This is a genomic window from Micromonospora echinaurantiaca, from assembly GCF_900090235.1.
Classification (GTDB): Bacteria; Actinomycetota; Actinomycetes; order Mycobacteriales; family Micromonosporaceae; genus Micromonospora; species Micromonospora echinaurantiaca.
On record NZ_LT607750.1, the window covers coordinates 5986177 to 6043847 of the forward strand.

Annotated in this window: 50 protein-coding genes; 24 read left to right on the forward strand and 26 right to left on the reverse strand. The window is 74.6% G+C overall.

All coding sequences use genetic code 11. The features are described 5' to 3' along the window. Positions 1 to 24: 24 nt before the first annotated feature. The gene (locus tag GA0070609_RS27095; RefSeq protein WP_088996407.1) at positions 25 to 714 is read right to left on the reverse strand and encodes an ABC transporter permease; all 690 of its coding nucleotides are present in this window, start codon (positions 712 to 714) and stop codon (positions 25 to 27) included. 2 nt (positions 715 to 716) lie between these two features. Between GA0070609_RS27095 and GA0070609_RS27100 the strand changes: the two genes are divergently transcribed. Continuing rightward, positions 717 to 1709 carry an ABC transporter ATP-binding protein gene (locus tag GA0070609_RS27100; protein WP_088996408.1) on the forward strand — a complete coding sequence of 331 codons (993 nt, stop codon included), beginning with the start codon at positions 717 to 719 and terminating at the stop codon, positions 1707 to 1709. Positions 1710 to 1794: 85 nt separating this feature from the next. On the opposite strand, the gene GA0070609_RS27105 is transcribed toward GA0070609_RS27100, so the two are convergent. The 7 genes from GA0070609_RS27105 to folP form a co-directional block, all read right to left on the reverse strand. Continuing rightward, positions 1795 to 2289 (reverse strand): hypothetical protein, encoded by a 495-nt coding sequence (locus GA0070609_RS27105; protein WP_088996409.1) that lies wholly within the window; start codon positions 2287 to 2289, stop codon positions 1795 to 1797. Between the two features lie 42 nt (positions 2290 to 2331). Then, positions 2332 to 2646, reverse strand: a complete 315-nt coding sequence (locus GA0070609_RS27110; RefSeq protein WP_088996410.1) for a hypothetical protein — start codon at positions 2644 to 2646, stop codon at positions 2332 to 2334. A 66-nt stretch (positions 2647 to 2712) separates the two neighbouring features. Next, a complete protein-coding gene (locus GA0070609_RS27115) occupies positions 2713 to 3927 on the reverse strand; it encodes an ABC transporter permease (protein WP_088996411.1) in 1215 nt (404 codons plus the stop codon). A gap of 117 nt (positions 3928 to 4044) precedes the next feature. Next, the gene (locus GA0070609_RS27120; RefSeq protein ID WP_088996412.1) at positions 4045 to 4587 is read right to left on the reverse strand and encodes a DUF3180 domain-containing protein; all 543 of its coding nucleotides are present in this window, start codon (positions 4585 to 4587) and stop codon (positions 4045 to 4047) included. Positions 4588 to 4663: 76 nt separating this feature from the next. Further along, the gene (gene folK / locus GA0070609_RS27125) at positions 4664 to 5191 is read right to left on the reverse strand and encodes a 2-amino-4-hydroxy-6-hydroxymethyldihydropteridine diphosphokinase (protein WP_088996413.1); all 528 of its coding nucleotides are present in this window, start codon (positions 5189 to 5191) and stop codon (positions 4664 to 4666) included. Next, positions 5188 to 5553, reverse strand: coding sequence for a dihydroneopterin aldolase (gene folB / locus GA0070609_RS27130; protein WP_088996414.1), 366 nt, complete (start codon positions 5551 to 5553; stop codon positions 5188 to 5190). Before folB ends, folK begins: the two co-directional genes overlap by 4 nt. Continuing rightward, positions 5550 to 6425: a dihydropteroate synthase gene (gene folP, locus GA0070609_RS27135; RefSeq protein WP_088996415.1), complete on the reverse strand. Its 876-nt coding sequence runs from the start codon at positions 6423 to 6425 to the stop codon at positions 5550 to 5552. The genes folB and folP overlap by 4 nt, the downstream gene beginning before the upstream one ends. A gap of 357 nt (positions 6426 to 6782) precedes the next feature. On the opposite strand from folP, the gene GA0070609_RS27140 reads away from it, so the two are divergent. The 7 genes from GA0070609_RS27140 to GA0070609_RS27170 are packed head-to-tail and all read left to right on the forward strand — an operon-like array spanning position 6783 to position 15081. Beyond that, positions 6783 to 7097: a hypothetical protein gene (locus GA0070609_RS27140; protein ID WP_088996416.1), complete on the forward strand. Its 315-nt coding sequence runs from the start codon at positions 6783 to 6785 to the stop codon at positions 7095 to 7097. A gap of 13 nt (positions 7098 to 7110) precedes the next feature. After that, the gene (locus GA0070609_RS27145) at positions 7111 to 7473 is read left to right on the forward strand and encodes a hypothetical protein (protein ID WP_088996417.1); all 363 of its coding nucleotides are present in this window, start codon (positions 7111 to 7113) and stop codon (positions 7471 to 7473) included. A 34-nt stretch (positions 7474 to 7507) separates the two neighbouring features. Further along, on the forward strand, positions 7508 to 10762 hold the full coding sequence (locus GA0070609_RS27150) for an ATP-binding protein (RefSeq protein ID WP_088996418.1): 3255 nt from the start codon (positions 7508 to 7510) through the stop codon (positions 10760 to 10762). A gap of 1 nt (position 10763) precedes the next feature. Further along, positions 10764 to 12701 carry an MraY family glycosyltransferase gene (locus GA0070609_RS27155; RefSeq protein ID WP_088996419.1) on the forward strand — a complete coding sequence of 646 codons (1938 nt, stop codon included), beginning with the start codon at positions 10764 to 10766 and terminating at the stop codon, positions 12699 to 12701. After that, entirely contained in the window at positions 12698 to 13252 is a 555-nt protein-coding gene (locus GA0070609_RS27160; protein WP_088996420.1) for a hypothetical protein, read from the forward strand. The genes GA0070609_RS27155 and GA0070609_RS27160 overlap by 4 nt, the downstream gene beginning before the upstream one ends. Before the next feature lie 49 nt (positions 13253 to 13301). Continuing rightward, a complete protein-coding gene (locus GA0070609_RS27165) occupies positions 13302 to 14471 on the forward strand; it encodes a M23 family metallopeptidase (protein ID WP_088996421.1) in 1170 nt (389 codons plus the stop codon). Between the two features lie 13 nt (positions 14472 to 14484). Continuing rightward, positions 14485 to 15081, forward strand: a complete 597-nt coding sequence (locus tag GA0070609_RS27170; protein ID WP_088996422.1) for a hypothetical protein — start codon at positions 14485 to 14487, stop codon at positions 15079 to 15081. 2 nt (positions 15082 to 15083) lie between these two features. Here the strand turns inward: GA0070609_RS27170 and GA0070609_RS27175 are convergent, their stop codons facing one another. Beyond that, on the reverse strand, positions 15084 to 15647 hold the full coding sequence (locus tag GA0070609_RS27175) for a hypothetical protein (protein WP_231928428.1): 564 nt from the start codon (positions 15645 to 15647) through the stop codon (positions 15084 to 15086). Positions 15648 to 15835: 188 nt separating this feature from the next. Here GA0070609_RS27175 and GA0070609_RS27180 point away from each other — a divergent pair, with 188 nt between their 5' ends. Beyond that, on the forward strand, positions 15836 to 18370 hold the full coding sequence (locus tag GA0070609_RS27180; protein ID WP_088996424.1) for an FtsK/SpoIIIE domain-containing protein: 2535 nt from the start codon (positions 15836 to 15838) through the stop codon (positions 18368 to 18370). A gap of 40 nt (positions 18371 to 18410) precedes the next feature. Beyond that, complete coding sequence (locus tag GA0070609_RS27185) at positions 18411 to 19148, forward strand: hypothetical protein (RefSeq protein WP_231928429.1); 738 nt, start codon at positions 18411 to 18413, stop codon at positions 19146 to 19148. Between the two features lie 149 nt (positions 19149 to 19297). Here the strand turns inward: GA0070609_RS27185 and folE are convergent, their stop codons facing one another. The 4 genes from folE to GA0070609_RS33725 all read right to left on the reverse strand — a co-directional run bounded on the left by folE (position 19298) and on the right by GA0070609_RS33725 (position 23255). Next, entirely contained in the window at positions 19298 to 19963 is a 666-nt protein-coding gene (gene folE / locus GA0070609_RS27190; protein ID WP_088996425.1) for a GTP cyclohydrolase I FolE, read from the reverse strand. A gap of 35 nt (positions 19964 to 19998) precedes the next feature. Then, positions 19999 to 22011: an ATP-dependent zinc metalloprotease FtsH gene (gene ftsH / locus GA0070609_RS27195; protein WP_088996426.1), complete on the reverse strand. Its 2013-nt coding sequence runs from the start codon at positions 22009 to 22011 to the stop codon at positions 19999 to 20001. Between the two features lie 430 nt (positions 22012 to 22441). Beyond that, complete coding sequence (hpt, locus tag GA0070609_RS27200) at positions 22442 to 23017, reverse strand: hypoxanthine phosphoribosyltransferase (RefSeq protein ID WP_088996427.1); 576 nt, start codon at positions 23015 to 23017, stop codon at positions 22442 to 22444. A gap of 100 nt (positions 23018 to 23117) precedes the next feature. Further along, positions 23118 to 23255 (reverse strand): hypothetical protein, encoded by a 138-nt coding sequence (locus GA0070609_RS33725; RefSeq protein WP_172899419.1) that lies wholly within the window; start codon positions 23253 to 23255, stop codon positions 23118 to 23120. Between the two features lie 150 nt (positions 23256 to 23405). On the opposite strand from GA0070609_RS33725, the gene GA0070609_RS27205 reads away from it, so the two are divergent. After that, positions 23406 to 24368, forward strand: a complete 963-nt coding sequence (locus GA0070609_RS27205) for a GlxA family transcriptional regulator (protein ID WP_088996428.1) — start codon at positions 23406 to 23408, stop codon at positions 24366 to 24368. Positions 24369 to 24378: 10 nt separating this feature from the next. Here the strand turns inward: GA0070609_RS27205 and GA0070609_RS27210 are convergent, their stop codons facing one another. The 4 genes from GA0070609_RS27210 to dacB form a co-directional block, all read right to left on the reverse strand. Then, positions 24379 to 26022, reverse strand: a complete 1644-nt coding sequence (locus GA0070609_RS27210) for a gamma-glutamyltransferase family protein (protein WP_088996429.1) — start codon at positions 26020 to 26022, stop codon at positions 24379 to 24381. A 146-nt stretch (positions 26023 to 26168) separates the two neighbouring features. Next, positions 26169 to 27182 carry a tRNA lysidine(34) synthetase TilS gene (gene tilS, locus GA0070609_RS27215; protein ID WP_088996430.1) on the reverse strand — a complete coding sequence of 338 codons (1014 nt, stop codon included), beginning with the start codon at positions 27180 to 27182 and terminating at the stop codon, positions 26169 to 26171. Between the two features lie 10 nt (positions 27183 to 27192). Then, positions 27193 to 28263: a zinc-dependent metalloprotease gene (locus tag GA0070609_RS27220; protein ID WP_088997996.1), complete on the reverse strand. Its 1071-nt coding sequence runs from the start codon at positions 28261 to 28263 to the stop codon at positions 27193 to 27195. Positions 28264 to 28456: 193 nt separating this feature from the next. After that, entirely contained in the window at positions 28457 to 29950 is a 1494-nt protein-coding gene (gene dacB / locus GA0070609_RS27225) for a D-alanyl-D-alanine carboxypeptidase/D-alanyl-D-alanine endopeptidase (protein ID WP_269459302.1), read from the reverse strand. Positions 29951 to 30474: 524 nt separating this feature from the next. On the opposite strand from dacB, the gene GA0070609_RS27230 reads away from it, so the two are divergent. Next, positions 30475 to 30981, forward strand: a complete 507-nt coding sequence (locus GA0070609_RS27230) for an inorganic diphosphatase (protein ID WP_088996432.1) — start codon at positions 30475 to 30477, stop codon at positions 30979 to 30981. Positions 30982 to 31015: 34 nt separating this feature from the next. Here the strand turns inward: GA0070609_RS27230 and eccD are convergent, their stop codons facing one another. After that, the gene (eccD, locus tag GA0070609_RS27235; protein WP_088996433.1) at positions 31016 to 32419 is read right to left on the reverse strand and encodes a type VII secretion integral membrane protein EccD; all 1404 of its coding nucleotides are present in this window, start codon (positions 32417 to 32419) and stop codon (positions 31016 to 31018) included. A 101-nt stretch (positions 32420 to 32520) separates the two neighbouring features. Here eccD and eccCa point away from each other — a divergent pair, with 101 nt between their 5' ends. The 3 genes from eccCa to GA0070609_RS27250 all read left to right on the forward strand — a co-directional run bounded on the left by eccCa (position 32521) and on the right by GA0070609_RS27250 (position 38696). Next, positions 32521 to 36459 carry a type VII secretion protein EccCa gene (gene eccCa, locus GA0070609_RS27240; protein ID WP_088996434.1) on the forward strand — a complete coding sequence of 1313 codons (3939 nt, stop codon included), beginning with the start codon at positions 32521 to 32523 and terminating at the stop codon, positions 36457 to 36459. 86 nt (positions 36460 to 36545) lie between these two features. Then, a complete protein-coding gene (mycP, locus tag GA0070609_RS27245) occupies positions 36546 to 37877 on the forward strand; it encodes a type VII secretion-associated serine protease mycosin (protein ID WP_172899420.1) in 1332 nt (443 codons plus the stop codon). 75 nt (positions 37878 to 37952) lie between these two features. Then, positions 37953 to 38696: a phosphatase PAP2 family protein gene (locus GA0070609_RS27250; RefSeq protein ID WP_088996435.1), complete on the forward strand. Its 744-nt coding sequence runs from the start codon at positions 37953 to 37955 to the stop codon at positions 38694 to 38696. A gap of 6 nt (positions 38697 to 38702) precedes the next feature. Here GA0070609_RS27250 and GA0070609_RS27255 read toward each other — a convergent pair whose 3' ends face one another. The 6 genes from GA0070609_RS27255 to GA0070609_RS27280 form a co-directional block, all read right to left on the reverse strand. Then, entirely contained in the window at positions 38703 to 39881 is a 1179-nt protein-coding gene (locus tag GA0070609_RS27255) for a MarP family serine protease (protein WP_088996436.1), read from the reverse strand. A gap of 63 nt (positions 39882 to 39944) precedes the next feature. Beyond that, entirely contained in the window at positions 39945 to 40637 is a 693-nt protein-coding gene (locus GA0070609_RS27260) for an NUDIX hydrolase (RefSeq protein WP_088996437.1), read from the reverse strand. Next, complete coding sequence (locus GA0070609_RS27265) at positions 40634 to 41254, reverse strand: TlpA family protein disulfide reductase (protein ID WP_088996438.1); 621 nt, start codon at positions 41252 to 41254, stop codon at positions 40634 to 40636. Before GA0070609_RS27265 ends, GA0070609_RS27260 begins: the two co-directional genes overlap by 4 nt. Before the next feature lie 96 nt (positions 41255 to 41350). Further along, the gene (gene nth / locus GA0070609_RS27270; protein WP_231928430.1) at positions 41351 to 42139 is read right to left on the reverse strand and encodes an endonuclease III; all 789 of its coding nucleotides are present in this window, start codon (positions 42137 to 42139) and stop codon (positions 41351 to 41353) included. A 61-nt stretch (positions 42140 to 42200) separates the two neighbouring features. Continuing rightward, the gene (locus tag GA0070609_RS27275; protein ID WP_088996440.1) at positions 42201 to 43358 is read right to left on the reverse strand and encodes a CapA family protein; all 1158 of its coding nucleotides are present in this window, start codon (positions 43356 to 43358) and stop codon (positions 42201 to 42203) included. Positions 43359 to 43414: 56 nt separating this feature from the next. Next, complete coding sequence (locus GA0070609_RS27280; RefSeq protein WP_088996441.1) at positions 43415 to 44077, reverse strand: adenosylcobinamide amidohydrolase; 663 nt, start codon at positions 44075 to 44077, stop codon at positions 43415 to 43417. Positions 44078 to 44295: 218 nt separating this feature from the next. On the opposite strand from GA0070609_RS27280, the gene GA0070609_RS27285 reads away from it, so the two are divergent. The 9 genes from GA0070609_RS27285 to GA0070609_RS27325 all read left to right on the forward strand — a co-directional run bounded on the left by GA0070609_RS27285 (position 44296) and on the right by GA0070609_RS27325 (position 55509). After that, a complete protein-coding gene (locus tag GA0070609_RS27285; protein WP_007466162.1) occupies positions 44296 to 44973 on the forward strand; it encodes a Crp/Fnr family transcriptional regulator in 678 nt (225 codons plus the stop codon). Between the two features lie 137 nt (positions 44974 to 45110). Beyond that, positions 45111 to 45854: a metallophosphoesterase family protein gene (locus tag GA0070609_RS27290; RefSeq protein WP_088996442.1), complete on the forward strand. Its 744-nt coding sequence runs from the start codon at positions 45111 to 45113 to the stop codon at positions 45852 to 45854. Between the two features lie 506 nt (positions 45855 to 46360). After that, positions 46361 to 46972: a TetR/AcrR family transcriptional regulator gene (locus tag GA0070609_RS27295; protein WP_088996443.1), complete on the forward strand. Its 612-nt coding sequence runs from the start codon at positions 46361 to 46363 to the stop codon at positions 46970 to 46972. 15 nt (positions 46973 to 46987) lie between these two features. Beyond that, entirely contained in the window at positions 46988 to 47809 is an 822-nt protein-coding gene (locus GA0070609_RS27300; protein ID WP_088996444.1) for a TIGR03084 family metal-binding protein, read from the forward strand. Between the two features lie 76 nt (positions 47810 to 47885). Next, positions 47886 to 49592: an acyclic terpene utilization AtuA family protein gene (locus GA0070609_RS27305; RefSeq protein WP_088996445.1), complete on the forward strand. Its 1707-nt coding sequence runs from the start codon at positions 47886 to 47888 to the stop codon at positions 49590 to 49592. After that, complete coding sequence (locus GA0070609_RS27310; RefSeq protein ID WP_088996446.1) at positions 49589 to 50728, forward strand: acyl-CoA dehydrogenase family protein; 1140 nt, start codon at positions 49589 to 49591, stop codon at positions 50726 to 50728. The genes GA0070609_RS27305 and GA0070609_RS27310 overlap by 4 nt, the downstream gene beginning before the upstream one ends. Further along, positions 50725 to 52326 (forward strand): acyl-CoA carboxylase subunit beta, encoded by a 1602-nt coding sequence (locus tag GA0070609_RS27315; RefSeq protein WP_088996447.1) that lies wholly within the window; start codon positions 50725 to 50727, stop codon positions 52324 to 52326. Before GA0070609_RS27310 ends, GA0070609_RS27315 begins: the two co-directional genes overlap by 4 nt. A 10-nt stretch (positions 52327 to 52336) precedes the next feature. Beyond that, positions 52337 to 54349 (forward strand): ATP-binding protein, encoded by a 2013-nt coding sequence (locus GA0070609_RS27320; RefSeq protein WP_088996448.1) that lies wholly within the window; start codon positions 52337 to 52339, stop codon positions 54347 to 54349. Beyond that, positions 54346 to 55509 carry an acyl-CoA dehydrogenase family protein gene (locus tag GA0070609_RS27325; protein WP_088996449.1) on the forward strand — a complete coding sequence of 388 codons (1164 nt, stop codon included), beginning with the start codon at positions 54346 to 54348 and terminating at the stop codon, positions 55507 to 55509. The genes GA0070609_RS27320 and GA0070609_RS27325 overlap by 4 nt, the downstream gene beginning before the upstream one ends. 48 nt (positions 55510 to 55557) lie before the next feature. Here GA0070609_RS27325 and GA0070609_RS27330 read toward each other — a convergent pair whose 3' ends face one another. After that, the gene (locus GA0070609_RS27330) at positions 55558 to 56679 is read right to left on the reverse strand and encodes a hypothetical protein (protein ID WP_088996450.1); all 1122 of its coding nucleotides are present in this window, start codon (positions 56677 to 56679) and stop codon (positions 55558 to 55560) included. After that, the gene (locus GA0070609_RS27335) at positions 56676 to 57617 is read right to left on the reverse strand and encodes a transporter substrate-binding domain-containing protein (protein ID WP_088996451.1); all 942 of its coding nucleotides are present in this window, start codon (positions 57615 to 57617) and stop codon (positions 56676 to 56678) included. Before GA0070609_RS27335 ends, GA0070609_RS27330 begins: the two co-directional genes overlap by 4 nt. Positions 57618 to 57671 lie beyond the last annotated feature (54 nt).

Consider the following 57671-nt stretch of genomic DNA (forward strand, 5'->3'; position numbering starts at 1 on the left):
GGGCCGGGCTGCCGGGCCGGGCGGTCACGCGGCCCGCCCGCGTCGCAGCCAGGGGGTGAGCAGCCGGCCCACCCCGGCGAGCAACAGGTCCAGCACCAGGGCGAGCAGGACGCAGAGCAGCGTCCCGGTCATGATCTGCGCCTTGTAGAAGTTGTTCTGGAAGCCGGCGAAGATGAGCTGCCCGAGGCCGCCGCGACCGATCACCACGCCGACGGTGACCAGGGCCACCGTGGAGACCGTGGCCAGCCGCAGTCCGGTGAGGATGCCGGGCAGGGCCAGCGGCAGCTCGATCCGGAACAGCCGGCCCCACCGGCCGTAGCCCATCCCCTCGGCGGCCTCCCGGACCTCGGGCGGCACCTGGTTGAGCCCGGCGATCGCGTTGCGCACGATCACCAGCAGCGCGTACAGCACCACCACGCTGAGCACGGTGATCGCGCCGATGCCCAGATAGGGCGCGAGGAAGGCGAAGAGCGCCAGCGACGGGATGGTGTAGAGCACGCCGGTGAGTGCGAGAATCGGCCCGGCGAGCCGGCGGAACCAGTACGCGGCCACCGCCAGCGGCAGCGCGACCAGGGCGGCGATCAGCACCGCGCGGGCGGTCAGCGCGGCGTGCTCCCGCACCGCGGCGAGGATCGTGTCAGAGTTGTCCCGCACGTACTGCCAGGAGAACCACGGGTTACCCGGGTCGGCCCGGTAGCTCAGGCGGAAGGACATACGTGGACGTTACCCCGGAGAGCACCGGCGAGCCGCGCGCGGCGTCGATCACCCTGGAGGGCATCCGCAAGCGCTACCCGGACGGCACCGAGGCGGTCCGCGAGCTCAGCCTGGACATCAAGGCCGGTGAACTGGTGGTGCTGATCGGCCCGTCGGGCTGCGGCAAGTCCACCGTGCTACGGATGATCAACCGGCTGGTCGAGCCGACCGGCGGCCGGATCCTGCTCGGCGACGAGGACGTGACCCGGGCGGACCCGGTCCGGCTGCGCCGGCGGATCGGCTACGTCATCCAGAACGTCGGCCTCTTTCCACACCAGACGGTCAGCGCCAACGTCGCCACCGTGCCCCGGCTGCTCGGCTGGCCCCGGGAGCGCAGCCGCCGCCGGGTCGACGAGCTGCTGGAGCTGGTCGGGCTGGACCCGGCGCAGTTCGGCCGGCGCTATCCGCACGAGCTCTCCGGCGGGCAGCGGCAGCGGGTCGGGGTGGCCCGGGCGCTGGCCGCCGACCCGGTGGTGCTGCTGATGGACGAGCCGTTCTCGGCCGTCGACCCGATCGTGCGGAGCCGGTTGCAGGAGGAGTTCCTGCGGTTGCAGGCCGAGGTGCGCAAGACGATCGTGCTGGTCACCCACGACCTGGACGAGGCGGTCCGGCTCGGCGACCGGATCGCGGTGCTCTCCGAGGGCGGTCACCTGGAGCAGTACGACACCCCGGCGGCCCTGCTCGGCGCGCCCGCCACGCCGTTCGTCCGGGAGTTCGTCGGCGCCGATCGGGGCATCCGCCGGCTGGTGGTCACGCCGGTCACCCGGGAGATGCTGGCGCCGCTGGCCGACGCGCCCGCCGACCTGCCGGCGGTCCCGCTCGGCGGTCCGGCGTACGACGCGCTCGGGGTGATGCTCACCGCGGCGGCCGACCGGGTGCTGGTCACCGACGAGGGGCGGCCGGTCGGCGTGCTCAGCCGGGCCGACCTGCTCGACGCCGGCCGGTCCGACCGCTGAGACCTGCGCCCGGGCGCCGGACGGCGACTCTTGCCGACCGGCGGCGACGGCCACCCGGGCGGATGGCGGACGACCGCGCCCCGGCTCAGGCCCGTCCGCCCAGGCTGGCCGTGCCCACGATCCAGCCGGCGAGGAAGCCGTACGAGGCGCCGGTGCCGGCGGACTGGAGCGCGGCGAGCAGCGTCGGGTCCGGACCGAGGAACGCCGCGAGCAGCGACGCCAGGCCGCCGGCCAGGACGTACGCGGCCCAGCCGGAGAAGAACTGGCTGACCGAACCCTGCACCCGGGCCACCTGGGCGGCGGGCAGCAGGTAGAGGAAGGTCGCCGCGAGCACCACCAGCAGCACCGCGCGCAGGTTGCCGGCGAGCAGTCCACCGTCCTCGCCGGAGAGGCGCCAGGCGGGCCAGCCGAGCAGCCGCAGGAACCAGCCGCCGGCCGAGTTCGGGTCGGTGTGGTCCTGCGCCCAGCCCACGTACGCCGGACTGCCGCAGACCGCGACCAGGACGAGCGCGGCCAGCGCGCCGGTGCCCGCCGCGGTGCCGTAACGGCCGATGCGGCGCGGTCGGTTGGTGAGGGCCATCGGTGGGTCAGCTCCCGCCGGGCCACTCGGCGGGCGCCGGCGTCACTTCGGGTGCTTCATCAGGTAGTCGATGAAGGCGGCCCGCAGCAGCGGCTCCGCCTCGTCGTAGCCGTGGCCGGTCAGCTCGCGCCACAGCGCGTTGGCCTCGTCGATGATCGGCCCGATCGAGTTCGGCGCCCCGTCCAGCGCGGCGGCCTCGTCCGCGTTCGGCAGGTGTCGCAGCACCGACCAGAAGAACCCCACGTCCCGGCGGTCCCGGGCGACCTCGAACGCGCGCTCCCGCAACTCCTCAGTGGACAGCGCGTCGAGCGCAGCGAACGACGGGTCGGCCCCGGGGGTCGATGGTGTGTCGGTCATGCCGCCGAGCCTAACCGCCGAGATCAGCCGGGGCCTGGTGGACGCGGCAGGCCCGTTCGGCGGTCCTCACCGGCCGCCGTCGTCCCACCGGCGGGGTCCGGTGTCCCACTGCGGGGAGCTCCACGGGTCGGCCGGGCTCTCGGTGGTCTGCGTGGGCAGGGTGGGCGGCCAGGTGTCGGCGGGGTCCGACCGGGTCATCGTCCAGCCGGTGCTGATCCGGCCGTCCCCGCCCGGTGCCGGCTCCGCCGTGCTGCCCGCCGCCGGCCGCCCGTACGCCTCGACCAGCCGGGTGACCACCAGTCCGACGCCGAGCGCGGCCCCGCCGACCGCCCACCGGCTCACCGTCCAGCCGCGGGCCTGCGCGTAGGTGAGCACGAGGGTCACCAGGCAGACCGCCAGCAGGGTGCCGAAGACGCCGCCGCGCCGGCCGTACCCGCTGGTCCCGGCGAGCAGCGCGGCGCCAACCGCCAGCACCGTCCAGTCCAGCCCGGGTGTGGGCGCCACCGGCCCGCCGGCACCGGCGGCCATCAGCACCCCGGCGAGCATGGCCAGCACGGTGGAGCCGATCAGCGCCCCGGCGGCGACGAACGCGGCCACCGCGCCCCGGCGGCGGGCCGGATCGGCGACCGGACGGAACCGGCCGATCAGGCGGCGGACCGGTCGGGTCGCCCCGAGCAGGCCGCCGAGCACGGCCACCGCGGCGAACCCGGCGAAGAGCTGAGTCGCGCCGCTGCTCGGGTCGTACTCCCCCTGCACCAGCACCGGCGCCGAGCGTTGCTCGATGTACACGATCACCCCGGCCGCGCCGGCGAGGCTCGCCGCCCAGGCGGGCACGTGCAGCACCACCACGGCCAGCGCCAGCGCCAGCCCGCCGAGGGCGGCCACCGCGGCGGCCGGCGCCACGGCGTTCACCACGCCCCGGTCGCCCTGCTCGGCCACGTGCAGGGCGGCGGCCACCGCCACCGGGCCGATGGCCAGGTTGACCACGGAGGTACGCAGGCTCAGCCCGGCGGCCAGCGCCAGCAGGCCGAGGGTGACCGCGGCGACCAGCAGCGACCGCAGCCCGCTGCCGCGCAGCGTCGCGGGGCTCTCCCGCCACAGCAGGTAACCCACCACGCCCACGGCGATCAGCAGCAGCGCCTCCCAGAGCAGGTGCACGGCGATCCGGTCCCGGCCGGGCTCGCCGTGCGCGGGGTCGTCGAAGACGTTCTCCAGGACGGATGCCGGTACCCCGGACGAGGGCTCGAGCGACCCGTCGCGCCCCGGCTCGTCGTACCCCATCAACGCCTCCCACCCTGGCCGGTCGTCCAGGTCCGACGCGCGGGCGGACCGGGGCGGCCGTTGCTCTCCGGTCGCCAGGCACGGTACCTGCGCAGGGAGTCCCGCGTAACCCCTCGATCAGCGCGGGCCGGGGCGGGTGTCCCGGTCGCCGGGCTCGCGGTCCTCGTCGTCCTGTTGCTCGGGTACCCGGCAGGAGCGTTCCAGCCAGAGCGCGGCGGCGACCAGGGCGAGCGAGGCGAGCAGCCCCGCGCCGGCGGCCGGTCGGTCCTCGCCGGCCGCACGGGTGGTCTCCACGAAGAGCCAGCCGGTGAGCCCGGCGTAGCCGCCGGCGAAGATGGCGCCGGCCAGCGAGGACGCCTTGGCCAGCACCACGAATCGGGCGACCATCAGCGGGTTGACCGGGTCGCGGCCGGGGCGGCGCTCGATCCGCCCCCGGGTGTTGATCGCGGCGTACGCCTCCAGCACGGCGAGCCCGGCCAGGGTGACCACCGGCAACCAGGGCAGCCGGGGCAGGCCGCTGTAGTAGAGACCGCTGATCAGCAGCCAGGCCGCCGCCGCGGCGGCGAGGGCGGCCACCACCAGGGTGGAGATCCGGGTCGGACCCATCCGTGACCGGCCGGGCCTCGGCCCGCCGGGTGGTCGGGACTGCGCCCGGGTCATGCCGGCACTCCGCTTCGCTGCGTGCCGCCATCAGGCACCACCGCGCCGAGCTGATGATTCACTCGCTGGCGCTCGCTCATGCCCTCGACTCTATCGCCAGTTCCGGTCGGGGACGCAGATCCAGGGCGTCGGCGGCGGCCGGCCCGGTGGTGAGCAGGTCGGTCAGCCAGCCGTGGCCGGGCAGCCGGCCGTACGGCTGGATGTCGATCCACGGTCGCAGCACGAACGCCCGCAGGTGCGCCCGGGGGTGCGGCAGGGTGAGCTCGGGATCGTCGCTGAGCACCGGCTCGTCGTCGTCGGTCCAGACGGCGATGACGTCGACGTCGAGGGTGCGCGGGCCGAACCGGCGGTCCGGGTCGCGGGTGCGCCCGGCGGCCCGCTCGGCGGCACGGGCCCGCTCCAGCCAGTCCCGGGGGGTCGCCGCCGGGTCCGCGGCCAGCAGCACCGCGTTGAGGTACGCGGGCTGGTCGGTGTCGCCCCACGGCGGCGTCTCGTACACCCCGGACACCACCAGCACGCTGTCGCCGAGCGCGTGCACGGCCGAGCGCAGGTGGTCGAGCCGGTCACCGAGGTTGCTGCCCAGCGAGAGGACGGCCCGGGTCACCGGGCACGCGTCCGGGTCATGGTGACGGCCACGTCGCTGAAGGCGTGCGGCACCGGCGCCTCGGGCTTGTGCACGGTGACCGTCGCGGTGACCACCCGGGAATCGGCCAGGCAGACCGCCAGCAGCCGATCGGCGAGCGTCTCGATCAGGTTGACCGGCTCCCCGGTCACCACCGCGACCAGCCGCTCGGCCAGCTCGCCGTAGTGGACGGTGTCGGTCACCTCGTCGGAGCGGGCGGCGGGCGCCAGGTCCAACTCCAGGACCGCGTCGACGACGAAGTCCTGGCCCTGCTCGCGCTCGAAGTCGTACACCCCGTGCCGACCGTGCGCCCGCAGGCCGGTCAGCTCGATCCGGTCGGTCACCGGTCCCCTCCTCCGCTCGGCACCGGCCCGGTGGCGACGAGCCGGGGCCGGCCGGTGGCCTGCCAGACCGCCAGCGCGTCCACGGTGCCCCGCACGTCGTGCACCCGGACCCCCCAGGCGCCGGACGCCACCGCGAGCACGCTGGTGGCGATGGTGGCCGCCTCCCGGCCGTCGGTCGGCCGGGGGGTGCCGTCCGGACCGGCTAGCAGCCGGCCGAGGTACGACTTGCGGCTCGACCCGAACAGCAGCGGGAAGCCGAGTTCGAGCAGCTCGGTCAGGCGGGCGCTGAGTTCCCAGTTGTGGGTGGCGGTCTTGGCGAAGCCGAGCCCGGGGTCGATCACGATCCGGTCGGCGGCGACGCCGGCCCGCATCGCCTCGTCGACCCGCTGGCCCAGCTCGGCGCGGACGTCGGCGACCACGTCGGTGTAGCTGGCCAGCTCCCGCATCCCCCGGGAGTGGCCGCGCCAGTGCATCAGCACCCAGGGACAGCCGGCCTCCCGGACCACCCGGGCCATGTCCGGGTCGGCGAGACCGCCGGAGACGTCGTTGACCACCGCCGCGCCGGCCGCGAGCGCTGCCTCGGCCACCCGGGCCCGGCTGGTGTCGATGCTGGTCGGCACGCCCGCCGCGGCCAGTTCCCGGATCACCGGGAGGACCCGGGCCGCCTCGGTCTCCGCGTCCACCCGGTCGGCGCCGGGCCGGGTCGACTCGCCGCCGACGTCCACCAGGTGGGCGCCGTCGGCGCGCAGCCGCACGCCGTGTCCGACGGCGGCATCCAGGTCGGCGTACCGTCCGCCGTCGGAGAAGGAATCGGGCGTGACGTTGAGGACGCCCATCACCACCGGGGCCGGGCCCCGTACCAGATCGGTCACGGCTTGACGGTACCGGTCCACAAGATGGCCCGGGCAGGCCTGGGTCGGCCGTCCGTACGACACCCCTGACATGGGCATTGGAACAGGTGTACGATCGGTCGTCCGGGTCGGATCGGGCAGCCTCTTCGCGGCTTGTCGCAAAGGGGGGCGGCCCGTACGCTTTGGAATTGCCCAGCATCGAGATGGCGAAGCCTGGAGGGAGGGCCGAAGCGGGAAATATCCGGCCAAAGCTGACCACTCTCCGTGGTGAGCAACGAACGCAGGGTTCCGCACGCTGCGCACAGTGAGCACCGTTCCCGCCCAGGCACGTCTACTGCACCGCCGCGGCGCCGCCGGCCGCGACATGGGGAGGTACCAGTGATCGCCATCGAGCTGATGGAGACGGCGTCCTCGACCGCCGCCCACCTGCTCTCCACCCTGGCGTCGACTCCACTCGCCGAGCCGGCGCCGAAGGGCATCGACACCGAGGGTGTCGTCACCTTCTTCGCCAGCAAGATCGCGCCGATCCTGCTCGCCGTCCTGGGCGTCATCTTCATCGGCCGGGCCAGCCGCGGCGAGATCTCCAAGGTGCTGACCAGTTCCGCGATCGCCATCGTCGGTCTGGCGTTCATCGCCGGGGCGGCCACGCTGTTCTTCATCGGCGACTACCTGATCGACCTGATCTTCGAATAGGCGCGGGCTCGACATGCGGCTGCGCACCGACGACGACATCTACCGGGCTCGCCTGGTCTACCTCGGGCCGCCCGGCTACACCCTTCCGGTCCACCTCCCGTACGCCCAGTACGGGCTGTTCATGCTGCTCGTCCCCCTCTACATGTTCATCCACTGGTTGTTCACGCTGAAGGTGGAGCTCTTCCCGGCCTGGGAGATCGCGCTCGCCATCGTGACCACCTCGTTCGTCTTCCGGTACGTCGACCCGGACCGGCCGGCGCGGATGGTGATCCGCACCGCGCTGACCGACTGGCGGCGCACCCGGGAGCCGGCCACCGAGCAGCGCGATCCCCGCCTGGTCGGCAGCCGGATCAGGATCCGGGAGGAACTGGCATGACCGGGCAGTCGTACGACGCGGGTGAGGCGATCGCATGAGCCGCTCTTCCACGCCGGGTTCCCCGGCCGGGCGTCCGGCCGCTCCGCCCGGTAACCGTGCGCGATCGTTCGACTACACGGATGCCCCGGAGCCGGACGAGGCCGCCCTCGACCCGGCGCTGGTGCCCGCCCCGGGTCACGGCGGGGTGGGCGTCTTCCAGGCGCCCCGCCCGGTGCAGCGCCGGGCCGCCACCGAACCCGCCCCCGCACCGTCCACCAGCGACAGCGCCGACATCGACTCGCCCTTTTTGGACCTGTTCGGCGGCGCCCACCCGGGAGCGGCCCGCCCGGCCCCGCCACGCCGCGGCCCCGAGCGGGAACAGCCGACGATCCCGCAGCAGCCGGCCACCGCGCCGCTGCCCGCCCCACCCGAGGTCGCCCCACCCGCGCCCGTCGCGGAGCCCCCGGCGACGTACCAGCCGCCGACCCGGCCGGCCCGTCCCCGGGTGCCGCAGCAGCCCGGCGACCGGCTGCCCGTGGTACGCCCGCCCGCCCAGCCGGTGCCGGCCGACCCGGGTGGCGCTCGGGCCGCCGATGAGCTCGACCCGCCCGAGCCGCCCGACCGCCCGGCCCGCCGGGCGCCGAAGCAACTGCCGGAACGGCCCGCCGGCCGGGAGATTGCCCCGCCCCGACAGCGCTCCCCCGAACGGCGCAAGCAGCCGGCCAAGCCGGTCCGGGTCAAGCCGCCGAAAATCACGTTCGGCGACCGGGATCCGGCCGTGGAACTGGCCATCACCGAGATCGCCGGGCACCTCACCTTCACCCCGAACACCGTCACCGCCTGGTACTGGCTGCCCGAGGTGCGCTGGGCGTTCCGGCCGGACGCCGAGCGGGAGGCGCTGCTCTCGGCGATCTCCGAGCAGTACGCCGGCCTCGCCGGCTTCCGGCTGCACCTACGCCGCACCACCCGCCCCTTCCCGGCCGACGAGTGGGCCCGCACCATCGACGCGAACACCCCGGCGCCGCTGCCCGACGTACCGGGCACGCCGGGTTGGGGCGACCACCTGGTGGCCGCGCAGCGGCACCTGCTCTCGGTCAACCACGCCGAGGGCCAGACCTATCTCGGGGTCACCTTCGCCCGGCGGTCGCTCGGCGACTCGCTCACCGAGCGGCTGCTGCGCACCTTCGGCCGGGGGGTCGCCGAGGGCGAACGCCGCCGGCTGGGCCGGACCGTCGAGCAGTTCGACGAGGTGCTCGGCGCGTTCGGCATGCGCGGGCGGCGGGTCACCCCGCAGGAGCTGGAGTGGCTGCTGTACCGCTCGGTGGCGCTCTGCATGGCGCCCCCCGGCGCGCTCTCCCCGGTCACCGACGGCCGGTGGGAACGCGGCGACCTGCTGGCCCTGACCGAGCAGGTGGAGCGCTACCGCACGCCGTACGGCTCGACGGTCAAGCTGGTCAACCGGGTCACCGGCGAGGAACGGCACGTCGCGGTGCTGGCGGTGGGCCGGATGGAACCGCTGGAGATCCCGGAGCGGCACGAGCCCTGGCTGCACTTCCACGAGCGGCTGCCCTGGCCGATGGAGTTGTCCACCCGGGTCGACATCCTCGGTCCCGGCGACTCCTTCCGCAACCTCGAACACCGGCTGCGGATGATCCGCTCGCAGCAGCTCGACTACGCCGAGCACGGCATCGACGCCCCGCCCGAGCTGGAGCGGTTGGCCAAGCGGGCGCTGGTGATCGGCGACGAGATGACCACCGGGCTGCCGGTCGACTCGGCCCGCGCGCACGGCTGGCACCGCATCGCGGTCGGTGGCCGTACCCGGGAGGAGTGCCTGGAGCGGGCCCGGCGGCTGGTCCAGCTCTACTCCCGCGAGCTGCGCATCTCGCTCCAGCACCCGAAGAACCAGGACTGGCTGGCCCGCGAGTTCATCCCCGGCGAGCCGATCGCCAACACCGGCTACGTCCGGCGGATGCCGGTCAACCTGCTCGCCGCCGCGCTGCCCCAGGCCGCGTCGACCGTCGGCGACCGGCGCGGCGACCTGATCGGCCGGACAGCCGGCACCTGCCGCCGCCCGGTCTTCCTCGACCTGCACTACCCGATGGAGGTCCGCGAGCGCTCCGGGCTCGCCGTCTTCGTGGCCGAACCGGGCGGCGGCAAGTCCACCCTGCTCGGCGCGCTCGGCTACCTGGCCGCCCGGCGCGGCGTGCAGGTGACCCTGCTCGACCCGTCCGGCCCGCTGGCCCGGCTCTGCGCGATGCCGGAGCTGCGCCCGTACTCGCGGGTGCTCAACCTGACCGGCTCGGAGCACGGCACCCTGGCGCCGTACTCGCTCATCCCCACCCCGCTGCGCAGCGAGTTCGGCGCCGGCGCGGCCGGTGACCGGGAGTTCGAGATCGCCGTCTCCAACGCCCGCGCCGAGCGACGGATGCTGGTGCAGGACATCTGCATGATGCTGGTGCCGCCGCAGGTGGCCCGCGAGGCGTCGACCGCCACCCTGTTCCGGCACGCCGTACGCCAGGTGCCGGCGGAGGAGACCTCCACCCTGGACGACGTGGTCACCACGCTCAGCCAGCTGGACGACGACGCCGGCAAGGAACTGGCCAACCTGCTGCTCGACACCGCCGAGATGCCGCTGGCCATGCTCTTCTTCGGTAAGCCACCGGAAGGGCTGCTCGGCGCAGACGCGGCGCTCACCGTGATCACCATGGCCGGCCTCCGGCTGCCCGACCTCAAGATCGAGCGGGAGTACTGGTCGGCCGAGGAGGCGCTCGCCCTGCCGATGCTGCACACCGCGCACCGGCTGGCCGTCCGTCGCTGCTACGGCGGGTCGATGTCGTCGCGCAAGCTGGTCGGCCTCGACGAGGCGCACTTCATGGAGGGCTGGCGCTCCGGGCGCTCGTTCCTGGTCCGGCTCGCCCGGGACTCCCGCAAGTGGAACCTCGCCGCCCTGGTGGCCTCGCAGAACCCGCGCGACATCCTCGGCCTCGACGTGCAGAACCTCGTCTCCACCGTGTTCGTCGGCCGAATCGCCGAGGACACCGAGATCGCCTCCGAGGCGCTGCGCCTGCTCCGGGTGCCGGTCAACGACGGCTACGAGGCCACCCTCGCCTCGCTTTCCACGGCGGACGCCACCTCGGCCAGCCGGCTCGGCTTCCGGGAGTTCGTGATGCGCGACGTCGACGGGCGGGTGCAGAAGGTCCGGGTCGACGTCTCGTACGTCCAGGGCCTGCTGGACCACCTCGACACCACACCCGCGGCGATCGCCGCCGCGACCGGCGTACTGCCGACCGTGCCCGATCTGGAGGCGTGACATGGCGAGGGCCCGGGCGCTTCTCCTCGCACTCGGCATCCTCGCCGGGGCCACCATCGGCTGGCCGGCGGTCGGGGCGACACCGGCGGCGGCGGCCCCGGCCGTCACCGCCCAAGCCGCGGCTGACCTGTGCACCACACCGGAGTGGCAGGCCGACTTCCGCGCCTGCGTCGCCAAGCTGAAGGATGTTTCCGCAGCGCGGGCCGACTGCCTCGAGGCTCCGACGCCGGGCACTCCTGACGCAGGGCTCGCCGGCTGGTTCGCCAGCGCACCTCCAGAGAAGACAGCTGGGGGGGTGACCGGCCGATACAGCCTGTATGGATACGCCGGCTACAGCTACACCACATACGACGTCGGATGTGCCGCGCCAGTCCTGCATCCCGACTACAAGTTCACCACGACCATCGCGAACGGCGAATTCATGATCGCCACAGCCGTGATCGGTGCTTCCAACGCCCTCCGGGAACGGGCGTGGGATCCGCGGTCGATGTGGGGCTGGGCCGACCCGCTGGTGGAGAAGGCCACGAAGGCCGTCTACCAGAAGGTGTTCAGCGTCTTCGGCATCGTCACCCTGTGTGTGGTCGGGCTCTACCTGCTCTGGCGCTCTCGCCAGTCGGACATGAGCAACGCGATGACCACGGCCGGCTGGGCGCTGCTGGTGATGGTGGCGGTCACCGCCCTGGCCGCCTGGCCGGTCAAGTCGGCGAATGTCGCCGACGGCACCCTGATCACGACCCTCGGCGTGGTTCACGACGCGGTGGGTCCGCAGGCCAGGGATGTGGCACCGGGCCGGTGCATAGATCCGAATCCAGATCGGTGTAAGGACCATCGCCCGCCCGCCGTCCGGGCCAGCGACACTGCCACCGAATCCATGCTTTATCGGAACTGGCTGCGCGGGGTGTTGGGTTCCGCCGACAGCGAGACCGCCAAGAAGTACGGCCCGGCGCTGTATGACGCCCGGTCATTGACCTGGGGCGAGGCGCAGTCCATTCGGGCCAATCCAGCGACTCGTCAGGCAACCATCGCCGCAAAACAGCAGCAATGGATGAAGGTGGCTGAGCAGATCCGGGAGGAGGACCCGGAGGCGTACGAGTACCTCCAGGGTGTGCGGGACATGGACCGGGTCGGCGCCGGCTTCATCGCCGTCCTCGCCTCGCTGCTGTTCGCGATGTTCGACCTGACCGCGTCGGTGCTGGTCCTGCTCGGCTTCCTGATCTTCCGGTGGGCGGTGATCGCGGCACCGATCCTGGGCACGGTCGGCCTGTTGAGGCCGGCCAGCGCGGGGCTGCGCCGGCTGGCGAACGCGGTGGTCGCCGCGGTCTTCAACATCGCCATCTTCGGCACCGGGGCGGCCATCTACCTCTTCGCGGTCGACCTGATCATGAGCACCACCACCCTGCCCGGTTGGCTCCAGGTGGTGCTGGTCTGGCTCTGCGGTGTGGTCGGCTGGCTGCTGCTCCGCCCGTACCGGCGGATCACCCAGCTCGGCGGCAAGGACAGCAGCGAGGCGGTCAGCTCGGCCGGCTCCTGGCACCGGCGCTTCTTCCGGGACATGCGGACCGCCGCCCGACTGGACGTGTCGGAGCCCGGTGGCACCGCCGAGCCGACGATGAGCCGACGCCGTCCCGTCGTCGCCGAACAGACCCGCCTGCGGCCCGAGGCACGGCACGAGGATCCGGCGCACGCGGCCGGCGGTGGTGGCAGCGGTGGCGGTGCCGGTGGTGACCGGCAACGTCCGGACGGCCGGGACCCGGCGGGCGGGGCGACCGCCCCGGAGGAGCGGGGCAGCGGCCGGCCCGCGCCCCGACCCCGCCGGGCGGCGACCTGGACCGAGCCGGACGTGCCGGAGGAGAGCCCGTCCTACGTCATCTACCGTCCGGGGACGACCGACCGCACGCCCGATCGACCCGCGCCGCGGATCCGCTCTGAGGCCCGGTGAGTGCGGTGCGGCGGGCGCTGGAGTTCCTGGTCACCCGGGCACTGCGGTCCCGGCTGGGGATCGCGCTCGTGATCGCGGTGGTGGTGTTCGGCATCATCGGCGCCGCCCGGTTGGTCGCCGGCCCCGGCGATGCGACGACCCTGAGCAACCGGCCGAGCCAGCCGATCACGACCGTCGAGCCGGACGAGGGCGACGACGGAGCGATCGCCACCGGTCCACCGGCCTCCCCGGTGACCCGTCCTGGGGCCCGCACGCCGGAGCAGACGGCCGACCGGTTCGTCACCGCCTGGCTGGGCAGGCCGGGTCTGACCACCGACCAGTGGCACCAGGGTCTGCGACCACTCTCCACCCCGGCGCTGACCGAGAAGCTCGCCGGTGCCGAGCCGGCGGGTGTGCCGGCCGAGCAGGTGACCGGTGCGGTCAGCCTCCGGCCGCGCACCGCGACCTTCGTCGAGGCCCTGGTGCCGATGGACACCGGACAGCTCCGGCTGGAACTGGTGGCCCCGGACGGGGAGTGGCTGGTCGACGCGGTGGACTGGGAGCAGGCATGAGCGAGCGAATCATCAGGCTTGGCGGCACGGAGCGCAGCGGAGTGCCGACATGAGCGACGAGACCCGACCGCCCCGGCGACGGCTCCGGATCGGCACCCTGGCCGCCTTCCTCACCGGCGTCCTGGCGCTGCTCTGCTGCACCGGCGGATCCGCCGCCTTCTTCCTCACCGAACTCGGCGGTGACGCCGGCGAACGGCTGACCCTCGCCGGCCAGGAGTGCACGGGCGACTTCCCGGTCAACGCGACCGGCAAGATGCCTCGCATGTCCGAGTACGGCGAGAGCCAGCTCCGCAACGCCGCGCGGATCGTCAAGGTCGGGCAGGAGATGAAGGTGCCGCCGCGGGGCTGGGTGATCGCGGTGGCGACCGCGATGCAGGAGTCCGGCCTGCGGAACCTGGCCAACCGGACGGTCGCCCAGTCGCGCGACCTGCCGAACGAGGGGGTCGGCGCCGACCACGACTCGGTCGGCCTGTTCCAGCAGCGGGCCAACTGGGGCAGCGTCGCGCAGCGGATGACCCCCGAGTACGCCGCCCGCAAGTTCTACGAGAAGCTGCTGAAGGTGCCCGGCTGGCAGCGGATGCCGCTGACCACGGCGGCGCAGAAGGTGCAGATCAGCGCGTTTCCGGACGCGTACGCCAAGCACGAGGCGCTGGCCGCCCGGATCGTGGACGCGCTGGCCGGCGGCGCGGCCCGGACGGCGGAGATCGGCGGCCAGCAGGTTTGCGACGCCGCCTCCGGCGCGGAGATTGCCGCCTCCGGATGGACGGCCCCGATCCCGGGTGGGGTCGGCTCCGGCTTCCGCACGGCGAGCCGGCCTGGCCACAACGGGGTCGACATCGCCGCCCGCAAGGGGACGCCGATCCACGTCGCGGCCAGTGGCCGGGTGCTGGTGTCGCGCTGCGACCCGGACAACGGCGGCCGGCTCAGCTGCGACGTGGACGGCTGGCCGGGCAAGGGCGGCTGCGGTTGGTTCGTCGACGTCCTGCACGCCGGGGGCCTGGTCACCCGGTACTGCCACATGGTCTCCAAGCCTCGGGTGCGGGTCGGCCAGACGGTGCAGGCCGGTGAGGTGATCGGGGAGGTGGGCAGCAGCGGCAACTCCTCCGGACCGCACCTGCACTTCGAGGTGCACACCGACGGCGACCGGAGCAGCCGGAGCGCGATCGACCCGGTGCCGTTCATGCGCTCCCGGGGCGCACCCCTCAAGCACCAGGGATGAGACGCTCGGTGTCATGAAGGACCCACTGCCCGACCCGTTCGCGGACCAGCCGGACTGGGCGCCGGCACCGCCGCGTCCGGTCGAGATGGTGCCGGCCACCAGCCGGGTCGAGCTCCGTGGCCGGCGCGTGCTGGTCGGCCTGCCCGGGCTGGGCTGGCGTGCCGACCTGCGCGCCGACGAACGCGTGGTGCAGGGCAGCCGGACGTACGTCCCGGTCATCCCCGAGCACGAGTGGTACCGCGCGGAGGCCGACCAGGTGGAGGTCTTCGCCCCACTGATGCCGGTGGAGCGGGTCTGGGTGGAGACCGTGGGCACCCGGCCGGCGGCCGGGCTGCACGAGGGCGGGATCCGGCTCGTCTCCCTGGACGCCCCGACGCACCGCCCGCCGACCCCGGTCGTCGAGGCGGACTCGGTCACCGGCCGCCGGGTTGTGCACGTGGTCGGCGGCGTGGAGCACCGCGACCTGCGGGCGGTCACCGAAACCTACTCCGGTGCCGACGGCGACATCTGCGTCCGGGTGACCTCGGAGGTGGAGTGGTACCGCTGGGCCTGGCGCGGCCAGTCACCGACCACCTTGGAGGTCCCGGTCCACCTGCTCTGGATCGAGTGACGTCAGCTGACCGGCGCGCCGGCGCAAACCCGCCAGCCGTTCCGATCCTCCACCTCAAACTGCCATGCGTCGGTCAAGCTCTGCTGCACGCCGTCTACTGTGGCGCTGCGACGGATCGTCGCCGTGACACGCGCATGTGTTGGGCCGCTCGTTGAAACCACGACGTTCTCGATGTTGACCGACAAGCCGACGTCCAGCTCCTGTTCACGCCGCTCCATCTCGGCCCGGAAACCATCGACCGAGGGTAGCGATCCGTCGCAGGTAAAAAGCGCGGCCCGGCTCTGGTCACGCGATACCAGCGTGGCCTGCAAGTAGCTCACCACCGCCACGTCCGGTGCGCTCCGGTCGGGGGTTGCCGCCCGGTTGTACAGCACGATCCCCGCCACCACCGCAGCGACGCAGAGCACCGCGAGCACCCCCGCGACCACGATGAGCACCGTGCGCAGCCGCCGCCGCGGACGCTCCGGCGCCGGGGTGGCCGGGGGCGGCGTCAGCTGGTCGGGGGGCGTCCGCTGCGCCGGTACGCGGGAGACCTGGGAACCGGCGGGGGGCTGCACTGATTCCACTCCCTGAGGCTAGCCGCTGGGCGCTGCGGACCCAATGCCCCAGATCCAGCGGATCGTGACGGACCCCTCCCCACCGGTGAGATCCACGACAACACCGGCGCAGCGCCGCCGCGCATCCGCAAGGAGCGGCTCCACCTGGGATACCGTCACTGGCGGGGTTGCCAACCTCGGGCAGAGGGGGTGGACGGGTGGCCGGTCCGAAGGCACGCACCAACCGCGCCGCCGCCCTGCACCGGCGGGCCGCCGCCACCGCGACCGCTGCCGCCGTCGTCCTCGACGAGACCCGGCCGGCTCCCGCCGACCAGCGCCGCCAGTACGAGCTGGCCGAGCGGCTGCGGGCGGCGGCGGCGGTGCTGGCTCCCGGTTGGGCCGGCGCTCCACTGGAGACGCTCACGCCGACCGCGCCGGCCGGCGAGGGCCCGCCGCCGTTCGTCCGGGTCGGCACCGCGGCGCCCCTGGACGACGCCCGCTTCCCCGCGCTGGTGCCGCTGCTCGGCACCGGTCATCTCACGGTGGACGCCGACGCGTACGAGCCCCGGGTGGCCGGGCTGCTCCGGGCCGTACTGCTGCGGCTGCTGGCGGCGACCCCGGCCGGTGCGCTGCTGGTCCGCGTGGTGGACGCGGCGGGTGGCACGCTGACGCCCTTCGCGGCGCTCGCCGACGCCGGCCTGCTGCCGCCGCCGGTGGCGGACGTGGCCGGGCTGCGTGCGGTGCTGAACGAGGCCGAGCAGTGGGTGGCACCGGGCGCGAGCGGTCGCCGCCGGCACGACCGGACGCTGCTGCTGGTGATCGCCGCGCTGCCCGAGTCGACCGGTCCGACCGACCTGGGCCGGATCGCGGCGCTGGCCGAGCAGGGCCCGTCGGCCGGGCTGCACCTGCTGGTCGCCGGTTGGCCCCGGCTCGGCCGCGATCCCCTGCCGCTGGCCACCCCGCTGGCGATGCGTACCGCGTACGCGCTGCTCGGTGACCCGCCGGGGACCTCGTTCGCCGGTCCCGGGGCGGAGCCGCCGGGCGGGTTGAACTCGCCGGTCTTCGTCGAGGCGGACCCGCCCGCCGACCTGGTCGACGCGGTCTGTCGGCGGCTCGCCGAGCAGGTGGAGGCGGGCTCCCGGCTGGCCCTGGGCGACCTGCTGCCCGACGTGGACGCCGAGGTGTGGACGGCCGGTTCGGCCGACGGGCTCAGCACCACCGTGGGCGACGCGGGTGGCCGGCCGGTCTCCCTCGGCTTCACCGAGCTGACTCCGCACTGGCTGGTCAGCGGCCGGTCCGGGACGGGCCGCTCCACCTTCCTCACCACCGCGCTGCTCGGCCTGACCGCCCGGTACGGCCCGGACGAGCTGGTGCTGCACCTGGTGGACCTCGGCGACGGCGAGTCCTTCGTGGAGTTCCTGCAGACCGAGCGGGACCGGTCCTGGATCCCACAGGTCCGTACCGCCGCGCTGGCCGCCGACCGGGAGTACGTGCTGGACCTGCTCGACCAGTTGACCGCGGAGCTGCACCGCCGCGAGGAGGCCGGGCACCGGGCGGGCGGCCAGCGCTACGCCGAGCTGCGGCAGCACCAACCGCTGCCCAGGATCGTCTGCGTGCTGGATAATCTCCCGCTGCTCTTCGCCGAGCGGGACCGCTTGACGGCAGACGCCGCCGCCCGGCTGGAGACGCTGGCCCGGGGCGGCCGGTCGTACGGCATCCACCTGGTCCTCGCCGGCGAGGGCGACCTCGGGCTGGGCTCCCGCGCCGACGGCGGGCACCGCGACTCGATGCTCGGTCAGTTCCCGGTGCGGGTGGCACTGCCCGGCGGTGGCGCCGTGCTGGAACCGACCAACGACTCGGCGGCAGGGCTGCCGGCGGGCAGTGCGGTGGTGAACACCGCCGGTGGGCTGGGCGGCCCGCGGGGCGCGATCCGGGGGCACGAGCGCATGGTCCGCTTCCCCGATCCGCAGGACGACCCGGAGACGGTGGAGCAGCTGCGCCACCGGCTCTGGTCGGCCCGGCCCGAGGGGTCGGGGCCGCCGGTGGTCTTCGCCGGCTACGCCCGCCCCCGGCTGCGTAACGATCCCCGGCACCGCGCGGCGCTGGCCGGGCGGGCGCACGGCCCCGCAGCCCTGCTCGGCCGGGCGGTGGCCGTCGCCCGTACCACGGTGGCTGTGCCGCTCGGGCCGGCGGCGGGCCGCAACCTGGCAGTTCTCGGGCCGGGGCCGGAGGCGGCCGCGCTGCTGGCCACCGCGGCCCGCAGCACCGCCGCGCACCATCCGCCGGGTGCCGCGCGGTTCGTGCTGGCGACTGACGACCGGACCCCCGCCATCGACGCGCTCGCCGCCGAGCTGGCCGCCCGGCATCCGGTCGAGCGGGTCGACCTGCCCGGCCTGCTCGCCGTCGCGGACGCCGGTGAGCCGGCCTACCTGGTGGTCTTCGGGGTGGACGCCGGGTCGCGACTGCCCGCTGCCCGGCTCCGGACCCTGCTGCGGGAGGGCCCGCCGGCGGGCCTGCACGTGCTCGGCTGGTGGCGCACCGTGCCACCGTTCGCGGCCCTGCTGGAGCCGGCGGACGGCGAGGTGGACAAGCTCGCCGCGGTCGCCGCGGTGGACGTGCCCGGTGCTCAACTGGCGGCGGTCTTCGGTCGCCCGGTCGACTGGCGGCCCCGGCCGGGTCGGGCGGTGCTCTGGGACGGGCCGGGTGAGCGGGGCACCGTGCTGGTCCCGTTCGCCCCGGAGGGAGTGGCATGAGCGAGCGATTCACGGGGCGCGGCCGTCTGGGGCCTCGACCATGAGCGACGGCGAGGTGGGTGGCCGGGCGGTGACCACCGCCGTGCCCGGGCGGCAGCGCGACGGCACCCGGGTGCCGGCGCAGCCGGCCGGCGGCGATCCGGTCTCCGCCGCCTGGACCGACTACCTGGCCGCGGCCCGGCAACTGGACGGGGTACGGCGGGACGCGGTCACCGCCGCCGGTGAGCAGGCCCGGTCGGTGCAGGCCGCGCGCGAGGAGCTGACCGCCGTACGCACCCGGCTGGCGCCGCAGGAGGCGCGGCTGCGCGAGCTGGGCGTACCACCGATCTCGCTGGTGCCCACGCCGCCGGAGCTGACCGAGGCGGCCCGGTCGATGGTGGGTGGTCCGGCGGCGGTGCTGGCCGGGCTGCGCGCTGCGCACGACCGGGCGGAGGCCGCGGACGCGGCGCTGGCCGCGCGTGGCCGGGTCAACCCGGCCGGCTGGCCGGCCCCGCTGCGCAACCTGCTGGTGTACGCGCCGCTGGCGCTGCTGGTGCCGGTGATCCAGGTGGTGGTCTACCTGGCGACCGGGCCCGGGGCGGCGAGCGTCGCGGCACTGATCTGCGGGCTGCCGATGCCGGCGGTGGCGTTCGCGGCCGGGTGGATCGGCACCGGACGGCTCTTCCCGGCCCGGCCGGGCCGGCGGGCGGACCGGACGACGCGGCTCGGCGCGCTGGTCTGCCTGGTCCCGGCGGTGCTGGTCACCGCCGGGCTGCTGCTCGCGCTCCTCGCCGGCTGAACCGGCCCGGGCCGCCGAGCCGGCTGAACCGCGGCCGGGCCGCCGAGCCGGCTGGCGGCCCGATCGTCGACCGGCGGCCACGACGTCACCGGAGAGCACTCGGCCGGCCGCCCGCGGGACGCTGGGTCGGCCGGCCGGGTCGGCTCGGGTCAGCGGGGGATGATCAGGGCCATCGCCTCGGCGCGGGACTTCGCGTCGTTCTGCAGGGTGCCGCGCACCGCCGAGGTGATGGTCTGAGCGCCGGACTTCTGGATTCCGCGCATCGCCATGCACATGTGCTCGCACTCGAGCACCACCACCACGCCGCGCGGCTCCAGCTTGCTCATCAGCAGGTCGGCGATCTGCGAGGTGAGGCGCTCCTGCACCTGGGGCCGGCGGGCGAAGACCTCGACCAGCCGGGCCAGCTTGGACAGGCCGGTGATCCGGCCGTCCGGCCCGGGGATGTAGCCGATGTGTGCGCTGCCCCGGAACGGCAGCAGGTGGTGCTCGCAGAGGCTCATCACGTCGATGTCCCGGACCAGCACCAGCTCCTCGTGGTTGGCCTCGAAGGTGGTGCTGAGCACCTGGGCCGGGTCGACCCGGAGGCCGGCGAAGAGTTCCGCGTACGCGCGGGCGACCCGGGACGGGGTCTGCTGGAGGCCGTCCCGGTCCGGGTCCTCCCCGACCGCGATCAGGATTTCCCGGACGGCCTTCTCGATCCGGCCGAGGTCCATGGTGTCCTCGACCGGCCGGCCGGTGAGCTTGCCGCTGATCAGCCGGGCGGCGACGTAGTCGAGGGCGTCGTCGCCGTCGGGCTCGGTCGCGGACGCGGCCAGCCCCCGGTCGTGGGGGCTGGCCGCCGGGTCGGTGCTCAGTGCGTACCGTCCGAGTTGTTCGAGGTGCCGCCGACCGTCGCCTCGGCACCGTCGGCCTGGGCCTGCACCTTGAGCGCCTCCTTCTCCGCCGGGGTGAGCACCGGCGGCTCGGTGGAGGGCTGGCGCTTGCCGAAGCCGTTGTACGGCGCCATCGGCGGCCGCTTGGCCACCCGCGCGCAGATCCGGGCCATGTCGGCGGTGGAGAGGGTCTCCTTCTCCATCAGCTCCAGGACGATGTTGTCCAGCACGTCCCGGTACTCGACCAGGATCTCCCAGGCCTCGTCGTGGGCCAGTTCGATCAGCGCCCGCATCTCGGCGTCGATCTCGGCGGCGACGGCGTCGGAGTAGTCCCGCTCGTGGCCCATGTTGCGGCCGAGGAACGGCTCGTCGCCGCTGGTGCCGTACTTGATCGCACCGAGCTTGGAGCTCATGCCGTACTGCGTGATCATCGCGCGGGCCAGCTGGGTGGCCTTCTCGATGTCGTTGCCGGCGCCGGTGGTCGGCTCGTGGAAGACCAGCTCCTCGGCGGCCCGGCCGCCGAGCGCGTAGGCCAGCGTGTCGACCATCTCCGCGCGGGTCTGGGTGTACTTGTCCTCGGTGGGCAGCACCAGGGTGTGGCCCAACGAGCGCCCGCGGGACAGGATCGTCACCTTGTGCACCGGCGCGGCGTGCGGCAGCGCCCAGGCGACCAGCGCGTGCCCACCCTCGTGGTACGCGGTGATCTTCTTCTCCTGGTCGCTCATCACCCGGGTCCGCCGCTGCGGACCGGCAATCACCCGGTCGATCGACTCCTCCAGGGAGTCGTTGGTGATCGCCCGCTGGTCCTTGCGGGCGGTGAGCAGCGCGGCCTCGTTGATCACGTTGGCCAGGTCGGCGCCGCTGAAGCCCGGGGTCCGCCGCGCCACCGAGTCGAGGTCGACGTCAGGGGTGAACGGCTTGCCCTTGGCGTGCACCCGCAGGATCGCCTTGCGGCCCTCCATGTCGGGGGCGTCCACCGGGATCTGCCGGTCGAACCGGCCCGGGCGCAGCAGCGCCGGGTCGAGGATGTCCGGCCGGTTGGTGGCGGCGATCAGGATGACCCCGCCCTTGGTGTCGAAGCCGTCCATCTCGACGAGCAGCTGGTTGAGGGTCTGCTCGCGCTCGTCGTGGCCGCCGCCCATGCCGGCGCCGCGGTGCCGGCCGACGGCGTCGATCTCGTCGACGAAGACGATCGCCGGGGCGTTCGCCTTGGCCTGCTCGAAGAGGTCGCGGACCCGGCTGGCGCCGACACCGACGAACATCTCCACGAAGTCGGAACCGGAGATCGAGTAGAACGGCACCCCGGCCTCGCCGGCGACCGCGCGGGCCAGCAGCGTCTTACCGGTACCGGGCGGGCCGAAGAGCAGCACGCCCTTCGGGATCTTGGCGCCCAGCGCCTGGTACTTGGCCGGGTTCTGCAGGAAGTCCTTGATCTCGTGCAGTTCCTCCACGGCCTCCTCGGCGCCGGCCACGTCCGCGAACGTGGTCTTCGGCGTGTCCTTGGTGATCATCTTGGCCTTGGACTTGCCGAAGTTGAGCACCCGGGAGCCGCCGCCCTGCATCTGCGACATGAAGAAGAGCAGCAGGAGCACGAGCAGCGCGATGGGCAGGAGGTTGACCAGCAGGCTGACCCAGATGCTGTCCGACGAGACCTTGGTGTCGGCCGGGCCGGTGATCCGGTTGTTCGCCTTGGCGTCCAGGACGTCGTTCCAGACCTGGTTGCCGACCTCGTACGGGAACTGGGCCTCGATCCGGTCGGTGGTGGTGTCGCCGAACTTGGCCTTCTCGGCCAGTTCGAGCTGGAGCGTCTGCTCCTTGTCCTGGAAGACCGCCTTGTTGATCTTGGCGGTGTGGAGCTGGTCGAGCGCCACCGACGTGTCCACCCGGTGGTAACTGGGACCAGCCGTGAAGAGTTGGCTGAGCACAACGGCGCCGAGGATGACCAGGATGATCCAGACCACCGGTCGGCGGAAGAAACGCGTACGTTCCATGCTGTCGTCGAGCGCCGAGACGCCCGCATCCTCCTGATCGACGTCCTGACCGTCTGAATGGTGTCGCCGCCGGGGGCGGCGCCGGGCCGCCGTGCGGGCCGGCCGCGACCCCGAGGCGCTAATCTGCCGCGCCGCGGTCATTCGACGGTACACCGTGCGCGCGAGAAGTGAGCTTGCGAGCCCCGCAGTCGCGCCCCATCGAGATCGACGAAGCACCCCGCGGCCGGGCCCGCCAGCCCGTGTCCCACACCCAGCGGAGCCCGGGCGATGGCCGGCGTGGCGAGGAGTCCGACCCGGGCCACCCGATCGCCCGGTCACGCGGTCGAGGGGCCGGGAGCGGAGCTGCCTCCGCGCCACCGGCATCCACGGTAGTCGGATCGGCTGGGAGTCCGCTGAACGTCCGCTCGACGCGCGCCGATACGAGCCGCGCTCAGGAGCGGGCGTAGACCTCCGGCTTGAGCACGCCGACGTAGGGCAGCTCGCGGTAGCGCTCGGCGAAGTCGAGCCCGTAGCCGACGACGAACTCGGTCGGGATGTCGAAGCCGACGTACTTCACCGGGACCGGCACCTTGACCGCGTCCGGCTTACGGAACAGCGCCACCACCTCGACGCTCGCCGCCGAGCGCGACTCCAGGTAGCGCAGCAGCCAGGAGAGGGTCAGCCCGGAGTCGACGATGTCCTCGACCACGACCACGTGCCGGCCGGCGATGTCCCGGTCCAGGTCCTTGAGGATGCGGACCACCCCGGAGGAGGTGGTGCCCTGGCCGTACGAGGAGATGGCCATGAAGTCCAGTTCGGCGGGGGGCCCCTGTCGGCCCAGCGCCCGGGCGAAGTCGGCCATGAACATGACCGCGCCCTTGAGCACGCAGACGAGCAGGAGTCCGTCCTCGACGTGGGCGTAGTCCGCCGAAACCTGCTTGGCCAGTTCCGCGGTCTTCTCGCGGATCTGCGCCTCGGAGATGATCACGTGGTCGATGTCGGCGTCGTACCAGGAGCCGTCAGCCATGACCCCTAGCCTGCCGTACGCCGGACGGCCCCCGTCGGCGGGGCCGCCCCTTTTGGCGCGGTCCCGCCCAGGATTTTTACCGCAAAGTTGACCAATCACCTCAGCAGGTACCCGACCGCCACCGGCGACCGTTGTCGGTGGGCTTCCAGTCGGCCGAGTCCCGGCTGTCGGCGGTCAGGCCGGCCGCCGAGGCGGCGGCGAGGAGGACGAGGAAGAGCAGGAAGAACAGGAACTCCATGGCGGCGCTCGCTTTCGCAGGTTTGCTGTCGGTTTCGCCGCCGGTGCGCACCGGACTGCACCTAGTCTCCGCCGGTCCGTCCGGGTCAGACAGTGGCAGGAATGCCACACAGGCTCGATTTCCTGCCACCCCCGGGGTTACCCTCGTCACATGCTGCGTACGGTCGCCGTCCTCGCCCTCGACGGGGTCGCCGCGTTCGAGCTGGGCGTCCTGGCCGAGGTCTTCGGCACCGACCGCACGGCCGACGGCTTCCCCGGTTACCGCTTCCAGGTGTGCAGCCCGGACGGCGCGGCGGTCTCCACCGCCTCCGGCTTCCAGCTGGTACCGCACGCCGGCCTGGGCCCGGTCGACGAGGCCGACCTGGTCGCCGTGCCCGCCCACCGGCACGGCACGAACGCGCCGCCGGCGGTGCTCGACGCGCTGTGCCGGGCCGCCGACCGGGGCACCTACCTGCTCAGCGTCTGCTCGGGAGCGTTCCTGCTCGGCGAGGCCGGCCTGCTCGACGGCCGCGACTGCACCACCCACTGGAAGTACGTCGACGAGCTGCAACGCCGCCACCCCACCGCCCGGGTGCAGTGCAACTCGCTCTACGTCCAGGACGGCCGGCTGCTCACCAGCGCCGGCACCGCGGCCGGCATCGACGCCTGCCTGCACCTGGTACGCCAGGAGCACGGCTCGGCCACGGCCACCCGGCTGGCCCGCCGGATGGTCGTCCCGCCGCACCGCGACGGCGGGCAGTCACAGTACGTCGAGGCGCCGATCCCCAAGGCGCCCGAGGCGCCCACCCTGGAACCGGTGCTGGAGTGGCTGATGGGGCACCTGGACCGGCCGGTGACGGTCGACGAGATCGCCGCCCGCGCCGGCATGGCCCCGCGTACCTTCGCCCGCCGGTTCCGCGCCGAGACCGGCACCACCCCGCACGACTGGCTGACCAACCAGCGGGTGCTGCTGGCCCGGCGGCTGCTGGAGGAGACCCGGCTGAGCGTGGAGGACGTCGCCGACCGGTCCGGGTTCGGTGACGCCGCCGCGCTGCGGCACCACTTCGCCCGCCGGGTCGGCGCCACCCCGCACAGCTACCGCACCACCTTCCGCGACCGCGCCCACGCCAGCTGAACCACCAGGGTCAGAAGCCGCCCATCCCCCCGTCGACCCGGGACTCCGACCCGGCCACGTAGCCGCCGTCGGCCGTCCGCCAGATCGCCTGCCCGTACCCGAAGACGGCCGGCTCCGCCGCGACGGTGACCTCGTGGCCGCGGGCCCGCAGCTCGTCCACCGCCGCCCGCCCCTCCGCCGTGCCGACCAGCTCCGGCTCGACCAGCAGCGACCGGCCGGCGTGCCAGTACCAGCGCGGCGCGTCCAGCGCCGCCTGCGGGTCGAGCCCGCCGTCGAGGGTGGCCGAGACGAGCTGGACGTGCCCCTGCGGCTGCATGTGCCCGCCCATCACGCCGAACGGCCCGACCGGCTCGCCCTCCCTGGTCAGGAAGCCGGGAATGATGGTGTGGTACGGCCGTCTGCCCGGCCCCACCACGTTCGGGTGCGCCGGGTCGAGGCGGAAGCCGAGGCCCCGGTTCTGCAGCGCGAAGCCGTGCCCGGGCAGCACCACGTGCGAACCGAACGCCAGGTAGGTCGACTGGATGAGGCTGACCATCATGCCGCCGGCGTCAGCCGTGCAGAGGTAGACGGTGCCGCCGCGCTCCGGGTCGCCGGCCACCGGCTCGCCGGCGCGATCGGTGATCAACGCCCGGCGGGCGGCGAGGTAGCCGGGCGAGAGCAGCGCCGCGGTGGGTACCGGCACCAGGTCCGGATCGGCGACGTGCGCGTGCGCGTCGGCGAAGCCGAGCTTGACCGCCTCGATCTGCCGGTGCAGGCGGTCCGCCAGCGGGACGTCGGCCAGCTCCAGCCCGTCCAGCACACCGAGCGCGACCAGCGCGGCCAGGCCCTGCCCGTTCGGCGGCAGCTCCCACACCTGCTGGCCCCGGTAGCGCACCGGCACCGGATCCACCCAGCTGGAGGTGTGCCCGGCCAGGTCGTCGCCGGTGAGCAGCCCGCCGGTCCGGGCGGCGTGCCGGGCCAGCGCCTCGGCCGTCGCACCGCGGTAGAAGTCCTCGGACCCGGTCTCGGCGATCCGACGCAGGGTGCGGGCGGCGTCCGGGTTGCGCCACCGCTCCCCCGGCCGCGGCGCCCGGCCGCCGGGCGCGAACACCCGGTCGAACTCGGCGTACTCGGGTCCGGACAGCTCGGCGTGCGCGGCCACCCCGCGCGCCCAGGCCGCGGCCACCCCGGTGGAGACCGGATGGCCGTGCTCGGCGTACCCCACGGCGTCGGTGAAGAGGTCGGCGAAGGGCAGCCGGCCGAACCGGTCGTGCAGGTCCCGCCAGCCGGCCGGTGCGCCGGGGACGGTCACCGGCAGCCAGCCCCGCGCCGGCAGCGCCGGCCCGGCCGACTGGGCGCCGCCGAGCGCGGCCACCGGAGCCGCGCCCCGGCCGCCGGTCGCGGCGCGCACCGCCGCCAGGGTCAGCGCCGCGGGCGACCGGCCGGAGGCGTTCAGCCCGTGCAACCGCTCACCGTCCCAGACCAGGGCGAACAGGTCACCGCCGATGTCGTTGGACGGGGGCTGCACCACGGTCAGGGTGATCGCGGTGGCCAGCGCCGCGTCGACCGCGTTGCCGCCGCGCCGCAGCACGGCCAGGCCGGCCGCCGCGGCCAGGGGGTGGCTCGTCGCCACCGCGCCGTGCGGGGCGTGGAGCGGCTGTCGGGGGTACGCCATGCGCCATGTCTACCGCCTTCCGGCGGCGGCCGCGGCCCCCGGTGGTCGCCGATCCGGCGGCACCCGCGGCCCCTGCCCGCCCACCGGCCCGACGGCGTTCTCCCGGTTACGGTCAGCGGCCCGGCGCGACCGCCGTCCCTCGGCGCTCACCGGCCCGGCGGCGCACCGGCCCCGGCAGCGCCGACGCGGGTCAGCCGGCCGTCGCGGCGGATCACCCGCAGGCCGCCGGGCAGGTGCGCGGCGCCCTGCCCGCGCCAGCCGGTGACCAGCGTGTCCAGGGCGGTCACGTGCCGGTGCGACAGCGCGGCCGGCGGGGCGCCCAGCTCACGGGCCCAGGCGTGCAGCACCCGACCGCGCACCGCGGGGGCCAGGTCGGCGAGCGCCGCGACCGACAGCCCGCCGGCGGGGTGACGGACCCCGGCGAGCGCGGTCGCGGCCAGGTCGTCCAGCGCGGCGTTGTCCGCCGCCACCAGCCGGGCGGTCCGGGCCAGGTTCTCCAGCACCCCCGGCCCGAGCGCCCGCACCAGCGCCGGCAGCACGTCGGCGCGGACCCGGGCGCGGGCGTACGAGGGGTCGGCGTTGTGCGGGTCCTCCCACGGGGTCAGCCCGAGCACCGCGCACGCCTTGCGGGTCTGCTCCCGGCTCACCTCCAGCAGCGGGCGCAGCAGCGGCACCCCGGCCAGGTCCCGTCGGGCCGGCATCCCGGCCAGCCCGCGCGGGCCGGCGCCCCGGGCCAGCGCGAGCAGCACCGTCTCGGCCTGGTCGTCCCGGGTGTGCCCGGTCAGCACCGCCGCCGCCCGGTGCCGCCCGGCCACCTCGGCCAGCGCCTGGTAGCGAGCCTCCCGGGCGGCCGCCTCCGGCCCGCCGGGGCGGCCGGCCACCTCGACCCGGACCGCCTCCACCGGGACGAACCCGGCGGCACCCGCCCAGGTCGCCACCGCCGCGGCCCGCTCCGCGGAGCCGGCCTGCAGGCCATGGTCGACGGTCACCAGGCCGGCCGACCGGCCCAGCCGGGGTGCCACGAAGACGGTGGCCGCAGCCAGCGCGAGCGAGTCCGCGCCGCCGGAACACGCGACCAACACCGGCCCGGGTGGCAGGTCGGCCAGCGCGCGACGTACCGCGACCCGGATCGCGGCGACCGGCGGGGCGAGCGCGGCCACGGGTCGACGGTCAGCCGACGACCGGCACCGGGCCCACCGGCCCGTGCACCCGCGCCACCCAGGCGTCCGGGTCGCCGAGCTCCTCCAGCCGGGGCAGGGTGAGCGGCGAGTCGAAGACCTTGTTGAAGCCGGCCATCCCGACCCGCTCCACCACGCCGTGCACGAACTTGCGGCCCTCGGCGTACTGGCGCATCTTGACGTCGACGCCGAGCAGCCGGCGGATCGCCTTCTCCAGCGGGTTGCCCGACTCGCGGCGCCGGTTGAACGCCGCCCGGATCCGCTCGACGCTCGGGATCACCTGCGGGCCGACCCCGTCCATCACGAACTCGGCGTGCCCCTCGAGCAGGGTCATCAGCGCGGTGAGCCGGTCCAGCACGGCCCGCTGGGCCGGCGTCTGGACGAGGTCCAGCACGCTGGTGCGGCTCTCCGGGTCGCGGACCGCCTCGGAGAGCGTGGCCACGCCCCGGCGCAGCCGCTCCAGCAGGTGCTCGCCGCCACCGGCCGAGGCGTCGACGAACGCCTGCACCTCGCCCAGGAAGTACGCGCGCATCCAGGGCACGGCGGTGAACTGGGTGCGGTGGGTCACCTCGTGCAGGCACACCCAGAGCCGGAAGTCGCGCGGGTCGGCGCCGAGCTTGCGCTCCACCTCGACGATGTTCGGCGCGACCAGCAGCAGCTGGCCCGGGTCGGCGGAGAAGACCTCGTACTGGCCGAGCACCCGGCCGGAGAGGTACGCCAGCACGGTGCCGGCCTGCACGCCGGTCAGCCGGGAGCCGATCGCCTCGGTCAGCGGGCCGGGCTGCTTGTCGCCGGAGAGCCGGCTGACCAGGGGGCTGACCACCTCGCGCAGCCCGGCGATGTTGGTCGCCGCCCAGTCCCGCCGGTCGACCACCCGCACCGGCGGGTGGGACACCTGTGGGCGCAGGCCGGTGTAGTCGGCGACGTGCCCGGCCGCCTCCTCGGTCAGCCGCCGCAGGTCGGCGACCACGTCGGTGGCCTCCGTGTACGACACCCGGGGGCCCGACTTGCCCAGTGCCCCCGCGGTCGCGGCGGCCAGATCCCAGTCCACGAACTGCGCCATGCACCCACCGTACCCGCGCCGGAACACCCCGGCCCGGGCTCGCGCCGGCGATCGACGCCGGTCGCCGCCGGCCGAGGGCCGCCCCGCGGCGCCCAGCAGGGGGCGGTGCCGCCCTGCTGGGCGGCGCGGTGCCCGGCCGCCGGTGTCGGCGCCGGTCTGCCGCGCCATTGCGGACCGGCCCGGCCGGCGGGGCTCAGCGGCAGCCGCAGCCGGCGAGCGTGGCGCCGATCCGGTCCAGCGCCACCCGGGCGGCCGCCATCCCGTCCGGCGGCACCGCGTCGGTGAGCACGGCGAAGGTGAGCAGCCGCCCGTCGGCGATGGTGACCAGCCCGGCGATCGCGTGCACCTTGGTCAGCGTGCCGGTCTTGGCCCGGACCACGCCCGCGCCGGACCGGGTGCCGTCCGCCGCGTAGCGCTCGCCCAGCGTGCCGGACCAGCCGGCGACCGGCAGGCCGCCGAAGACCGCCGCCAGCTCGGGACGGCTGCCGTTGCCGGCGAGCGTGATCAGGTCGGTGAGCAGCGAGGGGCTGATCCGGTTGGTACGGGACAACCCGCTGCCGTCGGCGAGGGAGAGCTCGTCGGCGGGCAGGCCCAGCTCGCCCGCCACCGCGTCCATCGCGGCGGCGGCGCCGGTGAACGAGGCGGGCTGGTTTCGGGCCAGCGCGACCTGGCGGGCCAGCGCCTCGGCGACGATGTTGTCGCTGTCGCTGATCATGATGTCGACCAGCCGGACCATCGGCAGCGACTCCACCTTGCCCAACTCGCTGCCGGGGGCGCCGGCGGTGGCGTCGGCGCCGGCGGCCGGTGCCCTGCCGCGGCTGACCGCGTCGGCGGGCACGCCGAGCAGCCGGGCGAACGCGCGGCCGGCGACCAGGTCGGGCTGGGACACCCGCTCGGCGCCGTGGTCGCCGGCGTCGTGGTCCCGCTTGGCCTGCGGCACGTCCTTGCGCGCGCCGTCGGTCATCAGCGCGGTGATCGCGCCGCCGTAGCCGCCGGTGGGGATGTCGTCGTCCCAGCCGGGCTCGTGGACCGGGCCGGAGTAGAGCGAGGAGTCGACGGTGACCTTGGTCGGCGCGGTGCCGCCGAGCGCCGCCTTCACCTGGGCGGCCAGGTCGTCCAGCCGGGCCGCACCCGGGTAGAAGCCCTTCTTGTCCACCGCCAGGGTGGGGTCGCCGCCGCCGACGATCACCACCTCGCCCGGGCTGGCGCCGGCCACCGCCCGGGTCGGGATGCGGTGGCCGGGACCGCGCGCGGCGAGCACGGTCACCGCGGTCACCAGCTTGGTCACCGAGGCGGGCACGGTGCCGTCGTCCTCGTGGGCGCCGAAGAGCGGCTGGCCGGTGGCCACGTCGGCCACCGAGACGTTGACCCGGTCACCGAGCGCGGCGGCGCCGACCAGCGGATCGAGCGCGGCGGAGACCCCTTCCTGGGTGGGCAGCGGGGCGTTGGCGTCCGCCCCGGCCAGCACCGGCACCGGCGGTGGGTCGGCCGGCTGGGCGCTCGCCGGACCGCCGGCCTGGTCGTCGCCGAGCCACTGCGCCACCGGGCCGGGACGGACCACCACCACCCCGGCGGCCAGCGCGAGCAGCAGCACCGCGGCGAGCACGAACGGCAGCAGCCGCCGGCGTCGGGCCGGCGCGGGGGGTACGGCGGCGGCCGGCGCCGCGCCGGCGGGCGGCGGCGACACGGGCACGGAGGCGGCGGCCGGCAGCCCGCTCGCCGGGCCGAAGAGGTCAGGGTGCGACGGCACGCTCGCCGAGCCGGCGTGCGGCGGCGGCGCGCTGGCCGTACCGAAGGCGCCGGCGTTCAGCGGGCGGCCGGCGGGCGGACCGGAAGCGCCCGGGTACGGGGGAACGGGCGCGGAGCCGGCGGACGGCCCGCCGGCGTCGGGACGCCACGGCGGGGGCCGCTCGGCGCGGTACCCGGCGGGGTCGGCGGGTGGCTGCTGAGGGTGGGCGTCGGGCACCCGGAAGCGGCCGGTGGCGGGGCCGGAAGCAGATCCGCCCGTACCACGTCCAGCACCTGACTCCGGGCGGTAGTGTGAATCTTCCCTCCCCACGACCCCCTCCTCCCCCCACGAAATTCGGTCTGGGTGACACTACTTCGGTCCGAACACTATGCGGTGGCCGGACCGGTGGGCGGGCATTCACCCGCACCGGTCGGCGCCGGTGGTTTCCGTTAGCCAGCGTGGGCAAACGAGGGAGCGTGCAGATGGATTTCGACGTGACGGTTGAGATCCCGAAGGGTCACCGCAACAAGTACGAGGTCGACCACGCGACCGGCCGGATCCGGCTGGACCGCACCCTCTTCACGTCCACCCAGTACCCGGCGGACTACGGCTTCATCGAGGGCACCCTCGGCGAGGACGGCGACCCGCTGGACGCGCTGGTGCTGGTCCCCGAGCCGACCTTCCCGGGCTGCCTGATCCGCTGCCGCACGATCGGCATGTTCCGGATGACGGACGAGAAGGGCGGCGACGACAAGGTCCTCTGCGTCCCCTACGAGGACCCGCGCCAGGAGCACCTGCGCGACATCCACCACCTCGGCGAGTTCGACCGGCTGGAGATCCAGCACTTCTTCGAGGTGTACAAGGACCTCGAACCGGGCAAGTCGGTCGAAGGCGCCACCTGGGTCGGGCGGACCGAGGCCGAGGCCGAGATCCGGGCGTCGTACCAGCGCGCCAAGGAGGCCGCGGAGCGCGGCGAAGCCGGGCACTGACCCACCACGACGTCGTACCGGGCCCGGGAGCCGCTCAGCCGAGCAGCCCCCGGGCCCGTTCGTACAGGTCGAGCACCGCGCAGGCGACCGGCACCACGGAGACCACCAGCGCGGTGTCGGTCAGGTCGGCGAGCCGGCCGAGGTACGGCGAGACCGGCCGGCGGGCGTACGTGCTGCCCGCCGCCACGGCGAGCAGGGCCAGGGCCAGACCACCGGCGACCAGCACCAGCCGGCCCGCCGGAGCGGACCGCGCGGCGAGCACGGCGCCCAGCACGGCGTACCCGGCGAGGCCGGCGACCACCGTCGGCACCCGGTGCCGCAGCGCCACGAAGAGCCGGGAGCGCAGCAGCAGCACCGCACCGGCGACCGCCACCAGCACCCGACCGGCGGTCCCGCCGGCCACCCCGAGCACCAGCGCGGCGGCCGCCGCCAGCACCGCGTGCCCGAGCAGCATGCCGGTCAGCATCTCCTCGGTGCGGGCCACCGCCGCGTAGACCCGGCCCCGGTCGGGCAGGTCCCGGGCCCGGTCGGCGTCATCACCGGGCGCGGCGGTGGGCAGGGTGATCGGCGGCAGCGGCACCTTGCCCAGCCGGATGGCCAGCAGCGGCACCGCCCCGACGGCGAAGACCAGGACGCAGAGCAGCACGGCAGCCGTGCCGGCCGGGTCGAGCGGCAGCCCGCCGAGCGCGGCCAGCGCCCCGCCCACCCCCACCACGGCGCCGGCCACGAAGACCCGCAGCCGGGTGGCGATGCCGACCAGCCCGAGCACCGACCCCAGCAGCAGCGCCACCGAGCCGGCCAGCAGTTCCGGCGCGCCCAGCCAGCGGACCGGAGCGAGCGGACCGACCGGGTCGTCGGAGCTGACCGCCAGGGCGCCGGCCGCCGCCGCGTACGGCAGCGCGTAGCCGCCCAGGGTGGCGCCGACCGGGCCGTCCCCGTGCGCCCGGGACGCCACGGTGCCGGCCAGGGTGAGCAGCAGCGCCACCACGGCCGCCGCGGGCCAGCCGGCCCCGCCCGCCGGGCCACCGGCGAGCACGGCGAGCAGCCCCACCGCCAGCGGCACCGCCGCCCCGGCCAGCACGGCGGCCCGGGTGGCGCCGGGCGACCAGGCGCCGCCCCGCCGCCGGGCGCCGTCCGCGATCGCCTCCACGACGTCGTCGTACTCCAGCTCGGGCCACTCGGCCCGGGCCGGCACCAGGTGCAGCACCTCGCCGTCCCGGACGCCCTGCGGCAGCAGCGCCTGCGCGGTCGTCAGCACCGCCCCGTCGGTACGCCGCAGCACCCAGCCGCCGTGCCGTTCACCGTTGTCGGCCAGCCCCTCGCCGGCGTGCCGCAGCACCTCCGGCAGCAGCTCGGCCAGGGGAACCTGCTCGGGCAGCGCGACGTCCACCCGCCGCTGCGGGGCGCTGATGGTGACCCGGGCGAGCCCGATCGTCATCGACTGATCTCCATATCGGGCGAGGTTGGTGGCTGCGCGGACGACAGGACTTTACCTACCATGAGCCAGGCTCGGGTCACCGTGCGCAGTCAGGAGGTCGGGTGTCCACTGTCGTCATCAAGCGGCCACCCCGCCGTCCGGCGCCGGAGATCCCGGTCGGCGAGCTGCCGGTGGAGGCGCCGCCGGAGATCCCCCCGGTCGCCGGCGGGCGCTGGCAGCAGCTGCTGATGGTGCTGCCGATGCTCGGCGGCACGGTGGCCATGGCGATGATGTTCGGCCGCGGCGGCGGGGCCTACTCGTACGTGGTGGGCGGCATGTTCGGCCTCTCCTCGCTGGCCATGCTGGTGACCTCCTGGGGCAGCGCCGCCGGCACCCCGAAGAAGTCGGAGATGATGGCCGCCCGCCGGGAGTACCTGCGGCACCTCACCGCGCTGCGGCGCCGGGTCCGGCAGACCGCCGGCCAGCAGCGCGCCGGGCTCTACTACCGGCACCCGGACCCGGGCCGGCTCTGGTCGACGGTGGAGAGCCACCGGGTCTGGGAACGCCGTCCCGCCGACCCGGACTTCGCGGTGGTCCGGGTCGCGGTCGGGCCGCAGACCCTGGCCACCCCGCTGGTGCCGCCGGTCACCCGGCCGCTGGAGGAGCTGGAGCCGATGACCGCGGGCGCGCTGCGGCGCTTCCTGGACGCGTACTCGGTGGTGCCCGACCTGCCGGTGGCGCTGTCGCTGCGCAGCTTCGCCCGGGTGTACGTCAAGGCCACCCCGGCCACCGACGGCCGGGCGCTGGCCCGCGCGATGCTCACCCAGCTGGCCGTCTTCCACGCCCCCGACGAGCTGCTCGTCGCGGTCTGCGCCGGGCCGGAACGGCGAGCCGCCTGGGAGTGGGTCAAGTGGCTGCCGCACACCCACCATCCCGCCCGCACCGACGCACTCGGCCCGGTGCGGCTGGTCACCAGCGCCGCCGCCGAGCTGGAACGGCTGCTCGACGACGTGCTGGCCAGCCGGTCCCGGTTCAGCCCGGCCGGGCCGGCCACCGACGGGCCGCACGTGGTGGTGGTGCTCGACGGGGGCGACCTCACCGGAGCCACCGAGCTGACCGGCGACGGCGGCATCGACGCGGTGACCGTCATCGACCTGGACACCGCGCCGCCCCGCCTGCTGGACCGGTTCGCGCTGCTGCTCGAACTACGCGACGGCCGGCTGCACTCGCACTCGGCGGACGGCCACGTCGAGGTGGGCACCGCCGACCGGTTGGCGCCGGCCGACGCCGAGGCGGTCGCCCGCCGGCTGGCGCCGCTGCGGCTGGCCGGCGCCCCGCGTGGCGGCCCGGACGCCCCGCCCGGCGCCGAGCCCGGGCTGCCCGAACTGCTCGGGCTCGGCGACCCGGAGAGCTTCACCGCCGAGCAGGGCTGGGCGCCCCGCTCGGCGCGCGAGCGGCTGCGGGTGCCGATCGGGGTGGGCACCGACGGCGGCGCGATCGAACTCGACCTCAAGGAGTCCGCCCAGGACGGGATGGGCCCGCACGGCCTGCTGATCGGGGCCACCGGCTCCGGCAAGTCCGAACTGCTGCGCACCCTGGTGCTCGGGCTGGCCGCCACGCACAGCTCGGAGCAGCTCAACTTCGTCCTGGTCGACTTCAAGGGCGGGGCGACCTTCGCCTCGTTCGACCGGCTGCCGCACACCGCCGCGGTGATCACCAACCTGGCCGACGCGCTGCCGCTGGTCGACCGGATGGTCGACGCGATCAACGGCGAGCTGGTCCGCCGCCAGGAGCTGCTCCGCCGGGCCGGCAACTTCGCCAGCCTGCGCGACTACGAGCGGGCGCGGGCCGCCGGCACCCCGCTCGCCCCGCTGCCCTCGCTGCTGCTGATCTGCGACGAGTTCTCCGAGCTGCTCTCGGCCAAGCCCGACTTCATCGACCTGTTCGTGCAGATCGGCCGGCTGGGCCGGTCGCTCGGCGTACACCTGCTGCTGGCGAGCCAGCGGTTGGAGGAGGGGCGACTACGCGGACTCGACACACATTTGTCGTACCGGATCGGGCTGCGGACCTTCTCCGCGCTGGAATCCCGGACGGTGCTCGGGGTGCCGGACGCGCACGAGCTGCCCCGCTCGCCCGGTCACGGCTACCTGCGCTTCGGCACCGAACCGCTGGTCCGGTTCAAGGCCGCGTACGTCTCCGGGGCGGTGCGCAGAGCCGTCGCCGCCGGCGCGGGCGGCTCCGGCACCCCCCGCCTGCTGGCGTTCTCCACCCACTACCTGCCGGCCCCCGAGCCGCCCCGGCCGGCGGCCCCGCCGCAGGTCGAGCAGGACGGCACGGGGAGCCTGCTCGACCTGCTGGTCGGCCGGTTGGCCGGGCAGGGCCCACCGGCGCACCAGGTCTGGCACCCGCCGCTGGGCCGCCCGCCGGCGCTGGACGAGCTGCTCGGCCCGGCCGGCGTCGACCCGGCGCGCGGGCTCACCGTCGGCAACCCGGAGCTGCACGGAGCGCTCCAGGTGCCGGTCGCCGTGGTGGACAAGCCGTTCGAGCAGCGGCGCGACCTGCTCTGGCTGGCGCTGGACGGGGCCGCCGGGCACGTGGCGGTGGTCGGTGCGCCGCAGAGCGGCAAGTCGACCGCGCTGCGCGCGCTGATCTGCGCGCTGGCGCTCACCCACACCCCGGCCGAGGTGCAGGTCTACGGCCTCGACTTCGGCGGCGGCGGGCTGGGCACGCTCCGCGACCTGCCGCACGTCGGCGGCGTCGCCGGGCGCGCCGACCCGACGGCCGTCCGGCGTACGGTCGGCGAGATCGCCACCCTGCTGGTGGAGCGGGAACGCCGCTTCGCGGAGCTGGGTGTGGACTCGATGGCCGCCTGGCGGCAGCGCCGGGCCGCGGCGGCCGGCACCGGCCAGCCGACCGGCGACCCGTTCGGTGACGTCTTCCTGGTGGTCGACGGCTGGGCCACCCTGCGCGGCGAGTACGACGACCTGGAGCCGCTGATCACCGACCTGGCCACCCGCGGGCTGTCGTACGGGGTGCACGTGGTGGCGACCGCGCTGCGCTGGCTGGACTTCCGGCCGGCGATCCGGGACCTCTTCGGTTCCCGGCTGGAGTTGCGCCTCGGCGATCCGGCCGACTCGCTGGTGGCCCGCCGGGCCGCGGCGAACGTGCCAGAGCAGAGCGCCGGCCGGGGCGTCACCGCGGAGAGCCTGCACTTCCTCACCGCACTGCCGCAGCTCACCGCCGGTACGGACACCGCCGACCTGGTCAAGCGGGCGGCCGCCGGCTGGCCCGGGCCGGCCGCACCCCCGGTGCGGCTGCTCCCGCCGGTGCTCCCGTACGCCGAGCTGGACCTGGCGGCGACGACCGGGCTGCGCTTCCCGGTCGGGGTGGCCGAGGCGGACCTGCGCCCGGTGGTGCTGGACTTCGCCACCGAGCCGCACTTCGTGGTCTTCGGCGACGCCGAGTGCGGCAAGTCGTCGTTCCTGCGCGCGCTGGCCACCTCGATCGTCACCCGGTTCACCCCGGAGCAGGCCCGGGTGATCCTGGTCGACTACCGGCGCAGCCTGCTCGGCGCGATCGAGACGCCGCACCTGATCGGCTACGGCACCGCCGCCGCGCACACCGCCGACCTGGTCGAGTCGGCCGCCGGCTACCTGCAGGCCCGGCTCCCCGGTCCGGAGATCACCCCGGCCCAGTTGCGGGAGCGGTCGTGGTGGTCCGGTCCGGAGCTGTTCGTGCTGGTGGACGACTACGACCTGGTGGCCAGCGGGCCGGCCAACCCGCTGCGGGCGCTGGAGGAGCACCTGCCGCACGCCCGGGACGTCGGGCTGCACCTGGTGCTCGCCCGCCGCTGCGGCGGCGCCGGCCGGGCGCAGTACGAGCCGATCGCGCAGCGGTTGCGGGAACTCTCCACCGCCGGGCTGGTGATGGCCGGCAGCCCGGAGGAGGGTGCGCTGGTCGGTTCGGTCCGACCCGGGCCGTTGCCACCCGGGCGCGGCCGGCTGGTGACCCGACGTGAGGGCGTACGCCTGGTGCAGCTGGCCCACCTGCCGCCGCCGTGACAGGTGTTGACGGATGGCTCCGGAAGAGGGGGTGGAACCGGTAATCTCCGATCGTCGTCTGTCCGAACCGAGGAACGGCTGAGAATGTGACCAGGGTGCGGCAGAGCTGTCCGCCGACGGCGCGACGGGTCGCCGGTCGGGCGCTGCTCGCTGTGGCGGCGGTGGCCGTGCCGCTCGCCGGCCCGGTGCCGCCCGCCGACGCCGCGGCCGCCCGGCCGGTCGCGCTCGCCTCGGCGGCGTTCCCCCTGGCCGCGCCGGTTTCGGACAGCCAGACCCGCCCCGACCAGGTGCGCGACGAGCAGTGGCAGCTCGACGAGTTGGGGGCGAAGACCGCCTGGCGCAGCTCGACCGGGCGCGGGGTGGTCGTCGCGGTCATCGACTCCGGTGTGGACGCCAGCCACCCCGACCTGGCCGGCCAGGTGCTGCCCGGCTACGACCTGGTCGCCCCGCTCGGCGGCGACCCGGATCCGGTCGGCCACGGCACCACGGTGGCCGGGCTGATCGCCGGGCGCAACGACGACAACCGGGGCGTGGTCGGCCTCGCCCCGGACGCCAAGATCCTTCCGGTCCGGGTGCTGGACGACGAGAACCGCTACGACGACGCGCTGATCGTCGCCAAGGGCGTGCGCTGGGCCGTCGACAACGGCGCCCGCGTCATCAACCTGTCGCTCGGCGGCAGCGGCGACAGCCCGGCCCTGGCCGCGGCGCTCGACTACGCCTTCGCCCGGGACGTGGTGGTGGTCGCCTGCACCGGCAACCTGGCCACCTCCACCAACTCGAAGGTCTGGTACCCGGCCCGCGAGCCGGGCGTGATCGCGGTGTCCGGGCTGGAGAAGGACAGCGAGAACCTCTGGTCCGGCGCGATCACCGGGCGCGCCACCGTACTCACCGCCCCGGCCACCGGGTTGGTGGGCGCCCGCCCCGGCGACGGGTACTGGCGGGTGCAGGGCACCAGCTTCGCCGCGCCCCTGGTGGCCGCCACCGCCGCGCTGGTCCGGGCCCGCTACCCGGAGATGTCCGCCGGCGACGTGGTCAACCGGCTGCTGTCCACCGCCCGCGACATCGGCCCCACCGGCCGGGACGACCGTTTCGGGTACGGCCTGGTCGACCCGGTCGCCGCGCTGGACGCCGAGGTGAGCCCGGTGGGCCGCAACCCGCTGGACGACCAGACCTCGCCCGGCGTGGTCGGGTTCGGCCCGGCACCCGGTTCGGCGGAGGCCGAGGCGGCCGGCGCCGGCGCGGACCCGCTCGGCGGCTTGACCGCACCGCGCCAGCAGAGCCAGTGGACGGCGCGGCCCGCCGGCTCCGAGCACGACTCCACCCCCGAGCGGCTCTGGACCGGCGCCGTGCTCTTCGTCGCCCTGCTCACCGGCGCGGCGCTGATGGTGCGCCGGTTCCGGCGGTGGGGCAGCCGCTGACCCACCCCGCTCCGGCCGCACCCGGTTCGCGAACGGAACGCCTGAGCCCGCCCCGGGCTGGGTAGAACGGATGCCATGACCTCACCCGGCCAGCGCACCCTCCCGACGCCGACGCGGCCGTCGTGGCGGCACCGCCGGCTGCACCCGGACGACTCGCGCGGCCTCCGGCTGACCCTCGCCGTCGCCGCGGCGTTCCTGGTGCTGGTGCCGTTCGCCCTGCTCGCGCTCCTGGTGCTGGCCGGCTGGCCGCCGCTACGCGAGGTGGACACCACGGTGGCCGGCGCGCTGCACGGCTTCGCCGTCGATCATCCGGCCTGGGTCCGCCTGATGAGCCTGTGGACCGATGTGTTCGCGCCGATGCCGCTGCGGGTCGGCGCGCTGGTGCTGGTGATCTGGCTGGTCCGGCGCGGCGCCCGGCAACTCGCGGTCTGGGTGGCCGTCACCATGCTGGTGGGCGGGCTGCTCGGCCCGCTGCTCAAGCTGCTCTTCGGGCGGGACCGGCCGGACCTGCCCGAGCCGGTGGCGCAGGCCGCCGGGCTCGCCTTCCCGTCCGGTCACGCGCTGAACGCCGCGCTGGCCGCCGGGATCCTGCTGGTGGTCTTCCTGCCGTACGCGCGGGAGCGGTCCGGCCGGTGGGCGGTGTGGTTGGCCGCCGTGCTGCTGGCCGGGGTGACCGGGTTCAGCCGGGTGGCGCTCGGCGTGCACTGGACCAGCGACGTGCTGGCCGGCTGGGTGCTCGGCACCGCCGTGGTCGCCGCGACGTCCGCCGCCTTCACCGTCTGGCACCACCAGACCCCACCCGCCGCGCCACACCCCTGAGCCGGCTCAGGTGCACTTGCCGGTGGCCACCCCCCGGGTACGCTCCGCGCCGGCCAGCGCCACCGGGCGGGCCTCGGCGGCGGTCACCGCGAAGCCGGTGTTCGGGTCGTCGGCGGCCGCCGCGAAGATCACTCCGAGCACCAGCCCGTTGGCGGAGACCAGCGGCCCGCCCGAGTTGCCGCTGCGGACCAGCGCCCGGATGGTGTAGATCTCCCGGGTCACGTCGCCGGAGGAGTAGATGTCCGGCCCGGTGATCCGGTCGACGTCGCGTACCCGGGCCGACTGGGCGTTGTACGGCCCGTCGAGCGGGAAGCCGAGCACGATGGCGTCCGCGCCGCTGCCCGCGTTGCCGGCGGCGAACCGCATCGACGGGCCGGGCAGCTCCGGCACGTAGAGCACGGCCAGGTCCCGGTCCGGGTCGTAGACGACCACCTCACCGTCGTACCGGTCGCCGTTCAGCTCCACCGTCACCGAGCGGGTGCCCGCCACCACGTGCGCGTTGGTCATCACCCGGTCGTCGGCGTAGACGAACCCGGAGCCCTCGATCCGGCGCGAGCAGCTCGGCGCGGAGCCGAGCACCTTGACCACCGAGCGCTGGCCGTTGACCACCACCTGGGAGCCGGCGAGCGCCGGATCGGGCGGCGAGACCTGCCGGGCCTGGGTACGCCCCAGCCCCTCGAAGACGTCCGGGAAGCCGTTGGTGTCCACCGTGTCGCGCAGCGCGGTGGAGAACTGCTGCGCCCGGTCCGGCAGCACCCGGTCGACCACGGTGAGCAGCGCGCTGTTCTTCACCGACGCGGCCAGCCAGGGCAGCGAGGACGACCCGAGCGGCACCGCGACCAGCCACGCGACCAGCAGCACCGCGAAGATCGAGACGAACGCGCCGCCGATGTCGTCGACCTGCTTGCCCACGTCGCTGGTGATCGTCTTGCGCAGGTGGGAGCCGAGCCAGCCGGCGAGCGCCTGACCGATGACGGCCAGCCCGAAGACCGCCACCAGGGCGATCAGCACCCGGGTGCCGCTGTCCACGAACTGCTCGGCCAGCAGCGGCCCGATCTGGAGGCCGACCAGGGCGCCCAGGAAGAAGCCGGAGAACGACAGCAGGCCGATGACGAACCCCTGGCGGTATCCGCTGATCGCGAACACGAGCATGAGCAGCAGCAGTACGAGATCCACGGCGGACACGGGTCAAGCGTACGGGCAGAGCGCTCACGGGATGACCTTCGCTTGCGGAAGGTGACCGCCGGGTCAGCGCACGGCGCTCTCGTCCACCTCGTCGGTACCGGCCGAGGGCGCCGGGGTGGCAGCGGTCGGCGGCAGGTCGACCACCCTGCCGCGCGGCCACGGTCGCGTCCAGCCGCCCATCGTCAGCAGGGCGTCCAGCACCCCGGCGGTGAAGCCCCAGACCAGCATGCCGCGGGCGGAGAACGCCGGCCCGATCCAACCGCTCGGGTGCCGCACCCGCATCCGGTTCTCCGGGTCGACCAGCTCGGCGACCGGCAGCCGGGCCACGTGCGCCACCTCGGCCGGTTCCCGGGGATGCACCGGGTGCGGCGCGTGCCACCAGCCGAGCACCGGGGTCACCACGAAATCGCTGACCGGGATCCAGAGCCGGGGCAGCTCGGCCAGCACGGTGACGCTGGCCGGGTCGAGGCCGACCTCCTCGTTCGCCTCGCGCAGCGCGGTGGCCGCGGCGTCGGCGTCGTCCGGATCGGCCGCGCCGCCCGGGAAGGCCGGCTGCCCGGCGTGATTGCGCAGGGTGGCGGCCCGCTGCAGGATCAGCACGTCCGGGCCGGCGCCGGGCTCCTCGCCGAGCAGCACCAGCACCGCGCTCTCCCGGCCACCGTGGCTCGGGGTGGCCAGCCGGGTGAAGTCCTCGGTACGGGCGGTGCCGAGCCGGTGCAGCAGCGGCTCGATCCAGGCCGGTGGCTGTCGGGTCACGCGGGCACCGCCAGGCCCAGGTGCTGCCCGACCAGCGCGGCGAGGCGGGCGTCGTCCAGCGCGCCGGACGCGTCCACGTGCCGCACCCGGCCCTGCCCGTCGACGAAGAGGGTGAGCGGGATGGCGTTGCGGCCGAGCGCCCGTTGCAGCGCCTCACCCTGGTCGACCAGGACGGGGAAGCGTACGCCGAAGTCCTCGCCGATGGACTGCGCGCCGGCGCGGCTGTCGCGGCTGTTGACCCCGAGCACCCGGAGCTGGCCGTCGGCCCGCTCGCTGAGCCGCTGGAACGCGGGCAGCTCGGTGCGGCAGGGCGCGCACCAGGAGGCCCAGACGTTGACCACGGCCGGACCGCGGACGTCCCGGAGGGCGACCGGCGCACCGCCGGTGAAGCAGTTCAAGGTCAGCTCGGGCAGCGGGTCGCCTCCACCGGCCGGCGACGCGGTCGGCGCGCCGGTGGCGCCCGGGCCGGTGGTCAGCTCGGCGCAGTCCTGGAACGGCGACGGCCGGCTGGCGGCCGCCCCCTGCCGGGTCGGCGCCTCCTCCTGCCCGGTGGTGCCGGTGCAGCCCGCGACCGCCAGCAGCAGCGGGACGAGCAGGGCAGCGGACCGCCGCTTCATCGGCGCACCGCTCGCAGGACGGGCTCACTCCTCGCGCTCACGGTGCCACCTCGGTTCGCGACTGCGGGGCTCGCAAACCCGGCTCACTCCTCGCGCTCACGGTGCCTCCGCGACGACGGCCTGCGCCGGCACCAGCTCCGGGTCGACCCCGGCGGCCGCCGCGAGGTCGCGTGCCCGAGGGCCCTTGAGCAGCTTGGCGGCGGCGGCCGGCTCGGTCGGGCCGGTGCCGTAGGAGGGGCAGAGCTTGGCCAGGGTGCAGGCGCCGCAGGCCGGCTTGCGGGCGTGGCACACCCGTCGGCCGTGGAAGATCACCCGGTGCGAGAACATCGTCCAGTCGCGCCGCTCGATGAGCGCCCCGATGGCGTGTTCCACCTTGACCGGGTCGGTCTCGCCGGTCAGCCGCCAGCGCCCGACCAGCCGGTGGAAGTGCGTGTCGACGGTGATGCCGGGCACGTCGAAGGCATTGCCGAGGATGACGTTGGCGGTCTTGCGGCCGATCCCGGGCAGCGTCACCAGGTCGACCAGCTTGCCGGGGACCCGGCCGCCGTAGCGCTCGACCAGCGCCTGGCCAAGCTTGATCAACGAGTCGGTCTTGTTCCGGTAGAAGCCGGTGGGGCGGATCAGCTCCTCCAGCTCGGCCCGCTGGGCACCGGCGTAGTCGGCGGCGGTCGGGTAGCGGGCGAAGAGCTTCGGGGTGACCTCGTTGACCTTCTTGTCGGTGCACTGGGCGGAGAGGATCGTCGCCACGGCCAGCTCCAGCGGGTTGGAGTGGTCGAGCTCACAGTGCGCGTCGGGGTGGGTCTCGGTCAGCACCCGGCCGATCTTCCGGGCGCGACGTTTGCGGCCGAGATCGGTCTCGGTGGCACCGGGAATGCTGGTGGTCACGCCGGCCAGCCTACGTCGCCGGTCCGACGAACCGCCGGGCCCCACGCGTCGGGCCGGCGGGTCAGCCCTGCGCCGGCGGGCTGATCCGGCCGGAGTCGTCGAACCGGGCGCCGGTCTTCGGGAAGTCGCTGCGGGTCAGCTGCCGCACCAGGCCGAGGCCCCGGTCGTCGCGGTCCATGGTCGGCTTGCCGGCGGAGTTCATGTACGTCGAGACGAACGAGCCGCCGGCCCAGCTGCCGTCCGGCTTTAGCGACACCTTGAGCACCCCGCCCCAGCCCAGCCGGCCGGCGTTGCTCAGCGAGTTGCCGCCACCGGCGAAGTTGCCGAGGCTGTACGCGATCAGCCGGCCCTTGTAGAACTCCATGCCGCGCAGCACGTGCGGGCCGTGCCCGACGATCAGGTCGGCGCCCGCGTCGATCATCGCCTTGGAGAACTTGACCGGATCGCCCCGGTTCTCGCCGAGGAACATCTCGGTGCCGGGCCGCACCCGGGTCTTGTCCGACCCCTCGCCGCCCATGTGCACCTGCACCACCACCAGGTCGGCCATCCCGGCCGCCTTGGTGATCACCTGCTTCGCCTCGGCGATGTCGACCAGGCTGTTGGACCAGACGTACGACGAGAAGCCGGCGACGGCGACCTTGACCCCCGCCACCTCGACCACGGTGATCTGGTCGGGCGCCCCGGTGTGCGCGAGATCGTATTTCTCCAGCGCCTTCTGGGTGTTCGCGTAGCCCTTCGGGCCGTAGTCGTAGCCGTGGTTGTTGGCCTGGTTGAGCAGGTCGAAGCCGGCGTCGCGCAGGTGTGCGGCGTACTCCGGCGGGGCTCGGAACTGGAAGCAGCGGGTGGAGTTCGCGCCACACTTGCCGGTGCCGGTGTCGACGGTGAGCGGCTCCTCCAGGTTGCCCATCACCAGGTCGGCCTCGAGCGCCTTCTCGACCGAGTCGAAGAAGCCCTTGCCGCCGTTGGCGGGCAGCCGGTTCGGCGCGTTGCCCATGATGATGTCGCCGGTGGCGGAGAGCGAGATGGACTTCTCGGCCGGCGTCGCGGAGGCCGAACCGACCGGGGCGCCGGTGCCGCCACCGCCCGCGCCGGGCTGCCAGACCGGACCGCCGGCCGACCCGCCGCCGCAGCCGGCCGCGAGCAGCACGACGAGCAGCACGACGAGCGCCAGCGCCGGGCGGCGGCGCGGACGGGGGGCGGTGGGGGCAGCAGCGTACATCGCCCGCGACCCTACCGGGCGGCAAACGGACCGACGAGAGCCGATCGGCCAGGAATTCAGCCCGCCAGCCGGTCCGACCAGGGGACCACCGTGCCGGCCCCGCCGGCCAGCACGGCGGCGTGCACGGCCCGGGCCAGCGGGGCGCCCCAGACCGAGCGGGGGCCGCCGTACTCGGCGATCGGGCCGTCGGCCGGGCAGAGCACGGTGACCGCGTCGGTCGGGGTGCCGGTGCCCGGCATCCCCAGCTCGCCGATCGCCTGCGCCTTCGCCTCGGTGGCCGTGGCCACCGCGTTGACCAGCGCGGCGTCACCGAGCCGCGCCGGCACGTACAGGACGATGTTGACCGTGCCGACCCGCTGCCCGGGCGCCGCCGGCGCGGGCGCGGCGGCCCAGACCGGGGTGCCGAGCCCGACCGTCGCCCAGGCCCGCACGCCGGTGTCGGTCCGGGCCACCACCTCCGCCACGTCGACGCCGGTCAGCAGGCCCACCCCCGGCCCGTCCAGGCCGAGCTGGTCGGCCAGGCCGGCCAGGTGGTCGGCGGGGTCGTCCCGGTCGTACGACATCGGCACGGTCGCGTTGACCACCCACCGCCGCTCCCCGATGCCGCCGCCGAGCGGCGCGGAGCTGACCGCGCGCAGCGGGCGGTCGGCTCGCCAGACCAGCAGCGGCACGTCCCGCACGCCCTCGGAACGGGTGGTCAGCAGGGGGTCACTCAGCACGCCGTGACCCTACGACCCCGGACGCGGGCGACCGGCCGGGGTCCGGAAATCGCGTGATCTTACTGGTCGCACGGGTCGGGTGGGTAACGCCTGGGGATCAAGATTCCAGGGGTGCACCTCTGATTCCCGCGCTGTTGTGCCTAGACTTGGCGGCGCGCGAGGGATCAGCGGACGGCGGACCCGGCCGAGCAGACGGCACGCGCAACCGGAGGTGCGCGATGGACGAGGTACTGGCCCGCAGCGGGATCTTCCAGGGGGTCGACCCGGAGGCTGCCGAGGCGCTCGCCAAGGAGATGGAGACGATCGAGGTCCGCAAGGGCGAGATCGTCTTCAACGAGGGCGAGCCCGGCGACAGTCTCTACATCCTGCTGTCTGGCAAGATCAAGGTTGGCCGCCGGGCAGCGGACGGTCGGCAGAACCTGATCGCGGTGATGGGCCCGTCGGACATGGTCGGCGAGCTGTCGCTTTTCGACCCGGGTCCGCGTACGGCGACCGCCACCGCGGTGACCGACACCCGGCTGGTGCGGCTGCGCAAGCAGGCGCTGCGGCCGTGGCTGAACAACCGGCCCGAGATCGCCGAGCAGCTGCTCCGCGTGCTGGCCCGCCGGCTCCGCCGGACCAACGACTCGTTGGCCGACCTGATCTTCACCGATGTGCCCGGCCGGGTGGCGAAGAACCTGCTCCAGATGGCCGGCCGGTTCGGCACCCGCGACGGCGGCGTGCTGCGGGTGACCCACGACCTCACCCAGGAGGAGATCGCCCAGCTGGTCGGCGCCTCCCGGGAGACGGTGAACAAGGCGCTGGCCGACTTCGCCTCGCGCGGCTGGCTGCGGCTGGACGGCAAGAGCATCATCATCCTCGACCCGGAGCGCCTGGCCCGCCGCGCCCGCGTCTGACCCCGACCGGGGCCCGTCCCCGGCCGCCGTGGCATGCCCGGCCCGGACCGCGTCGTCGGTCCGGGCCGGTTCGGCTTCCCGTCTGCCCGGCGCAGAATTCCTGGACCTGGCGGCGCCGGTCCCCGCAGGCTGGACCGATGCTGAACCGCGTCGCCGTACTCTCCGACATCCACGGGGCGTTGCCCGCGCTGGAGGCCGTGCTGGCCGAGCCGGACGTCGCCGCCGCCGACCTGATCGTGCTCACCGGTGACATCGCCGCCGGCCCGCAGCCGGTCGAGGTGCTCGACCTGCTCGCCGGGCTGGGCGACCGGGTCTGCTGGGTACGCGGCAACGCCGACCGGGAACTGGTCGAGGCACGCGCCGGCCGGAAGTCCCCGATCGAGGTGTCGAACTGGGCCGCCGAGCAACTCCGGGACGACCAGTCGGCCCGGCTGGCCGCACTGCCGCTGACGGTGACCCTGGAGGTGGCCGGCTTCGGGCCGGTGCTCTTCTGCCACGCCACGCCCCGGGACGACGAGGAGGTCGTGCTGGTCGACACCCGGATGACGCGCTGGGCGGAGGTGTTCGCCGGCGTACCGGCCGAGGTGCGCACGGTGGTCTGCGGGCACACCCACATGCCGTTCACCCGGCTGGTCGACCGACGTCTGGTGGTCAACGCGGGCAGCATCGGCATGCCGTACGGCGGCCCGGGGGCGGACTGGGCGCTGCTCGGGCCCGGCGTGCAGCTACGCCGGACCTACTTCGACGTGGACGCCGCCTGCGCCCGGGTGGCCGCCGAGTCGACCTTCCCGGACGCCGCCGAGTGGGCCGACGAGTACCTGCGCTCCCGGCACAGCGACGCGGACGCGCTGGCAGTCTTCGCCCCGCGCGACGGCCGCTGACCCCGACAAGGCCGGGTTCCGGCCCGGCACCAACCAGCGGCTGCACGCTCCGGGCGCGGCGAGAACCTGGCGCCCGCCCGGCTCACCACCTGCGTCGTGGGGCCGCTGTGGAGCTGAGTCGTCTGCGACATCACCCGGGCCGTCCGGCGCTCGCCGGCTGGCGTGCTGACCGCCGCCGCCCGCCTGGGCCGGCGGGCGTGGGCCGACGGGCGTGGGCCGGCGGGCGTGGGGCCGACGGGCGTGGGGCCGACGGTGGAGGTGAATCGTTTGTGACATCAGCTCCACAGCGTCCGCGCCAGCCTGCCCGCCCACCGCGCGCCGACACCTGACGGCGGCCGACCACCCGCGGCCACCGGCATCCGCCGACCGTCATCGCCCGCTCACCGGCCGCCATCGACGTCCGATGGCCAGCCTGCGCCGGGACCGAGCGCCAAGCGGCGGCCCGACCGGCCCCGCAAGAAAAAGTCAGGCTTGACTGTTTGTTTCGGGGGCGGCACGCTGTCCCCGTGCCCGCCGCATCGATCCGCGTCCCTCAACAGGAACGCAGCCGCGCCACCCGCGCCCGGCTGCTGGAGGCGACCGTCGAGTGCCTGGTCGAGCACGGCTGGGCCGGCACCACCACGACGCTGGTCGCGGCCCGGGCCGGCGTTTCCCGGGGCGCCCAGCTGCACCACTACCCCACCAAGGCGGCCCTGGTCATCGCGGCCGTCGACCACCTCGCCGAGCGCCGGGCGGCCGAGCTGCGCACCGAGGCGGAGGCACTGCCCGCCGGTCCGCAGCGGCTCGACCGGGTGATCGACCTGCTCGGTGCCGCCTTCACCGGGCCGCTCTTCGTCGCCGCCCTGGAACTCTGGGTCGCCGCCCGCACCGACCGCGAACTCCGCGAGGCCCTGGTGCCGCTGGAGGCCCGGGTCGGCCGGGAGATGCACCGGCTCACCGTCGCCCTGCTCGACGTCGACGAACGGCGCCCGGGCGTACGCGAGGCCGTCCAGGCCACCCTCGATCTGCTCCGCGGCCTCGGGGTGGCCAACCTGCTCAACGACGACTCGACCCGCCGCACCGCCCTGCTCGCCACCTGGAAGCGCCAGCTCGCCACCCTGCTCACGCCCACGCCCTGACCGACCGGAGGCACCATGGTCGACCTCGCAGACCTGCTCGCGGATCTGGCCACCGAGTCCGAGCAGCTGGATGCCCTGGTGAGTGCCCTGGCACCGGCCGACTGGGCCCGACCGACCCCGGCGCCGGGCTGGACGGTCGGGCACCAGATCGCCCACCTCGCCTGGACCGACCACGTCGCGCTGCTCGCCGCCACCGACACCGCCGCCTTCTTCGCCTCGGTCACCACCGCCCCCGATCCGGCCCGGTTGGTCGACGACGGCGCCGAGGAGTTCCTCGCCCCGCCGGCCGAGCTGCTGGCCCGCTGGCGCGCCGGCCGTACGGCGCTCGCCGAAGCCCTGGCCGCCGCGCCGCCCGGCGAGAAGCTGCCCTGGTACGGCACCCGGATGTCGCCCGCCTCGATGGCCACCGCCCGGATCATGGAGACCTGGGCGCACGGCGAGGACGTGGCCGACGCGCTCGGCGTCACCCGCCCGGCCAGCGCCCGGCTCCGGCACGTGGCGTATCTCGGGTTCCGTACCCTCGGGCACAGCTTCGCCGCCCACGGCCGGCCGGTGCCGACGGTGCCGGTACGGATCGAGCTGGCCGCGCCCGACGGGACGACCTGGAGCTTCGGCCCGACCGACGCCGCCGACCGGGTCACCGGACCGGCGCTGGACTTCTGCCTGCTGGTCACCCAGCGCCGGCACCGCGCCGACCTGACCCTGACGGCCACCGGCCCGGTCGCCGACGAGTGGCTCGACGTGGCCCAGGCGTTCGCCGGCCCACCGGGCGCCGGCCGCCCACCCGCCGACAGCCCGACCCCGGACACCACCGTGGATAGCGGAGTGCCGGCATGAGCGAGCGAAGCGAGCGAATCATCGGGCTCAGGGCGATGGTGCCTCATGACGGCACGGAGCGAAGCGGAGTGCCGGCATGAGCAGGGTGCTGCGGGTGGGCAACGCCTCCGGCTTCTACGGCGACCGGTTCAGCGCCTGGCGGGAGATGCTCGACGGGGGCGACCTGGACGTGCTGACCGGCGACTACCTGGCCGAGCTGACCATGCTGATCCTCGGCCGGGACCGGCTCCGCGACCCGGCCCTCGGCTACGCGAAGACCTTCCTCCGCCAACTGGAGGGCTGCCTCGGCACCGCGCTGGACCGGGGCGTACGGATCGTGACCAACGCCGGTGGGCTGAACCCGGCCGGGCTGGCCGCCGCGATCGGCGCGCTCGCCGAGCGGCTCGGCCTGCCGGTCCGGGTCGGCTACGTCGAGGGCGACGCGCTGGACCGCCCGGACGCGCTCACCGCGAACGCCTACCTCGGCGCGTTCGGCATCGCCGCCTGCCTGGACGGCGGCGCGGACGTGGTGGTCACCGGCCGGGTCACCGACGCGTCCCTGGTGGTGGGGCCGGCGATCGCCCGGTTCGGCTGGGGTCGCGACGACCTCGACGCGCTGGCCGGAGCGACGGTCGCCGGCCACCTGGTGGAGTGCGGCGCCCAGGTGACCGGCGGCAACTTCAGCTTCTTCACCGAACTGCCCGACGGCGGCCACCGCCCCGGCTTCCCGATCGCCGAGCTGCACCCGGACGGTTCCTGCGTGCTCACCAAGCACCCGGGCACCGGCGGGGCGGTCACCGTGGAGACGGTCACCGCGCAGCTGCTCTACGAGGTGGGCGGGCCGGCGTACCTGGGGCCGGACGTGGTGACCCGGCTGGACACGGTCACCCTGCACGCCGACGGCCCGGACCGGGTCCGGGTCAGCGGGGTGCGCGGCACACCGCCGCCGGACACCCTCAAGGTCGGCGTCAACAACCTCGGCGGCTTCCGCAACTCGATGACGTTCGTACTGTGCGGGCTGGACATCCCGGCGAAGGCGGCCCTGGTGCGCGGCCAACTGGAGGAGGCGGTCGGCAAGGAGGGGCTGGAGTTCACGCTGGCCCGCACCGACCACCCGGACGCCGCCGACACCGAGGCGGCGAGCGCGCTGCTGCACGTACACCTGCGCGACGGCGACAAGGCGCGGGCCGGGCGGGCGTTCTCGGCGGCCGCGGTGGAGCTGGCGCTGGCCTCCTACCCGGGCTGCACGCTCACCACGCTGCCCGGCGACGCCACGCCGTACGGGGTGTTCACCGCCGACACGGTGCCGCAGGACGCGGTGGCGCACGTCGCGGTGCTCCCGTCCGGCGAGCGGGTGCCGATCCCGCCGCCGACCCGGACCGACCCGCCGGCACCGGAGCCCGCGCCGGCCGACCCGCCGCCGGTCGCCGCCGGCGGGCCCACCCGGCGTGGCCCGCTCGGCGAGCTGGTCGGCGCGCGCTCCGGCGACAAGGGCGGCGACGCCAACCTCGGCGTCTGGGCCCGCACCGACCGGGCGTACGACTGGCTGCGCGGCTGGCTCACCGTCGAGCGGCTCGCCGAGCTGCTGCCGGAGACCGCGACGCTGGCCGTCGAGCGGTACGAGCTGCCGAACCTGCGCGCGGTGAACTTCGTGATCCGCGGGCTGCTCGGCCAGGGGGTGGCCGCGTCCACCCGGTTCGACCCGCAGGCCAAGGCGCTCGGCGAGCTGCTCCGGTCCCGGCTCGTCGACCTGCCCGCCGACCTCCCGGCCGGACCGGCCACCACCACCGGGGAGGGCTCGTGACCATCGTCGACACTCCGGAACGGCGGCAGCTGCGCGAGCTGACCCGGTCGTTCGTCACCCGCGAGGTGCTGCCGCACCTGGCCGACTGGGAGCGGGCCGGCGAGGTGCCCCGCTCGCTGCACGAGACCGCCGCGAAGATCGGCCTGCTCGGCATCGGCTTCCCCGAGTCGGTCGGCGGCAGCGGCGGCAACCTGCTCGACTCGATCATCGTGACCGAGGAGATCATCCGCTCCGGCGGCTCGTCCGGGCTGATCGCGGCCCTGTTCACGCACGGCATCGCGCTGCCGCACATGGTCGCCACCGGCAACCCGGACCTGATCGACCGGTACGTCCGCCCGACCCTGGCCGGCACGATGATCGGCGCGCTGGCGATCACCGAGCCGGACGGCGGGTCGGACGTCGCCTCGATCCGCACCCACGCCCGCCGGGACGGCGACCACTACGTGCTGAACGGCTCGAAGACCTACATCACCAGCGGGGTGCGGGCCGACTTCGTGACCATGGCCGTCTGCACCCTGCCGCCGGGGACCGGCGCGCTCACCCTGCTGGTGGTCGACAAGGACAGCCCCGGCTTCGCCGTCGGCCGGCGGCTGGAGAAGCTCGGCTGGCACTGCTCGGACACCGCCGAGCTGTCCCTGGTGGACGTGCGGGTGCCGGTGGCGAACCGGGTCGGCGAGGAGAACACCGCCTTCCTGGCGATCATGCAGCACTTCGCCGCCGAGCGGCTCTCGCTGGCCACCCAGGCGTACGCCATCGCGCAGCGCTGCGTCGAGCTGACCATCCGCTGGTGCCGGGACCGGTCCACGTTCGGCCGTCCGCTGGCCAGCCGGCAGCTGATCCGGCACCGGCTGGCCGAGATGCACACCCGCGCCGAGGCGGCCCGGGCGTACGTGCACGAGGTCGCCGCCCGGGTCGCGGCCGGCGAGCCGGTGGTGACCGAGGTGGCGATGGCCAAGAACGTCGCGGTGGCCGCCTGCGACCACGTGGTCGACCAGGCGCTGCAACTGCACGGCGGCTACGGCTACCTGCGCGACGCCGAGGTGGAGCGGCACTACCGGGACGCCCGGATCCTCGGGATCGGCGGCGGCACCACCGAGATCATGAACGAGATCATCGCGAAGGGGATGGGGCTGTGACCACATTGGACACCGCGGTCGACCCGTCCGCAGCGGCGTTCACGGCCAACCGCGCGGCGCTGCTGGACCGGCTCGCCGAACTGGACGCGGCGCTCGACCAGGCCCGGGCCGGGGGCGGCGAGAAGTACGTGAGCCGGCACCACGCCCGGGGCAAGCTGCTCCCCCGGGAACGGATCGAGCTGCTGCTCGACCCGGACAGCCCGTTCCTGGAGCTGTCGCCGGTGGCCGCGTACGGCACCGACTTCCCGGTCGGCGCGAGCGTGGTGACCGGCATCGGGGTGGTCGAGGGCGTCGAGTGCCTGATCATCGCCAACGACCCGACGGTACGCGGCGGAGCGGTCAACCCCTGGTCGCTGGCCAAGACCCGGCGGGCCGGCGAGATCGCGCTGGCCAACCGGCTGCCGATGGTGAACCTGGTCGAGTCGGCCGGCGCCGACCTGCCCACCCAGGCGGAGATCTTCATCCCGGGCGGGCGGGTGTTCCGCGACCTCACCCGGCTCTCCGCCGCGAAGATCCCCACGGTCAGCGTGGTCTTCGGCAACGCCACCGCGGGCGGGGCGTACGTGCCGGGGATGTCCGACCACGTGATCATGATCCGGGACCGGTCGCAGGTCTACCTGGCCGGTCCGCCGCTGGTGAAGATGGCCACCGGCGAGGTCACCGACGACGAGTCGCTGGGCGGGGCGGCGATGCACGCCACCACCTCCGGCCTGGCCGACTTCCTCGCCGAGGACGAGCGGGACGGCATTCGGCTGGCCCGGCAGTGCGTACGCCGGTTGAACTGGCGCAAGCAGGGCCCGCCGCCGCGCACCCCGTTCCCCCGTCCGCCCAAGTACGACCCGGAGGAGCTGCTCGGTCTCGTCCCGGCCGACCTCAAGGTGCCGTTCGACCCGCGCGAGGTGCTGGCCCGGATCCTGGACGGCAGCGAGTTCGACGAGTTCAAGCCGGCGTACGGCAGCGCCCTGGTCACCGGCTGGGGCGAGCTGCACGGCTACCCGGTCGGCGTGCTGGCCAACGCCCGCGGCGTGCTGTTCAGCGAGGAGGCGCAGAAGGCGGCGCAGTTCATCCAGCTCGCCAACGCGGCCGACACCCCGCTGCTCTTCCTGCAGAACACCACCGGCTACATGGTCGGCACCGAATACGAGCAGCGCGGCATCATCAAGCACGGTGCCCTCATGATCAACGCGGTGTCGAACTCGACCGTGCCGCACCTGACGGTCAACCTCGGCGCCTCGTACGGGGCCGGCAACTACGGCATGTGCGGCCGGGCGTACGAGCCGCGGTTCCTGTTCACCTGGCCGAACGCGAAGTCGGCGGTGATGGGGCCGGCGCAGTTGGCCGGCGTGCTCTCCATCGTGGCCCGGCAGGCCGCCGCCGCTCGGGGGCGGGAGTTCGACGAGGAGTCCGACGCCGCCATGCGGATGATGGTCGAGCAGCAGATCGAGTCCCAGTCCGGGGCGCTCTTCCTCTCCGGCCGGCTCTACGACGACGGGGTGATCGATCCCCGGGACACCCGTACCGTGCTCGGCCTCTGCCTCTCGGCGATCCACAACGCACCGGTGCGGGGTGCCGACGGCTTCGGCATCTTCCGGATGTGAGGGGTAGGTCATGATCAACAGCCTGCTGGTCGCCAACCGGGGTGAGATCGCCCGCCGGATCTTCGCCACCTGCCGCACGCTCGGGATCACCACCATCGCGGTGCACTCCGACGCCGACGCCGACGCGCCCTTCGTCGCCGAGGCCGACCTGGCCGTACGCCTGCCCGGGAACACGCCGGCCGAGACGTACCTGCGGATCGACCTCATCCTCGACGCGGCCCGCCGGGCCGGCGCGGACGCCGTCCACCCCGGTTACGGCTTCCTGGCCGAGAACGCCGAGTTCGCGACGGCGGTCACCGACGCCGGGCTGACCTGGGTCGGGCCGCCGGCCAAGGCGATCGCCGCGATGGGCGACAAGATGGCGGCGAAGGCGCTGCTCGCCGAGGCCGGCGTGCCGATGCTCCCCACCTGGACCGACGCCGACCAGGTCACGGGCTTCCCGGTGCTGGTGAAGGCATCCGCCGGGGGCGGCGGGCGCGGCATGCGGGTGGTCCGCGACGCCGAGGGGCTCGCCGAGGCGGTCGCCGGTGCGCGCCGCGAGGCGGCCTCGGCCTTCGGCGACGGCACGGTCTTCATCGAGCGGTACGTCGAGCGCGGCCGGCACGTCGAGGTGCAGATCTTCGGCGACACCCACGGGACGGTGGTCGCCCTCGGTGTCCGCGAGTGCTCGATCCAGCGCCGGCACCAGAAGATCGTCGAGGAGGCGCCGGGTGTCCTCCCCGACGAGGTGCGGCAACGGCTGCACGAGGCGGCGGTGGCCGCCGGACGGACGGTCGACTACGTCGGGGCCGGGACGGTCGAGTTCCTGCTCGCCCCGGACGGCGACATCCACTTCCTGGAGATGAACACCCGCCTCCAGGTCGAGCACCCGGTCACCGAGCTGACCACCGGGCTGGACCTGGTCCGGCTGCAACTGCTCGTCGCCGAGGGCGAGCCGCTGCCGGTGGCGGCGACTCCGCCGGCCGTGGGCCACGCGATCGAGGTACGCCTCTGCGCGGAGGACCCGGCCCAGGGGTACCGGCCGGCGACCGGCTCCCTGCACCGGTTCGCCCTGCCCGGCGTGGCCGTCGAGTTCGGGCCGCTGGCCGGGCCGGGCCTGCGGCTGGACTCCGGCGTGGTCGACGGCTCGGTGGTGGGCGTCCACTACGACTCGATGCTCGCGAAGGTGATCGCCTGGGCGCCCACCCGCGCCGAGGCGGCCCGTGCGCTGGCCGGCGCGCTGGCCCGGGGCGAGCTGCACGGCGTGGCCACCAACCGGGATCTGCTGGTCCGGATCCTGCGCAGCCCGGAGTTCGCCGCCGTCGACATCGACACCGGCTTCCTGGACCGGCATCCCGAGGTGTTCGCCCCGCTGCTGCCCGCCGACCAGGTCCCGCTGGCCGCGCTGGCGGCGGCCCTCGCCGGGGCCGCCGAACGCCGCGCCGCCGCGCCGGTGCTCGCCGGGCTCCCCTCCGGGTGGCGCAACGTCCCGGCCTTCCCGCAGGTCGTTTGCTACGCCCTGGGAGACGACGAGATCGAGGTGCGCTACCGCTTCGACCGCGTCGGCGCGCTGGTTGAGTGGTCGGTGGCGGCGGGGACGACGGGCGGCGAACCGGGCGACGACGCCGTCGAACGGCCGGCCGTGACGCTGGTCGAGGCCACGCCCGAGCGGGTGGTCCTCGACGTGGCCGGGGTGGGGCGGGCGTACCGCGTACGCCGGGTGGGGTCGGAGGTCTTCGTGGACGGCCCGGACGGGGCGGCGAGCCTGACCGAGCTGCCCCGCTTCCCCCTGCCCACCGCGGAGCTGGCCGCCGGCTCGCTGCTCGCGCCGCTGCCCGGCACGGTGACCCGCGTGCACGTCGAGGTCGGCCGGCGGGTCGCCGCCGGCGACCTGCTGCTCACCCTGGAAGCGATGAAGCTCGAACACCCCGTGCTCGCCCCGACCGACGGCGTGGTGGCCGAACTGCCGGTGCCCGCCGGCGGCCAGGTCGACACCGGTGCCGTGCTGGCCGTGGTCGACCCCGATCTGGAGGCCCCGCGATGAACTTCGACCTCACCCCCGAGCAGGAACAGTTGCGCGACGCCGTCCGGGCGCTCGGCCGCAGGTACGGTCACTCCTATTTCGTAGCGAAAGCGAAATCGGGGGAACACACCACCGAGCTGTGGCACGAGGCCGGCCGGCTCGGCTACCTCGGCGTCAACATCCCCACCGAGTACGGCGGTGGCGGTGGCGGCATCACCGAACTGGCCCTGGTCTGCGAGGAACTGGCCGCCGCCGGCTGCCCGCTGCTGCTGCTGGTGGTCTCCCCCGCCATCGCGGCCACCGTGATCAGCCGGCACGGCACCGAGGAGCAGCGCAAGCGGTTCCTGCCCGGGCTCGCCGACGGCTCGCAGAAGATCGTCTTCGCGATCACCGAACCGGAGGCCGGCTCGAACTTCCACCGGCTCGGCACGGTGGCCCGGCGCGACGGCGACGACTGGCTGCTCTCCGGCCGCAAGTGCTACATCTCCGGGGTCGACGAGGCCGGGCACGTGCTGGTCGTCGCCCGCACCGAGGACGCGGCGAGCGGGAAGCTCAAGCCGGCGCTGTTCGTCGTGCCGACCGACGCGCCTGGGCTGACCTGGTCCAAGCTGGACATGGAGATCCTCTCCCCGGAGAACCAGTTCCTGCTCTACCTGGACGACGTGCGGGTGCCCGCCGACGCGCTGGTCGGCCAGTCGCTCGACGCCGGCCTGCCGGCGCTCTTCTCCGGGCTCAACCCGGAGCGGATCACGGTCGCCGCGATGGGCGCCGGCACCGGCCGGTACGCCATCGAGCGGGCGTCGGAGTACACCGCCAGCCGCAAGGTGTGGGGCGGCCGGAGCATCGGCTCGCACCAGGGGGTGTCGCACCCACTGGCGCACGCGGCGGTGCAGGTGGAACTGGCCCGGCTGATGATCTACAAGGCGGCCAGCCTGTACGACGCCGGGCGCGACCTGGAGGCCGGGGTGGCCGGCAACATGGCCAAGTACGCCACCGGCGAGGCCGCCGCGCTGGCCGTGGACACCGCCGTCCAGGTGCTCGGCGGCGCCGGCATGACCACCGAGTACGGCGTGGCCACTTTGCTCGGCGCGGTCCGGGCCGGCCGGATCGCCCCGGTCAGCCGGGAGATGATCCTCAACTTCGTCGCCCAGCACGTCCTCGGCCAGGACAAGTCCTACTGAGCGGTCGGCTGGGAACCGGCGAAGGGACGCCGGCGCTCAGCCGCGGGTTCAGCGGCAGGCGGCGTCGATCCGGTGCACCGGACGGACCCGCCGGCCCAGCCCCTCCAGTAGCGAGTCCTCCACGTGGAAGTCGTGGATCCGCAGCCGGTGCCGGGGCAGTTCCTCCTCGGTCGGGCAGAGCACCTGCGCGCGTACCTGGCCGACCGGCACGTACCGGACGCCGCCCTGCTCCTGGAGGATCACCATGTTCACGTCGTCGGTGGTCACCACGTGCCCGCGGACGTCCTCGGTGGCGCCGGACCCGCTGCCGACGGTGGTCACGGTGAGCGGGAGCACCGGCGTGCTGATCACCGGCAGCGCCGCCCACACCAGCATGGCCAGTACCGCGGCCTGGGTGACCGAGGCGAGCGGCCGGATCACCGCCCCGGGCAGCGGCCCCGCGATGCCGAGCGCCAGCAGCGGCGGTACGACCAGCAGCAGCACCGGCAGCGGTTCGCCCTGCCCCCACGCGTCCCGCAGGGTCGGCAGCAGCAGCCAGAGGTAGCCGCCGAGCAGGGCCGCGATGATCAGCACGCGGGGGATGGGCCGCTCGTGCAGCCGCTCGGGGGTGAACTGGAAGGCGGCGGCCGCCGCCGGCACCAGCAGCGGCAGGTAGAGCAGCGGCCAGGTGACCAGGGCGAGCAGGAAGCTCGCCGCGACGAACCAGGCCGGGGTGATCTCCGCCCAGCGGGCGAAGAGCGGGCGGCGCCGGCCTCCTGGTGGCAGCCGGTCCACGCTGGCGCCCAGCACGGCGCCGAGGGCGAAGACGGCGACCAGGGCGGTGGAGAGCAGCCGGGCCGCGGTGGTGAGGAACCCGGCCAGCAGGTTGACCGGTCCCACGTTCGCCACCAGCAGCAGGGTGGTCTGCAACTCGCCGCCGGCCTCCACCCCGAGCCGGAGCACGGAGAAGACCGCCGGCACGCCGACCACGGCGGTCCAGAACGACTGGCTGGCCCGGGCCCGCCGCTCCGCCTGGTCGAGCCCGGCCGGGTCGAGCCGGACCGGTTCCTTGGCGGGCTGCCCGGGCGGCGCCCCTTCCGGCGGCGCGTCCGGTGGCGTGGGATCCCGGGGCACAGGGACCGGACCGCCGGCGTCCGGGCCGCCGGTGGCGGTGGCCGGCGCCGCGCTCATCGCCGTGGCGCCTTGTCGTCGAAGTCGACCAGCTTCGGCACGTCGAGCGGCTGCGGTTGCCGCTTCTCCGTCCGCAGCCACGGGCCCAGCGTCCGGTTGTACGCGGTCAGCCACGGGCTGGTCTGCCCGTCCCGGCCCTGCTGATAGCTCTTCTGCAGGAAGAACGCGACCAGGTCGCGCAGCGCGGGGTCGCCGATCGGCACGCCGACGCCGAGCAGTTCGCTGGTGCCGAAGGGCATGTCGACGATCTCGAACTCGGTGGGGTAGGTGGCCAGGAAGCCGGCGAGAATGGCCTCGTCGGAGCTGACCGCGTCGTACCGGCCGGCCCGGATGCCCGCGACGCAATCGCCCACGTCCTTCACCACCAGCGCCTTGACCTGGTGTTTCTCCAGTTCGGCCTCCGTGGTGGAGCCGCCGCTGGTACAGATCTTGTGCTTCGGGTCGCGGAGGTCCTCGATGGTGCGGATGCGGTCCTTCAGCCGGGTCGGGACCATCACCTCCTGGGTGGTGACAAAGTACGGCCCGGCGAAGCTGACCAGCTTCTTGCGCTCCTCGGTGATGGAGAAGCTGGAGACCACCAGGTCGACCACACCACCCTGCAGGGCCGGGATGCGGTCCTCGGTGGAGACGGAGACGAACTCCACCCGTTGGTCGCCCTCGTAACCGAGCGAGGCGGCGATGTAGCGGGCGATCTCGGCGTCGAAGCCGGTATGCACGCCGTTGCGCAACTCGCCCATCAGCGGCTCGTTGGTGGCCACCCCGATCCGCACCGTGGGCTGGCCCCAGATGTGCGTCTCGCGCAGCTTCTCCTGCACCGACGGCAGGTCCGGCTCCTGCCGGCTGTCGCAACCGGCCGCCGCCGCCAGGGTCAGGGTCAGCGCCACGGCCAGCGTGGTGGCGATCGAGCGCACCCGGGAGCCGGTGGAGTATGCGTTCATCGGAACCTCGCTGCGGAGCGGAGCGGGCGGGACACCGAGGGTAGCGGCAGCCGT

Coding starts and splice junctions, on each gene's coding strand:
- GA0070609_RS27095 (WP_088996407.1), bottom strand. CDS start 714: ATGTCCTTCCGCCTGAGCTACCGGGCCGACCCGGGTAACCCGTGGTTC.
- GA0070609_RS27105 (WP_088996409.1), bottom strand. CDS start 2,289: ATGGCCCTCACCAACCGACCGCGCCGCATCGGCCGTTACGGCACCGCG.
- GA0070609_RS27110 (WP_088996410.1), bottom strand. CDS start 2,646: ATGACCGACACACCATCGACCCCCGGGGCCGACCCGTCGTTCGCTGCG.
- GA0070609_RS27115 (WP_088996411.1), bottom strand. CDS start 3,927: ATGGGGTACGACGAGCCGGGGCGCGACGGGTCGCTCGAGCCCTCGTCC.
- GA0070609_RS27120 (WP_088996412.1), bottom strand. CDS start 4,587: ATGACCCGGGCGCAGTCCCGACCACCCGGCGGGCCGAGGCCCGGCCGG.
- GA0070609_RS27145 (WP_088996417.1), top strand. CDS start 7,111: ATGCGGCTGCGCACCGACGACGACATCTACCGGGCTCGCCTGGTCTAC.
- GA0070609_RS27150 (WP_088996418.1), top strand. CDS start 7,508: ATGAGCCGCTCTTCCACGCCGGGTTCCCCGGCCGGGCGTCCGGCCGCT.
- GA0070609_RS27155 (WP_088996419.1), top strand. CDS start 10,764: ATGGCGAGGGCCCGGGCGCTTCTCCTCGCACTCGGCATCCTCGCCGGG.
- GA0070609_RS27165 (WP_088996421.1), top strand. CDS start 13,302: ATGAGCGACGAGACCCGACCGCCCCGGCGACGGCTCCGGATCGGCACC.
- GA0070609_RS27170 (WP_088996422.1), top strand. CDS start 14,485: ATGAAGGACCCACTGCCCGACCCGTTCGCGGACCAGCCGGACTGGGCG.
- GA0070609_RS27185 (WP_231928429.1), top strand. CDS start 18,411: ATGAGCGACGGCGAGGTGGGTGGCCGGGCGGTGACCACCGCCGTGCCC.
- ftsH (WP_088996426.1), bottom strand. CDS start 22,011: ATGGAACGTACGCGTTTCTTCCGCCGACCGGTGGTCTGGATCATCCTG.
- hpt (WP_088996427.1), bottom strand. CDS start 23,017: ATGGCTGACGGCTCCTGGTACGACGCCGACATCGACCACGTGATCATC.
- GA0070609_RS33725 (WP_172899419.1), bottom strand. CDS start 23,255: ATGGAGTTCCTGTTCTTCCTGCTCTTCCTCGTCCTCCTCGCCGCCGCC.
- GA0070609_RS27205 (WP_088996428.1), top strand. CDS start 23,406: ATGCTGCGTACGGTCGCCGTCCTCGCCCTCGACGGGGTCGCCGCGTTC.
- GA0070609_RS27210 (WP_088996429.1), bottom strand. CDS start 26,022: ATGGCGTACCCCCGACAGCCGCTCCACGCCCCGCACGGCGCGGTGGCG.
- GA0070609_RS27220 (WP_088997996.1), bottom strand. CDS start 28,263: ATGGCGCAGTTCGTGGACTGGGATCTGGCCGCCGCGACCGCGGGGGCA.
- GA0070609_RS27230 (WP_088996432.1), top strand. CDS start 30,475: ATGGATTTCGACGTGACGGTTGAGATCCCGAAGGGTCACCGCAACAAG.
- eccD (WP_088996433.1), bottom strand. CDS start 32,419: ATGACGATCGGGCTCGCCCGGGTCACCATCAGCGCCCCGCAGCGGCGG.
- GA0070609_RS27250 (WP_088996435.1), top strand. CDS start 37,953: ATGACCTCACCCGGCCAGCGCACCCTCCCGACGCCGACGCGGCCGTCG.
- GA0070609_RS27265 (WP_088996438.1), bottom strand. CDS start 41,254: ATGAAGCGGCGGTCCGCTGCCCTGCTCGTCCCGCTGCTGCTGGCGGTC.
- GA0070609_RS27275 (WP_088996440.1), bottom strand. CDS start 43,358: ATGTACGCTGCTGCCCCCACCGCCCCCCGTCCGCGCCGCCGCCCGGCG.
- GA0070609_RS27285 (WP_007466162.1), top strand. CDS start 44,296: ATGGACGAGGTACTGGCCCGCAGCGGGATCTTCCAGGGGGTCGACCCG.
- GA0070609_RS27290 (WP_088996442.1), top strand. CDS start 45,111: ATGCTGAACCGCGTCGCCGTACTCTCCGACATCCACGGGGCGTTGCCC.
- GA0070609_RS27300 (WP_088996444.1), top strand. CDS start 46,988: ATGGTCGACCTCGCAGACCTGCTCGCGGATCTGGCCACCGAGTCCGAG.
- GA0070609_RS27305 (WP_088996445.1), top strand. CDS start 47,886: ATGAGCAGGGTGCTGCGGGTGGGCAACGCCTCCGGCTTCTACGGCGAC.
- GA0070609_RS27320 (WP_088996448.1), top strand. CDS start 52,337: ATGATCAACAGCCTGCTGGTCGCCAACCGGGGTGAGATCGCCCGCCGG.
- GA0070609_RS27325 (WP_088996449.1), top strand. CDS start 54,346: ATGAACTTCGACCTCACCCCCGAGCAGGAACAGTTGCGCGACGCCGTC.
- GA0070609_RS27330 (WP_088996450.1), bottom strand. CDS start 56,679: ATGAGCGCGGCGCCGGCCACCGCCACCGGCGGCCCGGACGCCGGCGGT.
- GA0070609_RS27335 (WP_088996451.1), bottom strand. CDS start 57,617: ATGAACGCATACTCCACCGGCTCCCGGGTGCGCTCGATCGCCACCACG.